Genomic DNA, 56,198 nt, shown 5'->3' with positions numbered 1-56,198 from the left:
CCGCTCTCGCCGCGTCCGACGCCCGTCTGCGGCTGCGTGACGAGGGCCTCCGCACGCCGTCGCGCACGCCATCACCGCGTCGTCTCGCGACGGCGGGTGCCGCTCGTCGTGGCGGTCGGTGGTCCCGTACCTGTCGGGTGCGGCGACGTGCGCGTGCCCGCGCGGGACGAGGCCCCGCTCACGACCGGCCGCCGCGCTCCTCACGACCGGCGGCCGCACCGCCCGGAACCGGCGTCCCGCCGAACGCGACGACGCCCGCCTCGAGCGGTGCTCGGGCGGGCGTCGTGGGTCGGGGAGGGGGATCAGCCCACGTGGGCGGACCGCCGCACCTCGGCGGGCGTGAGGCGGAGCGTGTCGGCCCGCCGCGTCGTGCTGAGCAGCGTCGCCGTCATGGCGGACGCCAGCAGGCAGGCGAGCACCATGTGCAGCCCGACCAGGAACTCGGGGAGACCCGTGCGCGCCTGGATGAGGCCGACGGCGATCTGCGCCAGCTCCACCCCGAGCAGCACCCGGGTCCAGCGCGAGACGACCGTCCAGCGGTGGCGCGCGGCCAGGACGACGAGGACCACGGTGAGCCCGAGGGTCGCGTAGGCCGGCCAGCTGTGGACGTGCTGCAGCAGCTCCGGGTCCAGGCCGTTGCGCGCCGCACCCTGGTCGCCCGCGTGGGGGCCGGATCCCGTCACGACGATGCCGACGAGGATCGTGATCCCGACGACGACCGCCGTGGCCCGCGCGATGCGCAGGAACGACGCCGGGACGGAGCGCTCCGCCTCGTCGAGCGGGTGGTACGTGCGCCACACCAGCACGGTCGACAGCACCACGAGCACCACCGACACGACGAAGTGCAGGCCCACGATGTAGGGGTTGAGGCCGGTGAGCACGGTGATGCCGCCGATCACGCCCTGCGCCGGGATCCCGAGGCCGATGGCCAGCGCGATCGAGAAGAGCCCGCGGCCGCGGTTCCGGAGGCGGAGCACCGCGAGGAAGGTGGCGATCGCGACGATCACGAGCAGGAAGGTGAGGAGGCGGTTGCCGAACTCGATGACCCCGTGGACGCCCATCTCCGGCGTGGAGACGAAGGAGTCCGCGGTGCAGCGCGGCCAGGTGGGGCAGCCGAGGCCCGAGCCCGTGAGGCGCACGAGCCCGCCGGTGCCGACGACGAGCGTCTGCACCACCAGGGTCGCCCAGACGAGGAACCGCGTCGTGCGGGTGATCCCGTCCGGCAGCCGCTCCCGCAGCCGCCTCGCGACCATGGTGGTCTGACCTAGCACGCTCCCACTGGGAGACTGCCCCGCATCGGTGCCGTGAGTCACTGCCTGCCTTCCGCGCCCGCTGGATTGCCCGTAGAATCGGGTGGTTCATGGAACACGTCGGGTCTTGCAGCATCCGGCACGTCAGCGAGGACGGCGGGAACAAGTCCACCCGCGTTCGTGTTCATCCTAAGAGGGGTGCGGGGCGTCATACCGCCGCATCCCGGACACCCACAGTCTTCCTCTCGTCACCGAAGCGGCGTCGCCGTGCGGGGGAATGCCGATACGGCGCTGATACGCCCAGATCGTCAGGAAAGCAGGTAGCCATGTCAGATGTGCTCATCGACCGACCCGAGCTCGAGAGCCTGGGGCAGTACGAGTTCGGCTGGTCCGACTCCGATGTCGCCGGTGCCTCCGCCAAGCGCGGCATCTCGCCCGAGGTCGTCGCGGACATCTCGCGGCGCAAGAGCGAGCCCGAGTGGATGCTCGCCAACCGCATGAAGGGCTACGAGCTCTTCGGCAAGAAGCCCATGCCCACCTGGGGTGCCGACCTGTCCGGCATCGACTTCGACAACATCAAGTACTTCGTGCGCTCCACGGAGAAGCAGGCCCAGACGTGGGACGACCTGCCCGACGACATCAAGAACACGTACGAGCGGCTCGGCATCCCCGAGGCGGAGCGCCAGCGCCTCGTCTCCGGGGTCGCGGCCCAGTACGAGTCCGAGGTCGTCTTCCACTCGATCCAGAAGGACCTCGAGGACCAGGGCGTCATCTTCATGGACACCGACACGGCGCTGCGCGAGCACCCGGAGCTGTTCAAGGAGTACTTCGGCTCCGTCATCCCCGCGGGCGACAACAAGTTCGCGGCGCTGAACACGGCCGTCTGGTCGGGCGGCTCCTTCGTGTACGTGCCCAAGGGCGTCCACGTCGAGATCCCGCTCCAGGCCTACTTCCGCATCAACACGGAGAACATGGGCCAGTTCGAGCGGACGCTGATCATCGCGGACGAGGGCAGCTACGTCCACTACATCGAGGGCTGCACTGCGCCCATCTACAAGTCCGACTCGCTGCACTCCGCGGTCGTCGAGATCATCGTGAAGAAGGACGCCCGCGTCCGCTACACGACCATCCAGAACTGGTCGAACAACGTCTACAACCTCGTCACCAAGCGCGCGACGGCGGCCGAGGGCGCGACCATGGAGTGGATCGACGGCAACATCGGCTCCAAGGTCACGATGAAGTACCCCTCCATCTACCTCATGGGCGAGCGCGCGAAGGGCGAGACCCTGTCGGTCGCGTTCGCGGGCCCCGGCCAGCACCAGGACGCCGGCGCGAAGATGGTGCACATGGCGCCGTACACGCAGTCGTCGATCGTGTCGAAGTCCATCGCGCGCGGCGGCGGCCGCGCCGGCTACCGCGGCGAGATCCGCGTGGACGCGGCGGCGCACCACTCCGCCAACACCGTCCGCTGCGACGCACTGCTGGTCGACACCATCTCGCGGTCCGACACCTACCCGGCCATCGACATCCGGGTGGACGACGTCCAGCTCGGCCACGAGGCCACCGTCTCCCGCGTCAGCGAGGAGCAGCTGTTCTACCTGATGAGCCGGGGCATGCCCGAGGACGAGGCCATGGCCATGATCGTCCGCGGCTTCATCGAGCCCATCGCCCGAGAGCTGCCCATGGAGTACGCGCTCGAACTCAACAAGCTCATCGAGATGGGCATGGAAGGATCCGTCGGCTAGATGACGACCCCACTCGCCACCACAGAAGCCGTCGCCCCCATCGGCAACGGCGCCCGCGCGCACACCGACGGGGGGTGGGGCGTCATCCCCATCCAGACCCGCTCCGAGCGCTTCACCTCCACCGACGTCGAGGCGTTCGACGCGGTCACCGGCCGCGAGGCCGTCTGGAAGCTGACGCCCGTCCGCCGTCTCGACGACCTCATCTCGGGTGAGCTCGACGGCTCGCGCTACCCGGTCACCAGCACCGGCGTCGAGGGCACGTCGGTCTCCTGGATCCCGCGGGACGACGCGCGCGTCGGCACCGCCGGGGCTCCCGAGGACCGCGCCGCCGCCAACGCGTGGTCGTCCTTCGGCGAGGCGCTCGCCATCGAGGTCTCGGGGGAGGAGCCGGTCACCGTCACGGTCGGCCGCTCCGAGCTCGGCTCCGCGCCGCGCGCCGCGCACACCGTGATCACGGCCGCGCCGTTCAGCCGCGGCGTGGTCATCCTCGACAACGCGGGTTCCGCATCGCTCGCCGAGAACGTCGAGATCGTCGTCGGCGACCAGGCCGAGCTCACGGTCGTCACCGTCCAGCAGTGGGACGACGAGGCGCGCCACCTCGCCGCGCACCAGGCCGTCGTCGGCCGCGACGCGAAGCTCAAGCACGTGGTGGTCTCGCTCGGCGGATCCATCGTCCGGGTCAACCCCTCCGCGCACCTCTCGAACGAGGGCGCGGACGGGGAGCTGCTCGGCGTGTACTTCGCCGACGCGGGCCAGCACCTCGAGCAGCAGGTCTACGTCGACCACGACGCCCCCAACACCCGCAGCCGCGTCACCTACAAGGGCGCGCTGCAGGGGAAGGGCGCCCGCACGGTCTGGATCGGCGACGTGCTGATCCGCCGCTCGGCGCCCGGCACCGACAGCTACGAGCAGAACCGCAACCTCGTCCTCACGGACGGCACGCGCGCCGACTCGGTTCCGAACCTCGAGATCGAGACCGGCGACATCGCCGGCGCCGGTCACGCGAGCGCCACGGGCCGCTTCGACGACGAGCAGCTGTTCTACCTGCAGGCCCGCGGGATCACGGAGGAGGAGGCGCGTCGCCTCGTCGTCCGCGGCTTCCTCAGCGAGATCGTGCAGCAGATCGGCGTCCCGGACCTCGAGGAGCGGCTCCAGGCCGCCATCGAGGCCGAGCTGTCCGGCACGACCACGGGCGCGGTGGCCCGATGACCGCGGTGCGCATCTGCGCCGTCGACGAGCTCGGGGAGAACGAGGCGCTCCGGATCGAGATCGAGGGCCTCGCCATCGCGCTCGTCAAGGACTCGGCGGGCACCGTCCATGCCATCGGCGACACCTGCACGCACGGCGACATCTCGCTGGCCGAGGGCTTCGTCGAGGGCGACACCCTGGAGTGCTGGGCGCACGGGTCCAAGTTCTCCCTCGAGACGGGCAAGCCGCGCACGCTGCCGGCCTACGAGCCCGTCCCCGTCTACCCCGTGTCCATCGTGGACGGCGACATCCACATCGACACCACCCCGAAGAGCTAGAGGAACGCACCGATGTCAACACTCACCATCACCGACCTGCACGTCAGCGTCGACACCGAGCAGGGCCGCAAGCAGATCCTCAAGGGCGTCGACCTCACGATCAACGAGGGCGAGATCCACGCGATCATGGGCCCGAACGGCTCGGGCAAGTCCACGCTCGCGTACTCGATCGCGGGACACCCCAAGTACCACATCGACTCCGGCTCCGTCACGCTCGACGGCGTCGAGGTCCTCGACATGACGGTGGACGAGCGCGCCCGCGCGGGCCTGTTCCTCGCCATGCAGTACCCGGTCGAGATCCCCGGTGTGACCACCACCAACTTCCTCCGCACCGCGAAGACGGCGATCGACGGCGAGGCCCCGGCCATCCGCGGCTGGATCAAGGACGTCCGCACCTCCATGGCCGCGCTCAAGATGGACCCCGCGTTCGCGGAGCGCAACGTCAACGAGGGCTTCTCCGGCGGCGAGAAGAAGCGCAACGAGGTCCTGCAGCTCGAGCTGCTGAAGCCGAAGTTCGCGGTGCTCGACGAGACCGACTCCGGCCTCGACGTCGACGCGCTCAAGATCGTCTCGGAGGGCGTCAACCGCGCGAAGGCGAACACGGGCCTCGGGCTCCTGCTCATCACGCACTACACGCGCATCCTCCGCTACATCCAGCCCGACTTCGTCCACGTGTTCGTGGCGGGCCGCGTCGCCGAGCAGGGCGGCCGCGAGCTGGCCGACCGGCTCGAGGAGGAGGGCTACGACCGCTTCCTCACGCCCTCCACCACGGTGACGGCGTGACGATGCAGAGCACGCTGCCCCCGCAGAAGTTCGACGAGGTCGAGGAGGCCCTCAAGGACGTCATGGATCCCGAGCTCGGGATCAACATCGTCGACCTGGGCCTCATCTACGACCTGGCGTGGGACGACGAGAACGACGCCCTCATCATCCACATGACGCTGACGTCCGCGGGCTGCCCGCTGACCGACGTGCTCGAGGAGCAGACCGCGGAGGCGCTCGACGGCGTCGTGGCCGCGTTCCGCATCAACTGGGTGTGGATGCCGCCGTGGGGTCCCGAGAAGATCACCGACGACGGCCGCGACATGATGCGGGCGCTCGGCTTCTCGATCTGAGACCCGCGGCCCGCACCGCGACGACGACGGCCCCACCCGCCCGGGTGGGGCCGTCGTCGTCGCGGGGCCGGGCCGCGCTCCCGCCCCGGCGGGCCCCCGACCCCCGCGTCTCGTACACTGGACCGGTCGGGTCCGATGGACGCCCTCGACCGACCGGGCTCGACCCCCTCTGCTGCGGGTCGCCCTCCTCCCACGGACCGTGGGACATCCGCTGACCAGAAGGACCCCTCACCGTGCTCGCTGTACACGACCTGGAGCTGCGCGTCGGCGCCCGCGTCCTCATGGAGGACGTCTCGTTCCGGGTGAGCCCGGGGGACAAGATCGGCCTCGTCGGCCGCAACGGCGCCGGCAAGACCACGCTCACCAAGATCCTCGCGGGCGAGGGCCAGCCCACGGGCGGCCGCATCGACCGCTCCGGCGAGATCGGCTACCTCCCGCAGGACCCGCGCTCCGGCAACCCGGAGGACCTGGCGCGCACGCGCATCCTCGACGCGCGCGGGCTCGGCACGCTGTCGCTCGACATGCAGCGCGCGATGATCGACATGGCGTCGACCGACGACAAGGTCTCCGCCAAGGCGATGAAGGACTACGGCCGCCTCGAGGAGCGCTTCGTCGCGCTCGGCGGCTACGCGGCCGAGGCGGAGGCCGCGTCCATCGCGAGCAACCTCAGCCTGCCCGACCGGATCCTCGACCAGCCGCTCAGCACGCTCTCCGGCGGCCAGCGCCGCCGCATCGAGCTCGCGCGCATCCTCTTCTCCGGCGCCGACACGATGCTCCTCGACGAGCCCACCAACCACCTCGACGCCGACTCCGTCACCTGGCTCCGCGAGTTCCTCAAGGGGTACCAGGGCGGGCTCATCGTGATCAGCCACGACGTGGAGCTCGTCGGCGACACCGTCAACCGCGTGTTCTACCTCGACGCGAACCGCATGGTCATCGACATCTACAACATGGGCTGGAAGCACTACCAACGCCAGCGCGCCGCCGACGAGGAGCGCCGCAAGAAGGAGCGCGCCAACGTCGAGAAGAAGGCGGGCGTCCTCCAGCTGCAGGCCGCGAAGTTCGGGGCCAAGGCGTCGAAGGCCGCCGCCGCGCACCAGATGGTGCGGCGCGCCGAGAAGATGCTCTCCGGCCTCGAGGAGGTGCGCGCGGTCGACCGCGTGGCCAAGCTCCGCTTCCCCGAGCCCGTCGCCTGCGGGCGCACGCCGCTCATGGCGAGCGACCTCAGCAAGAACTACGGTTCACTCGAGATCTTCACGGCCGTCGACCTCGCCATCGACCGCGGCAGCAAGGTCGTGATCCTCGGCCTCAACGGCGCCGGCAAGACGACGCTGCTGCGGATCCTCGCGGGCGTCGACCAGCCCGACACCGGGCGGCTCGAGCCGGGCCACGGACTGCGCGTGGGCTACTACGCGCAGGAGCACGAGACGATCGACGTCAAGCGCAGCGTGCTGGAGAACATGGTCTCCTCCTCGCCCGACATCTCCGAGATGGAGGCGCGCCGCGTCCTCGGCTCGTTCCTCTTCACGGGCGACGACTCGGCGAAGCCCGCCGGCGTGCTCTCGGGCGGCGAGAAGACCCGCCTGGCGCTGGCGATGATCGTCGTGTCCGGCGCCAACGTGCTGCTGCTCGACGAGCCCACCAACAACCTCGACCCCGCGAGCCGCGAGGAGATCCTCGGCGCGCTCAACACGTACTCGGGTGCCGTGGTGCTCGTCAGCCACGACTCCGGCGCGGTCGAGGCGCTCAACCCGGAGCGGGTCCTCATCATGCCGGACGGCACCGAGGACCACTGGAGCCCCGACTACATGGACCTCATCGAGCTGGCCTGATCGACCTGGCCGCGCGTCAGCGCGCGTCGTCGAGGATGCGGTCCTCGACGTCCGCGTCCGACGGCCGCTTCCGCGCGCGCTTGGCCTGACGGGCGCGCTCGCGCTCCTGCTCCTCGGGGTCGTCCGCGTTGATGATCCGGTACTCGTTGCGCACGGCGATGCCGAGGCCCGCGAACCCGATGATCGCGAAGACGATCCACTGGAACGCGTACGACAGGTGGGGGCCCTCGTCCTCCGGCGGACGCGGCGTCGCGAACGGCGCGGCCTCCGCGGGGGCGGGATCCTCGGAGATCAGCAGCCCGTAGGCGCCGGTGTACGTCGGCGCGTCCACGCGGCCGGCGATGTCGGGCAGGTTGACCGTGGCGATCTGCCCCGCGGGCGCGGAGCGACCCGGCAGCTCGGGCTCGCCCGCCTTGAGGCGCGCGGTCACCGTGACCTGGCCCTCGGGCGGCGCGGGCACCGAGTCGGGGGAGTCCTGCGAGTTGCCGATGGGCACCCAGCCGCGGTCGACCACGAAGACGCGGCCGTCCTCCAGGCGCAGCGGCGTGAGGACCTCGAAGCCGGGCTGGCCGTTGAAGGGGCGGTTGCGCGCCAGCAGCTGCTCGTCGGCGAGGTAGGTGCCGGTCACGGTGACGGGCGTCCACTTCTGCGTGTCGACGTAGGCGGACGTGTCGGCGAGCACCTGGTCGACGGGCAGGGGAGCGCTGTCCCAGTTGTCCTCGACCTTGGCGATCTCCGCGAGCGCCTCATCGCGGCGCGCGAACTGCCAGTGGCTGAGCAGCACGCACGCGATGGCGAAGACCACGGCCACGAGGAGGTACCCGGCCCAGCGGCGGTTGAGCACGAAGCGCCAGCGGGTCATGCGATCGCCCCCTCGACGGGCGCGTCGATCGCGGCGACGCGCACGGGGAAGTCCCGGCCGGACAGGAAGTCGCGGAGGAACCCGACGTGCTCGTCGCACGCCGTCCACGTCTTCACCCGGTCGGCCGTGTGGATGCGCGGGTTGCGCCACTCGACGCGCCACGCGGCGTCCGCGCGGCAGCCGGCGCGCGAGCACTCGACGACGTCGGACGACGGCCCGGCGGATCCGAGGCCCCAGGAGGCGAGACCGCTCACGCCGCGTCGGGGGTCTCGGACGTGGAGTCGTCCCGGGCGGCGGCCGGGCGGGCCTCCGTCGCGGGCGTCGGGCCGCGACCCGTCTCGTACGTCGTGAAGGACGCGGGCATCGTGAACGGCTCGGGCGGCATGGAGGGCTCGGACGACGCGTACGGGGCGGACGCGGCGAACGGCGTCGCCCCCGCGGCGGGAGCCGAGGGCTCGGCCGGCGGCGGGAAGCCGGAGTGGCGCGCGGACACGACCACGACGCCGCCCGGGCGCTCGACCGCGGTGCCCTGGTTGCCGCCCACGTTCGCGAGGATGACCGCGAAGTAGGGGAGGACCACCGCGCCGATGGCGGCGACGGCCAGCCACCAGCCCTCGAGGAAGAGGCAGGACAGGATGCAGACCATGCGGATGGTCATGGCGATGGTGTACTTCACCATGCGGGCGTGACGGTCCTCCTGCGGGGACCGGGGGAGGCTGGTGACCGACTGCTGCGAGGTGGGCATGGGTGGTTGGCGTCCTTCGGGGGCGCGTCGCGCGCCCCATCAGGACAAGGGTACGCCGACCCACCGATAGGCTCGTCCGAGTCCGCAAGCCCCCTCCAAGCCGTAATGGAAGGTCCCCCATGAGCACCGAACGCACCGTCGTCGTCACCGGAGGCAACAGGGGGATCGGGTTCGCGATCGCCGAGGAGATGCTCCGCCGCGGACACCGCGTCGCGGTCACGGCCCGCTCGGGCCAGGGTCCCGAGGGCAGCCTCACCGTCCGCGCGGACGTCACCGACGCCGCGTCCGTGGACGCCGCGTTCGCCGAGGTCGAGGCCGCGTACGGTCCCGTCGAGGTCGTGGTCGCCAACGCCGGCATCACGCGCGACATGCTCATGATGCGCATGAACGACGACGACTTCACCGAGGTCGTCGACACCAACCTCGGCGGCGCCTTCCGCGTCGTCAAGCGGGCGTCGAAGGGCATGCTCAAGGCGCGCTTCGGCCGCATCGTCCTCATCTCCAGCGTCGTCGGCCTCTACGGGTCCGGCGGCCAGGTCAACTACGCCGCGTCCAAGAGCGGCCTGGTCGGCCTCGCCCGCTCGGTCACGCGCGAGCTCGGCGGCCGTGGGATCACCGCGAACGTCGTCGCCCCCGGCTTCATCGAGACCGACATGACGGCCGAGCTGCCCGAGGCCACCGCGGCGGAGTACAAGAAGTCGATTCCCGCCGGCCGGTACGGCACGGCCGCGGAGGTCGCCGGCGTCGTGGCGTGGATCTCCTCCGACGAGGCCGCCTACATCTCCGGCGCGGTCATCCCCGTCGACGGCGGCCTCGGCATGGGCCACTGACGCCGCCCGCCGGGGAGCGCGTCATGTCCGACCTCCTGGCGGCGTGGGACGCGGGTCCCGCCGCGCTCACCGAGCTGGGGGCCACGCACAACCACGCCTACCGCGTCGACGTCGACGGCGGAGCCCGGTACCTGCTGCGCCTGCACGTCGCGCGCCGCCAGCAGCACGAGATCGACCTCGAGCTCGACTGGCTGGCGATGCTCGCCGCCCGGGGCGGTACGTCCGTGCCGATCCCGCAGCGCACGCGCGCCGGCTCCTGGACGGCCACGGTCGAGGTCCCCGTCCCCGACGACGACGAGGTGGGCCTCCGGCGCGCGGTGGTCGGCGCGTCCGGCGGCCGCGTGGAGCGGCGCCTGGCGACCCTCCTCACCTGGCACGACGGCGAGATGCTGAGCAGCCTCCCCGCGTCCGCGGACGCCGGGCCCTTCGCCGAGACGCTGGCTGCCCTGCACGCCGCGGGCGCGGATCCGGCCGCCGTCGCCCTCGCGGGCCAGCGCCGGCGCTACGACGCCGACTACGCGACGACGCGGCTCGAGCGCCTGGTCGAGGGCTACCCGGGCATCATGGCCGACGGCTCCACGGCGGAGGCGCTGGCCGGCGCGATCGCGGAGCTGCGCGCGACGCTCGCGCAGGCCGGTCCACCGATCATGGTGCACGGCGACTACCACCCGGGCAACCTGATCCAGGGGCCGACCGGCGTCTCCGTCATCGACTTCGACCGGTGCGGGCTCGGCCCCGCGGGCCTCGACGTGGCCGCGGCGATCATGTACCTCGCGCCCCGGCAGCGCGCGCAGTTCCACCGCGCCTACACGGCGGCGGGCGGCAGCACGGGCGTCCCGGACGAGCGCTTCGGCGCCTTCATCTTCCTTGCGTACCTCGACAACGTCACCCACCTCGCGAGCCTGCCGTCGGAGCGCGAGCGGATGCCGGCGAACATCGCGCAGCTGGCGGCCATCGCCCGCGCCGTCGTCACGGGCTGACCCGCGGCCTGGGCGCCCGCCGCCTCAGCGGGGGAGGCCGAGGAGCGCGAGGACCTGCGCGAGGTCGCGGCGGTCGACGCACACGTCCGCGCGTCGGCGGACGGCCGGCTTCGCGTCGAACGCCACCGAGAGGCCGGCGACGGCCATCATCTCGAGGTCGTTGGCGCCGTCGCCCACCGCGACGACCCGGGCGAGCGGGATCCCGAGCTCCCGGCTCCACTCCTCGACGGCCGCCCGCTTGGCCGCCGCGTCGATGACGGGACCGGAGACCCGGCCCGTGAGGCGCCCGTCGGCGGACTCGAGCCTGTTCGCCCGCCAGCGGTCGAGCCCGAGGCGCTCGGCGAGCGGATCCAGCAGCTCGTGGAAGCCGCCCGAGACGACGGCGACGACGTGGCCGGCGTCGTGCAGCCCCGCGACCAGCCGCTCCGCCCCGGGCGTGAGGCGGATCCGGCCGCCGACCGTCGCGTGCACCGCGTCCGGCAGCCCCGCCAGCGTCGCCACGCGTGAGCGCAGGCTCTCGGCGAAGTCGAGCTCGCCGCGCATCGCCCGGTCGGTGACCTCCGCGACCTGCTCGAGCGATCCCGCCTCGGCGGCGAGCAGCTCGATGGCCTCGTCCTCGATGAGGGTCGAGTCGACGTCGAGCACGACGAGCATGCGCGGCAGGGCGCGGGCGACAGACGACGCCGCGGACGGCGGCGTCATCGGGAGGACGGCGCTCACGGGGTGACGCGCACGCCCTTGCCCACGACGGTGATGCCGCCGTCGGTCACGGTGAACCCGCGCTCGCGGTCGCGGTCGTGGTCCACGCCGACGGTCGCGCCGGGCGCGACCTCGACGTCCTTGTCGAGGATGGCGCGACGGATGTCCGCGCCCGCCCCGATGTGCACCTTGTCGAAGACGATCGAGTCGACGATCCGCGAGCCCGACTCCGCGATGACCCACGGGCCGAGGACGCTGCGCTCCACGTGCGCGCCGCTGATGACGCCGCCGAGCGACGTGATCGAGTCGATCATCGTGCCCGTGTTGCCCTGCGCGTCGCGGACGAACTTCGCGGGCGGGCTGTTGAGCTGCTGGCTGAAGATCGGCCAGTCCTTGTTGTAGAGGTTGAACACCGGCAGCGCCGAGATGAGGTCCTGGTGCGCGTCGAAGAAGGACTCGATCGTGCCGACGTCGCGCCAGTAGTAGCGGTCGCGGTCGTTGGCCCCGGGGACCTCGTTGCGGTTGAGGTCGTAGACGCCGGCGTTCCCCTGCTCCACGAACCACGGGACGATGTCGCCGCCCATGTCGTGCGCGGACTCGGCGTTCTCGCCGTCGCGGCGCACCGCGTCGATGAGCTGGTCGGTGTCGAAGACGTAGTTGCCCATGGAGGCGAGCACCTCGCCGGGGGAGTCGTCGAGCCCCACCGGGTCCTTCGGCTTCTCCAGGAACGCGCGGATGGCGGCCGGGTTCGCGGGATCCGTGTCGATCACGCCGAACTGGTCGGCCAGCTCGATGGGCTGCCGGATGGCGGCGACCGTCGCGCCGCGACCCGACGCGATGTGCGCGTCGATCATCTGGCTGAAGTCCATGCGGTACACGTGGTCGGCGCCGACCACGACGACGATGTCGGGCTTCTCGTCGTTGATGAGGTTGAGGCTCTGCAGGATGGCGTCGGCCGATCCGCTGAACCACCGCTTGCCGAGCCGCTGCTGCGCGGGCACCGAGGCGATGTAGGAGTTGAGCATCTGGTTGAGGCGCCAGGTCTGCGACACGTGGCGGTCGAGCGAGTGCGACTTGTACTGCGTCAGCACGACGATCTGCGTGAGGCCCGAGTTGATGAGGTTCGACAGCGCGAAGTCGATGAGCCGGTACTGCCCGCCGAACGGGACGGCGGGCTTGGCCCGGTCCGCGGTGAGCGGCATGAGCCGCTTGCCCTCGCCGCCGGCGAGCACGATTCCAAAGATCTTCTTCGATGCCATTGCCCCAGCGTAGATGCACGCCAGGGCATGTACTAGCGTTCGACCAATGCGAGCAGACGTGATCACCAAGGAGTATCCGCCCGAGGTCTACGGGGGTGCCGGCGTGCACGTCACCGAGCTCGTGAAGGCCATGCGCCAGCGGACCGAGGTGGTCGTCCGCGCCTTCGGGGCGCCGCGGGACGAGCCCGGCGTCTTCTCCTACCCGGTCCCCGCGGAGCTCGCGGGCGCCAACGCGACGCTGCAGACCATGGCCGTCGACCTCGCCATCGCGAGCGACGTGGCGGGCGCCGACGTCGTCCACTCCCACACCTGGTACGCGAACCACGCGGGCCACGTCGCGTCGATGCTGCACGGCATCCCGCACGTCGTCACCGCGCACAGCCTCGAGCCCCTGCGCCCGTGGAAGGCGGAGCAGCTGGGCGGCGGCTACCGCGTCTCCAGCTGGATCGAGCGCACGGCCTACGAGGCGGCCGACGCCGTCATCGCCGTCAGCGACGGCATGAAGCGCGACATCCTCCGCTCGTACCCGGCGCTCGACGAGGCCCGGGTGCACACCGTCTACAACGGCATCGACCTCGAGGCCTGGGCGCCCGTGCACGACGACGAGCTCGTCCGCTCCCTCGGCATCGACCCGTCGCGCCCCTCGGTCGTGTTCGTCGGCCGCATCACCCGGCAGAAGGGCCTGCCCTACCTCCTCCGCGCGGCCGCCCTGCTGCCCGCCGACGTGCAGATGGTGCTGTGCGCCGGGGCGCCGGACACCCCGCAGATCATGGAGGAGGTCACGGCCCTCGTCCGCGGCCTGCAGGAGGAGCGCTCCGGCGTCGTCTGGATCGACCGGCTCCTGCCGCGTCGCGAGCTGTCCGCGGTGCTCACGGCCGGCACGGTCTTCGTCTGCCCGTCCGTCTACGAGCCCCTCGGCATCGTGAATCTCGAGGCGATGGCCTGCGGCGCGCCCGTCGTCGGCACCGCCACGGGCGGGATCCCCGAGGTCGTCGCCGACGGCGTCACCGGCCGGCTCGTCCCCATCGACCAGGCCACCGACGGCACGGGGACGCCCACCGACCCCGAGCGCTTCGTCCGCGACCTCGCCGCCGCCCTCACCGAGGTCGTGCAGGATCCGGACGCCGCCCGGCGCATGGGCGAGGCCGGCCGCGTGCGCGCCGAGCGCGAGTTCGGCTGGGACCGGATCGCCCGCCAGACCGAGGCGATCTACGCGTCGATCCTGCGCTGACCGCGGATTGCGCAGGCCCCGCCGAGCGGCCCGTCGACCTCGCACGGGCGGGCCGCGCGCGGGGTCCGGGCCGGTAGACTCGTGGGCATGAGCCACGTCCTCTCCCTGTCCGGAGTGTCCTTCGTCCGGAACGGGACGACCATCCTCGACCGCGTGGACTGGACGGTGGACGGCGACGAGCGCTGGGTCGTCCTCGGCCCGAACGGCGCGGGCAAGACGAGCCTCCTGCAGATCGCCTCCGCCATGGCGCACCCGTCCTCGGGCACGGCCACGGTCCTCGACCACGAGCTCGGCCGCGTCGACGTGTTCGAGCTGCGCTCGCGCATCGGCTTCGCCTCCACCGCCATGGCCCGGCGCATCCCCGCCGACGAGACCGTGCTCGACGTGGTCCTCACCGCGGCGTACTCGGTCACCGGCCGCTGGAACGAGGACTACGAGGACATCGACGTGCGCCGCGCCCAGCGCGTGCTCGCGGAGTGGCGCCTCGACCACCTCGAGCAGCGCCGCTTCGGCACGCTGAGCGACGGCGAGCAGAAGCGCGTCCAGATCGCCCGCTCGATCATGACCGACCCCGAGCTCCTCCTCCTCGACGAGCCGGCCGCGAGCCTCGACCTCGGCGCCCGCGAGGAGCTGCTGCAGCTGCTCGGCGGCTACGCGTCGGCACCCGAGGCGCCCGGCATCGTCATGGTCACGCACCACGTGGAGGAGATCCCGCGCGGGTTCACGCACGGCCTGCTGCTCCGCGAGGGCCAGGTCGTCGCGGCGGGCCCGCTCGCGGACGTCATCACGGCCGAGATGCTCGGCCGCACGTTCGGCCTCGAGCTCGAGGTCACGCAGGACGACGGGCGCTTCACGGCCCGCGCCGTCCGCTCCTGATCCCGTCTCGGCGAGTCCCGGCGCGCCGACCCGTGCCGGGCACCCGTCTGGTAGGCTCGTCCACTGGTCCGGTGATCATCCCGGCCGCCCACGCTTCCCACGCACACACCAGAAACGACGAAGGACACCCCCGATGAAGACCGCCATCCACCCCCAGTACGCCCCGGTCGTCTTCCGCGACCTCGCCTCCGGTGAGACCTTCCTCACGCGCTCCACCGTGGGCAGCTCGAAGACCATCGAGTGGGAGGACGGCAACACGTACCCCGTCATCGACGTCGAGATCTCGAGCGCCTCGCACCCGTTCTACACGGGCAAGCAGCGCATCATGGACTCCGCCGGCCGCGTCGAGAAGTTCAACTCGCGCTACGCCGGCTTCGGCAAGAAGTAGCAGCCACCCGCTGCACCACGAAGGGCGCCCGGCTCCGGCCGGGCGCCCTTCGTCGTCCCCGCGGCGCCGCAGCCCGGATGCGGGGCGGCGCCGGGGAGCGGCGGATCAGGATCCGACGTGCCGCTCCGGCCACGCGCCCGACGTCGTGAAGGCCGGGTCGCGCGTGCGGCGCATGTAGTCCTGGAAGCTCTCGGCCTGGACGCGGGACCAGTCGACCTGCCGGTCGTGCAGGTCGAGCACGGGGATGTCGAGCTGGTCGGCGTAGCGCCCGGCGATGGCTTGGGCGACGCGGCCCGCGGCGATGGCGTCGGCGCCTGCGTCGTGCGCGTCGTCGAGCCGGACGCCGTAGTGCTCCGCCGCGACGGACAGGGTGCGCTTGCCGCGGCGGTACGTGTCGACCGCCTTGTCGATGACGAGCGGGTCGATGACCGGGCCCGTGTCGCGCAGCGGCTCCACGCCGTGGCGTACGGCCTCGCGGTTGAGGAGCGTGAGGTCGTAGGGCGCGTTGTAGACGACGAGCGCGAGGCCGCGCGCGAACATCTCGCGGATGGTGGTCACGATCTCGAGCACCACGGCCGCGGCGTCCCGTCCCTCCGCCTGCGCGCGCTCCGTCGTGACGCCGTGGATGGCCGCGGCGCCCGCGGGGATCTCGACGCCGGGGTCCGCGAGCCAGTCGTGGCGCTCGAGGACCTCGCCCCGCTCATCCAGCACGACGATGCACGCCGTGACGATGCGCGCGGTCTCGACGTCCACCCCCGTCGTCTCGAGGTCGAACGAGGCCAGGGTGTCGTGCCAGCGGGAGGTCATCCTGTAGATGCTACGGGCGACCGCCGATGGCGGGCGCGCCCATGTGGAGCCAGTAGAAGCTCTGCGTGGCGAGCGTGAGGGTCAGGCGGCCGTCGTCGCCGACGGTCGGGAAGACGCCGCCGCCGAAGAGGTCGTACAGCTGGGATCCCGCGAAGTCCGACGCGTCGATCGTGACCGAGACCGGGTTGTGCGCGAACGAGAACACGCAGAGCACGTCCTCGGCGCGGTCGCCGAAGTGCGTGCCGCTGCCCTCGTAGGAGCGCACGAACGCGAGCACACTCTCGTGGTCGGTCGGGAGGACCCGGATGGTGCCCTGGCCGAACACCGGGTGGGCCTTCCGCACGTGGATGACGTTGCGGACCCAGTGCAGCAGCGAGCGGGACTGCGCGAGCTGCGACTCCACGTTGATCTGCGCGTAGTTGTAGACGAGCGACTGCACGACGGGCAGGTAGAGCTTCCCCGGGTCGGCGGTCGAGAAGCCGGCGTTGCGGTCCGGGGTCCACTGCATGGGCGTGCGGGACGCGTCGCGGTCCGGGAGCCAGATGTTGTCGCCCATGCCGATCTCGTCCCCGTAGTAGAGGAACGGGCTGCCGGGGAGCGAGAACAGGAGCGCGTGCACGAGCTCGAGCTCGGCGCGCGAGTTGTCGAGCAGCGGCGCCAGGCGGCGGCGGATGCCGATGTTGACGCGCATGCGCGGGTCATACGCGTACCAGCCGTACATGGCCTGGCGGTACTCCTCGCTCACCATCTCGAGCGTGAGCTCGTCGTGGTTGCGGAGGAACACGCCCCAGGCCGCACCCTCCGGGATCTCGAACGTCTCGCTCATGATCCGCTTCAGCTCGTCCGCGGTCTGCGAGCGGAGGGAGTAGAAGATGCGCGGCATGATCGGGAAGTCGAACGCCATGTGGCACTCGGGCTCCTCCTCGGTGCCGAGGAACGCGGAGACCTCGCGGGGCCACTGGTTGGCCTCGGCGATGAGGATCCGGCCCGGGTACTCCTCGTCGACCATGGCGCGCAGGCGCTTGAGGAACTCGTGCGTGGCCGGCTCGCCCTCGCCGTTGCCCTCCTCGGTCTCGTAGAGGTACGGGATCGCGTCGAGGCGGAGGCCGTCGACGCCCATGTCGAGCCAGTGGCGGATGACGCCGTAGATGGCCTCGTGCACCTTCGGGTTGTCGAAGTTGAGGTCGGGCTGGTGCGAGAAGAAGCGGTGGAAGAAGAACTGGCGGCGCACCGGGTCGAAGGTCCAGTTGGACTCCTCGGTGTCGACGAAGATGACGCGGATGTCCTCGTACTTCTCGTCGGTGTCGCTCCAGACGTAGAAGTCGCCGTAGGGGCCGTCCGGGTCGGAGCGGGACTGCTGGAACCACTCGTGCTGGTCGGAGGTGTGGTTCATCACGAGGTCGATGACGATGCGCATGTTGCGCTCGTGCGACTTGGTGACGAGCTCCTTGAAGTCGTCGAGGGTGCCGAACTCGGGCAGCACCGCCATGTAGTCGCTGATGTCGTAGCCGCCGTCGCGGAGCGGGGACTGGAAGAACGGGGGCAGCCACAGGCCGTCGATGCCGAGCCACTGCAGGTAGTCGAGCTTGGAGATGAGGCCCTGGATGTCGCCCGTGCCGTCGCCGTTGGAGTCGACGAAGGAGCGGATCATCACCTCGTAGAAGACCGAGCGCTTGTACCACTGCTTGTCGAGGGTGAGTCCGGGCAGGGTGATGGGGGCGGTGAAGCTCACGGTTCTCCTCGTGGGGGCGACGGGGCGTCGACGGAAGGGCGGGGAAGGCTCGTGGGCAACTCTAGGCGGGGCGGACGAGCGCCGGAGGCCCGGCGCGCCCGGGGGCGCGGGCGGCCCCCGCTCGTAGACTCGACCCCGATGACCGTCCCCTCGCCCTACGCCGCCCAGCTCGATCGCATCCCCGTGGTCCGCCGCACCGTCGACCTCCTCGGGAGCCGCACCGCCTGGTGGGAGTACGGGCCCGCGGACGCCGAGCAGGTGCTCGTCGTCGTGCACGGGTTCCGCGGGGACCACCACGGGCTCGAGCCGGTCGTGGCGCAGCTGCCGGGCGTGCGGATCCTCTCGCCCGACCTGCCGGGCTTCGGCGACTCGACGCCGCTCGCGGACGCGCGGCACGACATCCCCGGCTACTCCGCGTGGCTCGGCGCGTTCGTCGACGCCACGGGCACGCGCGACGCCACCGTGCTCGGGCACTCGTTCGGGTCCATCGTCGTGTCGGCCGCGCTCGCCGACGGGCTGCCGAGCCCGCGGGCGATCCTCGTCAACCCGATCGCCGCGCCCGCGCTCGAGGGGCCGCGCGGGATCCTCACCCGCCTCGCCGTCCTCTACTACCGCGCCGCCGCGGTGCTCCCCGAGCGCGCGGGCTTCGGCCTGCTGCGCAACCGCGCGATCGTGCGCGTGATGAGCGAGGCCATGGCGAAGACCCGCGACCGCGGCCTCCGCCGGTGGATCAACGACCAGCACGACCGCTTCTTCAGCGCGTTCAGCGACCGCCGCGTGGTGCTCGAGGCGTTCCGCGCGTCGGTGTCGTCCGACGCGAGCACGTACGCGCCGCGCGTGCGGGTGCCCGTGCTGCTGGTCGCCGCCGAGCGCGACGACATCACACCCGTCGCGGCCCAGCACCGCCTGCGCGCGCTGTTCGCCGACGCGCGGCTCGAGGTGATCCCGCGGGTCGGGCACCTCATCCACTACGAGACGCCCGGGGAGGCCGCGGGCTTCGTCCGCCGCTTCCTCGACGAGGGGAGCGCGTCGTGAGGCTCGTGTTCGACTGCCGGTACACGCGCATCGGCCGGCACGACGGGATCAGCCGCTACGGTGCCGAGCTCGTCGCCCGGCTGGGCGCGCGCTTCGACGTGACCATGCTCATCAGCGACCACCGCCAGCTCGCGCTCCTGCCCGACCTGCCGTGGCAGCTGGTCAGCTCGCCGACGGGACCCCGCGAGCCGTGGGTCGCGCGTCGGATCTCGCGGCTGCGACCGGACGTCGTCTACAGCCCGATGCAGACCATGGGCTCGCGCGGGCGCACGTACCCGCTCGTGCTCACGCTGCACGACCTCATCTACTACCGGCACCGGCGCCCGCCGCGCGACCTGCCCGCGCCCGTGCGCGCCCTGTGGCGCGCGTTCCACCTGGCGTGGTGGCCCCAGCGGCTGCTGCTCGACCGGGCGGACGCGATCGTCACGGTGAGCGAGACGACGCGCGGCCTCATCCGCCGCCACCGCCTGACGACACGGCCCGTGGTCGTGGTGCCGAACGCGGCCGAGCTCGCGCCCGCCCCCGACGGGACGCCGGACGGGCCCCGGGACGCCCCGGAGGAGCGCACGCTCGTCTACATGGGCTCGTACATGCCCTACAAGAACGTCGAGACGCTCGTGCGCGCGGCGGACGACCTGCCCGAGCACGAGCTGCAGCTCATGAGCCGCATCGCCCCGGCGGAGCGCGAGCGGCTGGAGGCGCTGGCCGACGGCGCCCGGCTGGTCTTCCGCGACGGCGCGAGCGACGCCGAGTACGCCGCGACACTGCGCCGCGCCACCGCGCTCCTCACCGCGTCGCGCGACGAGGGCTTCGGCATCCCCGTCGTGGAGGCCATGAGCGTCGGGCTGCCGGTCGTGGTCAGCGACATCCCGATCTTCCGCGAGATCGGCGGCGACGCGGCCGTGTACGTCGACCCGGACGACCCCGAGGGGTTCGCCGCGGCCGTGCGCGCGCTGGAGGACCCGGCGGAGTGGCGGCGGCGGTCGGCGGCGTGCTCCGCGCGGGCGGCGGAGTACGGCTGGGACCGCTCGGCCGAGGTGCTCGGCGACCTCCTGGAGCAGGTCGCGCGCACGGGGCGCCGCGGCGCCTGAGCGGGCGGCCGGCCGCTCCCGGGACGCGCGGGGCCGCGGTCAGGTGACGTGGATCCGGCGGCGGCTCAGGCGCGGCGCGCGGTGTCGAGGTCGGCGATCGCCCCGAGGTCCGCGACCCCGCCGAAACGCAGCAGCGACAGCTCGCCGTCGACCACGCCGAACGTGTGCGCCGAGCCGTTCTCGATCATGGGGCCGGGGCGCCCGACGAGCGAGGCGTCGAGGCTCCGCGCGAGCGCCGCGATGACGCCGCCGTGCGACACCGCGATGATCGACCCGCCCGGGTGGATCTCGGCGAGGCGGAGGAGCGCGGCTCCCGCCCGCTCGGTCACGGACTCGACGGTCTCGCGCCCCGGCACGTCGCCGTCGGGGAAGCGCGCCTCGATCTCCTGGTGCGTGAGCCCCTCCGCGAGGCCGTAGCGGCGCTCGGCCAGCGCGGGCTCGGGCATCGGGCCCGGCGTCGGGGCGCCGCCGAGCGCGAGGTGCTCGGCGATGATCGACGCGGTCTCGAAGGCGCGGCTGAGCGGGCTCGCGTGGATCGCGTCCCAGCCGGCGCCGCCCGCGACCGCCTCGGCGAGGAGGGCGCCCGCGGTGGCGGCCTGCGCGCGGCCGGTGTCGTCGAGGGGGATGTCGCTCGACCCCTGCACGCGGCGCTCCACGTTCCACGCGGTGCGGCCGTGGCGGACGAGGACGACGCGCGTCACGACGCGAGCTCCGTCGCGATGGCGCGGAGGGTCTCGCTCGTGCCGCCCTCCAGGCGCACGGTCGCGCGGGTGTCGCCCTTGGTGACGCCGCGGTTGAGGATCACGATCGGCATGCGGCTCCTCCGGGCGAGCTCGAGCAGGCGGATGCCGGAGTTGACCGCGAGGGACGACCCGGCGATGAGGAGCACGTCCGCGTCGGAGACGATGGCGCTCGCCTCGCGGAAGCGCTCGGTGGGCACGAGCTCGCCGAAGAAGACCACGTCGGGCTTCAGCATGCCGCCGCAGACGCTGCACACGGGGATCCGGAACCGGTCGACGTCGTGCACCTGCGCGTCGCCGTCCGGGTTCAGCTCCACCGCGTCGGGCTGGTCGAGCCAGGGGTTCTCCGCGCTGATGCGCTCGGCGATCGCGGAGCGCGCGTAGGCCTGGCCGCACTCGAGGCAGAGGACCCGGTCGAGCGAGCCGTGCAGGTTGACGACGCGGCGGGACCCGGCGCGCTCGTGCAGGCCGTCGACGTTCTGCGTGACGACGCCGCCCACGACGCCCGCGAGCTCGAGGTCGGCGAGCGCGGCGTGGCCGTCGTTGGGGCGCGCGGAGCTGAACGCCTTCCAGCCGAGGTGGCCGCCCGCCCAGTAGCGGCGGCGGAAGTCGTCGCCCTCGCTGCGGAACTGCTGGAACGTCATCGGGTTCCGCTTGGGGGCGCCCTCGCCGCGGTAGTCGGGGATGCCGGAGTCGGTGCTGAGGCCGGCGCCCGTGAGGACGGCGGTGCGGCGGCCGCGCATCAGCTCGACGGCCTCGGCGATCGTCGACCCCGCGGGGGGTCGGGGATCATCACGGAGAGCGGTGCTCATGGGGCCTCCCGGTGCCGAGCGGACGCCTCGCCCTGTCGGCGGGCGGCGACGGGGCAGGGCATCATTGTCCTGCCGAGTCTAGACAGCGCATCCCCGCGAAGGCTCCGCGCGAGCAGGCGCCGCCCCCGTCGCGGGCGGACGGAGAGAGGACCGGCGTGCACATCCACCGCATCGAGGACCTGGACTCCCCGGGCCTCGAGGACTACTCGCGCCTCACCGACGTGGCCCTCCGCCGCGTGAGCGAGCCCGAGGGCGGCCTGTACATCGCCGAGTCCACCAAGGTCATGGGGCGGGCGCTCGCCGCGGGCCACGTGCCGCGCTCGGTCCTCGTGCAGGAGCAGTGGCTCGACGACGTCGCCCCGCTCCTCGAGGGCTTCCCGGACGTGCCGGTCTTCGTGGGCGCGCCCGCCGTGCTGGAGCGGCTCACGGGCTACAACCTGCACCGCGGGGCGCTCGCCGCGATGCACCGCCCGCCCCTGCCCGCCGTCGCCGACGTGCTGCGCGGCGCCCGCCGGGTCGTGGTGCTCGAGGACATCGTCGACCACACGAACGTCGGGGCGATCTTCCGCGCCGTCGCGGGCATCGGGGCCGACGCGGTGCTCATCACGCCGCGCTGCGCCGACCCGCTGTACCGCCGGAGCGTCCGGGTCAGCATGGGCACCGTGCTGCAGGTGCCGTGGACGCGGCTGCCCGAGTGGTCGGAGGCCGCGCCCCTCCTGCACGAGGCCGGGTTCCACCTCGCCGCGCTCGCCCTCGAGGACGACGCCGTCACGCTCGACGCCTTCGCGGCGGATCCGCCCGAGCGGATCGCGCTCGTGCTCGGGACCGAGGGGGACGGGCTCAGCCGCCACGCGCTCCGGCACGCGGACTCGACGGTGGTGATCCCGATGCTCCACGGCGTGGACTCGCTCAACGTGGCCGCGGCGAGCGCCGTCGCGCTCTACGCCCTCCGGGTCCCGGCGTGAGCCGCGCCCGGCGCGCCACCCTCGCCGGCGTCGCCGCCGCGCTCGTCGTCTCGGCGGGCGTCTACGTCCCCGTGACCCTCACGGCGGATCCGCCGGCCGCGGTTGCGCAGGTCGACGCGCCGGATCCCGTCGTCAACGTCGCGACCCCGGAGACCTGGCCGGGGGAGGGCGTCTCGGCCGTCGGCGCGATCGGGTTCGACGGCGTGCTGGCCACGGACGACGAGGCGCCGGTCCCTCGGCCCATGGCGAGCATCACCAAGACCGTGACCGCCCTCGTCGTGCTGCGCGCGAAGCCGCTCGCCGCCGGCGAGGAGGGGCCGCAGGTCACCTTCACCGCCGAGGACGAGGCGCTCCGCGTCGAGATCCTCAAGCAGGACGGCATCGTGGAGCCCGCGGTGCCCGGCACGAGCCTCTCGCAGCGCGACCTCCTCGAGGGCGCGCTGCTCGCGAGCGCCAACAACTACGCGGCGGCCCTCGGCGTCTGGGCCTTCGGGTCGAACGACGCCTTCGTCCAGGCGGCGAACGCGTGGCTGGCCGAGCAGGGCCTCACGGGCACGCACGTCGCCGACGCGATGGGGCTCTCGCCCGACACGGTGAGCACGACCACTGACCTCGTCCGCATCGGGGAGATGGTGCTGGCCGACCCGGTGCTCGCGGACATCGTCGACCAGCGGAGCGCCGACGTCGCGGGCGTGGGCGCCGTGGTGAACCGCAACCTGCTCGCCGACGTGCCGGGGTTCCGCGGCATCAAGACGGGCACGCTCGAGCAGGCCGGCAAGTGCCTGCTCTGGGCCGTGGACACGAAGGTCGGCGACCGGGACGTGACGCTCGTCGGCGTGACCCTCGGGGCGCGGGACCACGCGGAGCTCGCGCGCCAGGTGCTCGCGCTGCTGCCGACCGTCACCGCCAACATGCACGTGGTGCGGGTCGCGACGGCGGGGGAGCCGTTCGCCGACTACACGACCGCGTGGGGCGCGACGGCGCAGGCGGTGAGCACGGCCGACGAGTCGCTGCTCGTCTGGGGCGACACGCCCGTGACGACGACGGTGGAGGCGTCCGGCACGGCCGAGGCCGAGGCGGGTGCGCCGGTGGGCACGGCCACGGTCACGGCCGGCGAGGAGACCGTGCAGGTGCCGCTGGCGCTCGACCGGGCGATCCCCGGCCCCGACGGCTGGTGGCGCCTCGCGAACCCGGGCGAGCTGCTGGGCTGACCGCGGGGCACGCCGGGCACGCCGGGAGGGTCGATCCCGGGATCAGCCCGCGGCGTCCGGGCGCGTCCACGGCGACGCGTCGGGCCGCTTGGCCGTGCGCCCGTCGCCCGAGGACTGGTGGCGGAGGCGCCGCAGCACCCACGGCACGAAGTAGGAGCGGGCCCAGTCGATGTCGCCCGCGCGGGCCTGGCGCCAGGTGCGCGTCGGGAGCGGCTCGGGCCGGAGCGGCTGCAGGTCGTTCTCGACGGCGAGCGCCTGCAACACCATGCGCGCGACCGTGTGGTGGCCGAGGGGTGCGAGGTGCAGCCGGTCGACGTCCCACATGCGCGGGTCCTGGATCTCGGTGAGCGCCCACTGGTCGGCGACGATGCAGTCGCGCCGGGCGGCGATCGCCCGGATGTCCTCGTTGTAGATGGCGACCTTGCCGCGGAGGCGGCCGAACACGGGGGAGAACTTGACGTCGGTGCCCGTGAAGAGGACCACGGTCGCGCCCTCCGACGAGAGCCGCTCCACCATGCGGTCGAGGCGGTCGGCGAGCCGGTCCGGGTCGGCGCCGGGGCGGAGGATGTCGTTGCCGCCCGCGGAGAGGGACACGAGGTCGGGGTGCAGGGCCATGGCCGGCTCGACCTGCTCGTCCGCGATCTGCGCGAGGAGGCGCCCGCGGATCGCGAGGTTCGCGTACGAGAAGCCCTCGACCTGGTCGGCCAGCACCTCGGCCACGCGGTCGGCCCAGCCCCGGTGCCCCGTGGGGCTGCCCGGCTCGGGATCGCCGATGCCCTCCGTGAAGGAGTCGCCGAGGGCGACGTAGCGGCGCCAGGGATGGGGCTCGGTCATGCGCTTCCTTCCGGGTGGGACGCCTCCCATCATAGGAACGCCCTCGCCCCGGCCTGCGGGAATGCCCGGACCCCTCCGATAGTTGAGCATTCAAGCAACCTGATGCGCGCCCGAGGAACGAGGACCCATGCCCGACCTGCTCTCCGCCGACACGTCCATGGGTCCCGTGACCCTGCTGGTCGGCGACCTGGACCGGATGACCGCCTACTACCGCGACGCCGTCGGCCTCGACGTCCTCGCCGAGGGCGTCGAGTCGACGACGCTCGGGCGGGCGGGGGTCCCCGCCGTGGTCCTCGAGCCCGCGCACGGGCTCGACCTGCCGAGCCCCGGGAACGCCGGCCTCTTCCACACGGCCGTGCTGTTCGACGCCCCGGCTGCCCTCGCGCGGTCGGTGGCGTCCGTCGCGCGACGCGCGCCCGGCACCTTCACCGGGAGCGCCGACCACCTCGTGAGCCGCGCCTTCTACTTCACCGACCCCGAGGGCAACGGCGTGGAGCTCTACACCGACCGCCCGCGCGACGAGTGGACGTGGCAGGACGGCCGGGTCGTCATGGACAGCCTGCGGCTCGACCCGAACGCCTTCCTGCGCCAGGAGCTCGCGCCCGTGGCCGACGCCGCCTCCGACGCCGCGGGGATCGGCCACGTGCACCTGCAGGTCGGCGACACGGAGACCGCGTCCGCCTTCTACGTCGAGGCGCTCGGCTTCGAGCTCGTGGCGGGATGGCACGGATCCGCGATCTTCGTCTCCGCCGGCGGGTACCACCACCACATGGCCATGAACACCTGGAACAGCCGCGGGGCGGGCCGACGCCCGGCGACGCTCGGGCTCGGCACGGTGCGCATCGAGGTGCCCACGCGCGACGAGGTCGAGGCGGTGGACGCGCGGCTCCGCCGGGTCGGCGTCGCCACGCGCGACGACGGCCGCGCGCTCGCCTTCGAGGACCCGTGGGGGAACGCCCTGGTGCTGTCGGCCGGCTGAGCCCTCGTCCGCGGCCGGGTGCGCAGTGTCCTGGGCGGGGGAGACTGGGCGCATGACGCCCGCCGCCCCGGCCGACCCGCTCGCGCACCTCGACGGCGCCCTGCTGCGGCGGATCCGCTCCCGGGCCGCCGGGTACGACGCCCGCAACGCCTTCTTCGCCGAGGACCTCGACGAGCTCCGCGCCGCCGGGCACCTCCGGCTGCTCGTGCCGCGGGAGCTCGGCGGATCGGGCGCGTCCCTCGCCGACGCCGTGCGCGCCCAGCACCTCCTCGCGCAGGCGGCGCCCGCCACCGCGCTCGGGGTCGGCATGCACCTCGTCTGGACGGCCGTCGCCCGGATCCTCGCGGACCGCGGCGACGACTCCCTCCGCGGCGTCCTCGAGGACGCCGGCCGCGACGAGCTGCTGGCCTTCGCCATCAGCGAGCCCGGCAACGACCAGGCGCTCGCCGACGCCCTGACGCGGGCCGAGCCCGACGCGGACGGCGGCTACCGCTTCACCGGCACCAAGGTGTCCTCGAGCATGGCGCCCGCGTGGACCCGCCTCGGCCTCTTCGGGCGCGACGACGCGGATCCCGCGCGCCCGCTCCTCGTGCACGCCTTCGTGCCGCGCGACGCGGCCGGCCTCGAGATCGTCCCCGACTGGGACACCCTCGGCATGCGCGCCACGCAGAGCCACACCGTCGTGCTCCGGGACGTGCGGGCGGAGCCGCGCGACGTGGTCCGCCGCCGCGAGCACGGCCGCCGCGACGACCCCTTCGTGCTCGCCGTGCTGCAGGCGTTCGAGCTCCTCGTGGCGGCCGTGTACGCCGGGATCGGGCAGCGCGCGCTCGACCTCGCCGTGGAGTCCGCCCTCCGCCGCACCTCGCTCGCGGCCGGCGGCCGGACGCTCGCGACGGACCCCGGCATCCGCCACCTCGTCGCGGAGGCGGCCCTCGCGCAGGACGCGCTCCTGCCGCAGCTGCAGGCGCTCGCCGCGGACGTCGACCGGGGCGTCGACCACGGCGACAGCTGGGCGTCCCTCCTCGTCGGCGCCAAGGTGCGCGCGACCCGCACGGCCGCCGACGTCGTGCAGCGGGCCGTCGCCGTCGCGGGCGGGGGATCCTTACGCACGGGCGACGAGCTCGGGCGCCTGTACCGCGACGTGCTGGCCGGCGGCTTCCACCCGTCGAGCGACCGGCAGGCCGCCGAGACCATCGCGACCACGCTACTCGGAGCCGTGCCGCGTCCGTCCTGAACGCCGCCCGGGGGAGGGGTGGGAGCGCGTCGGACGCCTCCCGCCGCGACGCGCCCGGCCCGTCGCGCGGGCGCGGATCCGCTCCCGCCGCGCCACGCCGACGACGCCCGGGCCACCGCGCCGATCCGTCCGGTCCGCCCCGCCGCGACCCGCCGGCGATCGTCGGGAGCGTCACCCGGTGCGGGTATCGTGAGGTCGAGTGAGCACCCTGCCGACCCCTCCTCCGCACGTCGGATCCGCCGCGGCCGAGCACCTCTCGCCGGCCTTCCCGGAGCGCGCCGCCTGGGGCACCGTCAGCAAGCTGCGGGCCTGGCAGGAGGAGGCCCTCACCGCGTACTTCGAGAACGAGCCGCGCGACTTCCTCGCCAACGCGACGCCGGGCGCCGGCAAGACGACCTTCGCCCTCCGCCTCGCCTCCGAGCTGCTGCACCGCAAGACCGTCGACCGGATCACCGTCGTCGCCCCCACGGAGCACCTCAAGAAGCAGTGGGCCGACGCGGCGGCGCGCGCGGGCGTCCGCCTCGATCCCATGTACAGCAACTCCTCCGGCGCCCTCGGCCGGCACTACCACGGGGCGGCCGTCACCTACGCGCAGGTCGCCGCGAACCCGTACCTGCACAAGACCATGACCGAGCAGAGCCGCACCCTCGTGATCCTCGACGAGGTCCACCACGGCGGCGACGCGCTCAGCTGGGGCGACGCGATCCGCGAGGCCTTCGAGCGCGCCACGCGCCGGCTCTCGCTCACGGGGACGCCGTTCCGCTCCGACACCGCGCCCATCCCGTTCGTCAGCTACCTCCGCGACCACCGCGGCGTGCGCCTCTCGCAGACCGACTACGACTACGGCTACAGCCGCGCGCTCGCCGACGGGGTCGTGCGGCCCGTCATCTTCCTCGCCTACGCCGGCAGCATGCGCTGGCGGAACAAGATGGGCGACGAGATGGAGGCGCAGCTCGCCGAGGGCAACACGAAGGACATCACGTCGCAGGCGTGGCGCACGGCGCTCGCCCCCGACGGCGAGTGGATCCCGCAGGTGCTGCAGGCCGCCGACCGCCGGCTCAGCGAGGTCCGGCAGTCGATCCCCGACGCGGGCGGCCTCGTCATCGCCACCGACCACACCACGGCCCGCGCCTACGCCGCGATCCTCCAGCGCATCAGCGGGCAGCCGGTCACGCTCGTGCTCTCCGACGACGTCGAGGCGAGCGCCAACATCGACCGGTTCTCGGCGAGCACCTCGCGCTGGATGGTCGCGGTGCGCATGGTCTCCGAGGGCGTCGACGTGCCCCGGCTCGCGGTCGGCGTGTACGCGACCAGCGCGTCCACCCCGCTGTTCTTCGCGCAGGCGATCGGCCGCTTCGTGCGTGCCCGGCGCCGCGGCGAGACCGCCTCGATCTTCCTGCCGAGCGTCCCGAACCTCCTCGTGCTCGCCAACGAGCTGGAGCGCCAGCGCGACCACGCCCTCGACCGCGACTCCTCGAAGGAGGGCGACCTCTACAACCCCGAGGACGCCATGATGGGCGAGGCGAACCGCAGCGAGAAGGGGTCCGACTCCCTGCTCAGCGAGTTCTCCTTCGAGGCCATGGGATCCGAGGCGACCTTCGACAAGGTGCTCTTCGACGGCGCCGAGTTCGGGCAGATGGCCGACGTCGGCAGCCTGGAGGAGGAGGAGTTCATCGGGCTCCCCGGCATCCTGGAGCCCGAGCAGGTGCGCGAGCTCCTCGCCCAGCGGCAGCACCGGCAGTCCCGCCACGCGTCCGAGCGGGAGCGCAAGCAGGCCGAGAGCGGCGCCCCGAAGGATCCCGACGACATCCCGCTGTACCGCACGCTCAAGGAGCAGCGGCAGCTCCTCAACAGCCTCGTCGGCATGCGCGCGAAGCTGCACGGCGAGCCGCACGGCCTCGTGCACGCCGAGCTGCGGCGCGTGTGCGGCGGGCCCGCGGTCGGCCAGTGCAGCGTCACGCAGCTGCAGCAGCGGATCGACCAGCTCCGCAAGTGGATGCGCAGCTAGCGCGTCCGTGTGATGCGGGGGCAGCTCCGCGGGTGGATGCGCAGCTAGCGCGTCCGCACTCGCGTCGCCTCGCTAGGGCTCCGTCACGAACCCGTTGTCGACCATGAACTCGTAGGCGACGTCCGCCGGCTCCTCGCCCTGGTCGTCGACGCGGAGGTTCATCTCGCGCAGCGCATCGTCGGTGACGACGAGGGAGACGCGGTCGAAGACGTCCTGCAGGCCCGGGTACTCCTCGAGCGTCCGGGTGTCGAGGACGGCGGCGACGTTGTAGGCGGGGAAGAAGCCGAGGTCGTCCTCGAGGATCCGGAGGCCGAGCTTGTCGATGCGGCCGTCCGTCGTGAAGACCTCGCCGAAGGCGCACGTGCCGCGGTCGGTCGCCGTGTAGACCGCGCCCGTGTCGAAGATGCTCACGTTGCCGTCGGGCACCCCCTCGTCGGACCCGCGCGGGATGCCGTACGCCTCGAGCAGCGGCGACAGGCCGTCCGGGCGGGAGTTGAACTCCGCCTCGACGCAGAAGGTGCGGTCGCCGACGGGCAGGTCCTTGATCTGCGACATCCTCGTGACGCCGAGCCGGTCGGCCTCCTCCTCGCGGATGGCCATCGCGTACGTGTTGTTGAGCGGCGCCGGGGTCAGCCAGGTGAGGCCGTTCGCGCGGTCCGCGTCGCGCACGGCCTCGTACTGGGCGCGCTGGTCCGGGATGCCCTCGGGCTCGCCGAGGTAGCTCAGCCAGGCGGTTCCCGTGTACTCCCACGTCATGTCGGCGCCGTGGCTCGTCATGAGCTCCCGGGCCGGGACGCTGCCCGGGACGTTCGTCTTGTCCGTGACCTGGAAGCCCGCGGCCTTCGCGGCGAGGACGGCGATCTTGCCGAGGATCAGCTGCTCGGTGAAGTTCTTCGACGTGATGGTGATCCCCGCGCCGTCGGGGAGGTCGAGCGGCTGGATCGAGCCGGGCGCGACCTCCGGCACGTAGGCGGTGGCCGGCTGGAGCCCGCAGCCGGTGAGGGTCGCGAGGGCCGCGGCCACGAGGGCGGGCACGCCGAGCGCGCGGCGGAGGCGGGTGGAGCGGGGGAGGGTCGTCACGGTCAGAGTCCCTTCGGGCGGGCGACGTGCTCGACGACGCGGCCGAGCCAGTCGATGGCTAGCGCGAGGAGCGCGATGAGCAGGGCGCCCGAGACGAGCACGGGGTAGAGGTACAGGTTCACGCCCGTGGTGATGAGGATCCCGAGCCCGCCGCCGTTGACGAACGCGGCCAGGGCCGCGGTGCCCACGAGGAGCACGAGCGCGGTGCGGATCCCGGCGAGCATGACGGGGACGGCCAGCGGCAGCTCGATGCGGAACAGCACCGCGCCGCGGCTCATGCCCATCCCGCGGCCGGCCTCGACGAGCCGCTCGTCGACGCCGCGGATCCCGAGGATCGTGTTGCCGAGCACGGGGAGCGCGGCGTAGAGGACCAGGGCCACGAGGCTCGCCTGGAACCCGTTCGGGATGATCATCGCGAGGAGCACCACCAGGCCGATGGCGGGAGCCGCCGTGCCGAAGTTCGCGACCGCGAGGACCGGGCCGGAGTACCGCCGGAGCCGGCCCCGGGTGAGCAGAACGCCGAGCGGCACCGCGATGACGAGCACGACCACGGCGGCGGAGAAGGTGAGCCCGAGGTGCTCGAGGGTCGACCGGCCGAGGGCGGCCGGGGCGAGGGTGGTCCGCTCCTGCGCGCTCAACGGCGCGACGGCGAGCCAGACGAGGTACGCGCCGAGCACCGCGGCGATCGCGACGGGCTGCGCGACGAGCCCGCGCCAGGAGCGCGCGCCGCCGGCGATCCCGGCGCTGGCGTCGAGGGCGGCGCTCATCCGTCCTGCCCGTCCTGCGCGGCGGGCGCGGCGACGGCGGCGGCGCGCGCGGCGTCGGCGCCGACCGTGCCGATGGTGCCCGTGTTCGTGCCGACCGGCGCGCCGTCGAGCCCGCCGGCCGCGGAGGCCCGGGCGCGGGTGATGGCGTCCATCACGGTCTCGACGTCGATGACGCCGAGGAACGCGCCGCCGCGACCCGTCACGAGCGCGGCGCCCGCGCTCGAGACGAGCATGGTGTCGAGCGCGTCGTTGAGGGTCGCGCGGTTGCCGACGACCGGCAGGCCGGGCTCCGCGCCGTCGCCCACGAAGTCGATGCGGCCGAGCTGGCGGCGCGAGAGCCACTGGATGGGGCGGTCGCGGGCGTCGATGATGACCGCGTGCTGGTGGCCGGCCGCGTCCATGCCCGCGAGCACGTCCGCGGCGGCGTCGCCCGGACGGCCGAGGACGGCGCTCGCGAGCGGCACCTCGTCGACGCGGCGGAGCGTGAGCTGCTTGAGCCCGGCGCCGGAGCCGATGAACTCCTCCACGAACGCGTCGGCGGGCTCGGCGAGGATCCGCTCCGGGGTGTCGTACTGCACGATGCGCGCGCCCTCGGCGAAGACGACGATCCAGTCGCCCAGCTTCACGGCCTCGTCGAAGTCGTGCGTGACGATGACGATGGTCTTCTGCAGCTCGGCCTGGATGCGGATCAGCTCGTCCTGCAGCCGCTGCCGGGTGATGGGGTCCACCGCGCCGAAGGGCTCGTCCATGAGGAGCACGGGCGGGTCGGCCGCGAGCGCGCGGGCCACGCCGACGCGCTGCTGCTGGCCGCCCGACAGCTCCTTGGGGTAGCGGTCGCGGTACTGCGCCGGGTCGAGCGACACGAGCTCGAGCAGCTCGTCCACGCGGGCGCGGATCCGGGCGGCGTCCCAGCCGAGCATCTTCGGCACCACGGCGATGTTCGCCGCGACCGTCATGTGCGGGAAGAGCCCGCCGGCCTGGATCACGTAGCCGATGCGGCGCCGCAGCTCGTCGCCGTCGATGCCGGTGACGTCCTCGTCGCCGAGCACCACGCGGCCCTCGGTGGGCTCGATCAGCCGGTTGATCATCTTCAGCGTCGTGGTCTTGCCGCAGCCCGACGGGCCGACGAGCATGACGATCTTGCCGGCGGGGATCTCCAGCGTGATCCCGTCGACGGCCGGCTTCGCCTGGCCCGGGTACCGCTTGGTGACGCCGTCGAGCAGGATCGAGCGCCCGCTGACCTCGGGGGCGCGGGGAGGGGTGGTGGTCTCAGACACGGATGCCTCTCGGTGTGGTGAGCCGGCCGATGCCGACGAGGACGAGGTCGAGCAGGAGGGCGAGGAGGACGACGCCGAGGACGCCCGTGAGGACGGACTCGATCGAGTTCTCGCCGCCGAGCCGCGAGAGCCCGGAGAAGATGAAGCCGCCGAGGCCCGGGCCGAGCACGTACGCGGCGACGGCGGCGATGCCCATCACCATCTGCGCCGAGACGCGGATGCCGCCGAGGATCACGGGCCACGCGAGCGGAAGCTCGACCCGGAGGAGCGTGCGTACGCGGCTCATGCCGATGCCCCGCGCGGACTCGACGACGGCCGGGTCGATCCCGGCGAGGCCGACGACCGCGTTCCGGAGGATCGGCAGGACGGCGAAGAAGGTCACGACCGCGACGGCGGGGGCGACCCCGAAGCCGAGCGGCGCGATCAGGAGGCCGACGAGCGCGAAGGCGGGGAGGGTCAGGCCGATGGCGGAGACGCTGTTGGCGAGCGAGCGGAGCGGGCCGCTGCGGTAGACGAGCGCCGCGATGCCGACCGCGATGACCGTGGCGAGGAGGAGGCACTGGACCACGAGGCTGAGGTGCTGCCACGCCGAGAACGCGATCTGGTCCGAGCGCTCGGACAGGAAGTCCCACATGACGATCTCCTCTGCATGGGTCGGGCACCGGGAGGGAGTCGGCTCTGGTCACCCTACGCAAGCCTCCCGATCATGAGAAGTTCGCCGAGGGGGCTTGCGCCTGCTATCGCGCGCACTCCCGGGCCCGGACGCCCGCGCCCGGACGCCCGCGCCGGGGGAGAGGGACGCCGCACGGGGCGCGCCCAGGCGCCCTCGCCTACGATCCTGATCGGGGAGCCGCCCGACCGGCACCCGCGAGGAGTGAACGATGCCCGTCCCGTCGCGCGACGCCGACGCCTACGCGATCCTCGGCGTCGAGCCGTCCGCCACGCAGGACGAGATCCGCCGGGCCTACCGCCGCGGGGTCCGCACGGCGCACCCCGACATGGGCGGCACCGCCGAGCGCTTCCAGGCCGTGCGCGACGCGTTCGCCGCCGTGGGCGACCCCGAGAGCCGGGCCCGCTACGAGCGGGGGCTCCGCGAGGCACCGCTCCCGGAGGACGCCGCCGGCCGCGACCCCGCCCGCCCCGCCCGTCCCGCGTCGTCCGCGTCGGCCCCCACCGCCGCCGCGTGGGACCCCGCCGCCCGCCGCGGCCGCCCCGGCGCGCCCCGCGAGCGGCCCGCGTCCCGCACCCGCAGCTTCGGCCACCCGGGCGGGTTCGCCCGGCTCCGCTACCTCGCCCTGGTCCGCGAGTGGCTGGCGGATCCCGTCGAGCCGTCGGTCCCGGCGACGCCCGTCCCGCCGCGCGGCGGACCGGCCCTCTCCGACCGTCCGGATCCCTACGTCCGCCGGGCCCGCGCCATCGCGCCGCCGGTCGTCGCCGTGCTGCTCGCCCTCGTCCTGCTCGTCTCGGGCCTCGGCGCGCTCGCGGCCGTCGTCGGCCTGGTCGTCGGCGCCGCGGCGGGCCTCGCGGCCGCGGGTCCCGCCGGTCGCGCCTGGTTCCGCGCCGAGGAGCCCCGTCGGCGGGCGGCCGCGCGGCTCCAGGAGGACGTCCTCGCGCACGAGCGCGCCCTCCGCGCCTATCCCGACCTCATGGCGGCGTACAGCGCGCGCCTCGCCCGCCTCGAGGACCTCCGCCGGCGCTTCGAGGCCGACGCCTACGCACCCGACCTCGTCGCCGAGGTGCCGGCCGCGGCCGCCGAGGCCCTGCGCGCCGCCGTCGCGCAGGAGGAGACGGCGCGCGAGCTGATGGAGCTCGGCCCGTCGTACGCGTTCTGGAACGGCGTCGCCGTGCCGCGCTCGGGCGACGCGGTCGACCACCTCGTGCTGGGGCCGCAGGGGCTCGTCGCGGTCGAGTCCGTGCCCGACGGATCCGCCGCCGCGACCGACCCGGCCGCCCGCGACGCCGCGCTCCGCGGCCTCGACGCCCGGGCGCGCGCGGTCGCGTCGGAGATGCAGGTGCCGGTCGTCGGCCTCGTGCTGTCGCTGCCGTCCGGGGTCCTCGGCGCCGCGCCCGTGGTGCTGCACGCGGCCGACGACGCGCAGGCGATCCCCGCCTACGCGGTCGCCCGCACGCTGCTCGCCGACCACGTCGCCGCGGGCCTGCCCGGCCTCCGCGCGATGGATCCCGAGCGCCTGCTCGCGGTCCGCACGCGCCTGGTGCTCGACGCGCGCTTCGTCTGAGGCTCCGGCCGGACGGCCGCGTCCCAGGCGGGGTCAGCGGGGGAGCGGCACGTCCAGCTCGCCCGCGCGCACCATCCACTCGACGGCCTCGCGCGCCGCCTCCTCGCTCGTGTACCGGGGCGCGTAGCCGAGGACGTCCCTGGCCTTGTCGATGCTCGCGACGTGGCTGCGGCTGAGGTGCTCCCAGCTGGCGTCCGCGTGATCCCCGCCGGTGCGGGCCCGGAACGCGTCCCAGTCGAGGTGCTCGAGCTCCGGCTCGCGGCCGAACCAGGCGGCCGCCGCGCGGGCGAACCCGCGCACGGACAGCGCGCGCTCCGAGACGGCGTGGAAGCTCTCCCCGACGCTCGTCTCGCGGTTGGCGATGGCGAGCTGCACGACCTGCGCGACGTCGTCGGCGTGCACGTGGTGCATCGTCTCGCTGCCGGATCCCGGCACCGCGAGGGGGCTGCCGGTGGCGAGCGCGGTCCACACGCCGGGGTCGAGGTTGCCGACCGGCGTGATGACGGGCCAGCCGCCGCCGCTGATGTGGCCGGGGTGCACGACCGTGGCGGGCACGCCGCCCGAGCGCGACTCGGCGATCAGGTAGCGCTCGATCTCCGCCTTCCGCACGCCGTACTCGCCGAACGGCTCCTTGGGGTCGTCCTCGCGCAGCGGCAGCGCGGTGCTGAGGCCGTGGGTCCAGATGCTGCCGATGTGCACGAGGTGCCGGACCCGGCCGCGCAGCCCCTCGACGAGGTGGCGCGCCGACTCGGGGGTGAAGCAGACGAGGTCGACGACGACCTCGGGGGCGAGCGCCGCGATCCGGTCGGCGAAGGTGCCGGCCGCGTCCTCGGCGTCGCGGTCGACCTGCACGCGCTCCACGCGGTCCCACAGGGGCGACTCCCGGTAGGGCTCGCGGGTGCCGCGGCTGACGGCGACGACGTCGTGGCCGGAGTCGACGAGGCGGGGGACGAGGAAGGTCCCGATGTGGCCGGTGGCTCCGATGACGACGACGCGCATCCCGTCACCCTATCGGCGCGTCGGACGCCCGCCGCGCCCGCGGATCAGATCCAGCCGCGCTTCCGGAACGCCGCGTAGAGCACGACGCCCATCACGACCATGAGCCCGAGCGCGAGCGGGTACCCGTAGGTCCACCTCAGCTCCGGCATGTTGGTGAAGTTCATGCCGTAGATGGTGCCGACGAGCGTGGGCGCGAAGAGGATGGCCGCCCACGAGGAGATGCGCTTGACCTGGTCGTTCTGCGCGAGGCTCGTCTCGGTGAGCTTCTTCATCTCGTCGTTCTGCCGCTGGCCGACGAGCGTCGTGTGCACCGTGAGCGCGTTCTGCAGGAGCGTCCGGAACGCGTCGGCGCGCTCGGCGACGCGGATCACGTGGTCGTGCACGTCGCGGAAGCCGCGGCGGAGCTCCAGGTCCACCTCGCGCTCCTCGGCCCGGTGCCGCAGGTCGTCGAGCATGGCGCCGAGCGGGGCCGTGGCGCGCTGGAACGCGGTGACCTCGCGCATCAGCGCGTAGATGCGGCGCGAGACGTCGGGGTCGGCGCCGAAGATCTGGTCCTCGACCTGGTCGACGTCGTCCTCGAGCCCCGAGGCGACCGGCCCGTACTCGTCGACGACCTGGTCGAGGATCGCGTAGAGGACGGCGGTCGGGCCGAGGGCGAGGAGGTCGCGGTCGGCCTCGAGGCGGTGGCGGACCGCGGCGAGGTCGGGCGACTCGGCGTGCCGGATCGTGACCACGAAGTCGGGCCCGACGAAGACGTGCAGCTCGCCGAACTCCACGCGCTCCTCGGCGTCGACGTAGCGGGCGGGACGCAGCACCACGAACCAGGTGTCGCCGTAGCGCTCCATCTTCGAGCGCTGGTGGCCGGTGAGCGCGTCCTCCACGGCGAGCGGGTGCAGGCCGAACTCGGCCGCGACGCGCTGGATCTCCTCCGGCTCCGGGCGGTACAGGCCGATCCACGCGAGGCCCTCGCGGGCGCGCATGACCTCGAACGTCTCGTCGAGGCTCTCGGGATCCGCGGTGCGGACCCCTCGGACGTACACGGCGCTGTCGACGACGGTCATGGGATCTCATCTCTCGGGTCGGGACCCGCGCGGGCCGAGTGCGACTGTAGCCTGACGCCGGCCGAGGAGCCCGGGAGCGACCGGCCCGGGACCGACCGGCCCGGAAACGAGGAAGAGCCGGCCGGATCCTTCAGGATCCGACCGGCTCTCGTGTGTGTCCGAAGGGGGACTTGAACCCCCACGCCCTAATACGGGCACTAGCACCTCAAGCTAGCGCGTCTACCAATTCCGCCATCCGGACAGGATGTGCGGCCCGCCGTCTCCGGCTGCCGAGAGACGACATTAGCACGGCTCCGGGGCCCTCTCGACCACCCGCCGGTCCGGACGGCACAGCCGGGCCTCGATAGCGTGGACCCATGACCGACACGCTGCCCGACGACCTCGACGCCACCGCGCGCATCGCCCGCGACCTCATCCGGTTCGACACCACCAACCACGGCGAGGGCCGGTCGGAGGGGGAGACGGAGGCCGCGGAGTACGTGGAGCAGCACCTCAAGGACATGGGGCTCGCGCCCGAGCTCATCGACGCCGCGCCGGGTCGCACGAGCGTCCTCGCGCGCATCCCCGGCCGCAACCGCGACAAGCCGGCGCTCGTCGTGCACGGCCACCTCGACGTGGTCCCGGCGGATCCCGCGAACTGGACGGTCGACCCCTTCGCGGGCGAGATCAAGGACGGCATGCTCTGGGGCCGCGGCGCGGTCGACATGAAGAACATGGACGCCATGATGATCACCGCGATGCAGGAGATCATCACGTCCGGCCGGGCACCCGAGCGCGACATCGTCATGGCCTTCTTCTCCGACGAGGAGGCCGGCGGCGTGCTCGGCTCCGCGTACGTCGTCGAGAACCGCCCCGACTGGTTCGCGGGCGCGACCGAGGCCATCAGCGAGGTCGGCGGCTACTCCATCGACCTCGCCGGGAAGCGCGCCTACCTGCTGCAGACGGGCGAGAAGGCCCTCGTCTGGGTGAGGCTCGTCGCCACCGGCACCGCGGGCCACGGCTCGCAGGTCAACCGCGACAACGCCGTCACGCGGCTCGCGGGCGCGGTCGCGCGGATCGGCATGGAGGAATGGCCCGTGCACCTCACCGACACGACGCGCCAGCTCCTCGACGAGATCGCCCGCATCGTCGGCCAGGACCCGCGGCAGGTGACGCCCGACGACCTCGCCATCGCCACGGGCACCGCATCCAAGTTCATCGCCGCCACGCTCCGCACCACGACGAACCCGACGCTCCTGCACGCCGGCTACAAGCACAACGTGATCCCCGACACCGCCGAGGCGCTCGTCGACATCCGCGTGCTCCCCGGCGAGGAGGACGCGGTGCTCGCCCGGGTCCGCGAGCTCGCCGGCGAGGGCGTCGACGTGCAGGTCGTGATCCAGGACGTCGGGCTCGAGAACCCGTTCGAGGGCCCCCTCGTGGACGCCATGGTGGCGACCCTCAACGCGCACGACCCCGAGGCCGAGGTGCTGCCCTACATGCTCTCCGGCGGCACCGACAACAAGGCGCTCAGCCGGCTCGGGATCACGGGCTACGGGTTCGCGCCGCTGCGCCTGCCGGCCTCCATGGACTTCCCGGCGATGTTCCACGGCGTCGACGAGCGCGTCCCGCTCGACGCACTAGTCTTCGGGAGGCAGGTCCTGCGGGACCTCCTCCTCGACTACTAGTACCGAGCCCCAGGTGGGCCACCCGACACTTGGAGCATCCGTTTGAGCTACCTCGAGGCGATCATCCTGGGCCTGGTCCAGGGATTGACCGAATTCCTGCCCATCTCCTCGAGCGCCCACCTCCGCATCGCCGGCCTGTTCATGGGCGGCGACCCGGGCGCCACGTTCACCGCCATCACGCAGCTCGGCACCGAGCTCGCGGTCGTCGTGTTCTTCCGCAAGCGCATCGGCAAGGTCCTCTCGGCCTGGTTCCGCTCGCTCCGCGGGGGGATGCCGAAGGGCGACCCGGACGTGCGCATGGGCTGGCTCGTCATCATCGGCACCATCCCCATCGGCATCGCGGGCTACCTGTTCCAGGACACGATCCGCTCCACGTTCCGCTCGCTGTGGATCGTCGCGATCGTCCTCATCGTCTTCGGCATCCTGCTCGGCCTCGCGGACCGCTTCAGCCGCAGCGACCGCCTCGAGAAGGACATGACCTACGGGCACGGCGTGAGCATCGGCATCGCGCAGGCCCTCGCGCTCGTCCCCGGCGTCTCGCGCTCGGGCGCCACCACGACCGCCGCGCGGGCCTTCGGGTACGCGCGTCCCGTCGCCGCCGAGTACTCGTTCCTGCTCGCCGTGCCGGCCGTCTTCGGCAGCGGGCTCTACGAGCTCGTGGGGAGCTTCGACGAGACCGGGCAGGCGGGCGCCGGGCAGACGGCCGTCGCCACGCTCATCGCCTTCGTCGTCGGCCTCGCCGTCATCGCGGGCCTCATGCGCTACATCTCCACGCGCACCTTCATGCCGTTCGTGGTCTACCGCGTCGCCCTCGGCGCCGTGCTGCTCGTGCTCCTCGGCACCGGCACGATCGCGGCCTGATCCCGTGCGCGCCTGGTCACGTCCCGTCGTCCCCGCCGTCGCGGGGGAGCCGCCCGTCCCGTCCCTGTTCGACACGAGCACCGGATCCATCCGGCCCGCCGAGTGCGCGGGCGACGGCCGCGTGGGCCTGTACGTCTGCGGCATCACGCCGTACGACGCGACGCACCTCGGCCACGCCTCCACCTACCTCGCGTTCGACACGCTGCAGCGCGTGTGGCTCGACCGCGGGTACGACGTCGCCTACGTCCAGAACGTGACCGACGTCGACGACCCGCTGCTCGAGCGGGCGACGGCGACGGGCGTCGACTGGCGCGACCTCGCCGCCGAGCAGGTGGAGCTGTTCCGCACCGACATGGAGGCGCTCCGGATCCTCCCGCCCGACTCCTACGTCGGCGTCACGGAGGTCGTCGACGAGGTCGCGGCCGCCGTCGCGGAGCTCGTGCGCCGCGGCACCGCGTACCCGGTCGACACCCCCGACGCCGCCGAGCCCGGCGCGCGGGACCTCTACTTCGACGTCGCGCGGGCGGGGGAGACGGGCCCCTGGTCCCTCGGCGACGAGAGCGGCTACGACCGCGCGACCATGGCCGTCCTCTCCGCCGAGCGCGGCGGCGACCCGGAGCGGCCCGGCAAGCGCGACCCGCTGGATCCGCTGCTGTGGCGCGCCGAGCGCGCGGGCGAGCCCGCCTGGGACAGCGTCGTCGGCCGCGGCCGGCCCGGCTGGCACATCGAGTGCGCCGTCATCGCGCTCCGGAAGCTCGACCGGCCCGTCACCGTGCAGGGCGGCGGCAGCGACCTGATCTTCCCGCACCACGAGATGTCCGCCGGCCACGCGTCCGCGCTCACGGGCGAGGAGTTCGCGTGCGTCTACGCGCACACCGGCATGGTCGCCTACCAGGGCGAGAAGATGAGCAAGTCGCTCGGCAACCTCGTGCTCGTGTCGCGCCTGCGCGCGGCGGGCGTGGATCCGCGGGCCATCCGCCTCGCGCTCCTCGCGCAGCACCACCGCGCGGACTGGGAGTGGACGGACGCGCTCCTCGAGGAGTCCGTCACCCGCCTCGCCGCCTGGGACGCGTGGGCGTCGGAGGACGCGGATCCGCACGCCGCGCCCGCCGTCGACGGCGCCGGCGAGCTCGTCCAGCTCGTGCGCGAGCGCCTCGCGGACGACCTCGACACCCCGGGCGCGATCCTGCTGCTCGACCTCCGGGTCGCCACGGGCGTGCCCGCGACGCCGGTCGAGGTCGACGCGGTCGACGCGCTCCTCGGCGTGCGGCTCGGGAGCCCGGCCGCCTGATCCGCGGCGCGTCCCGCGGCCGGCGCCGGGTCCGTGGGGACCTACTGGTCCTTGGGGTCCTTCGGCCGCCACGGCTCGTCCGGGCGGTCGTCGCCGCGGCCGCGCGGCCCGTCGCCGCGGCGGAGGTACCGCTCGAACTCCTGCGCGATGGCCTCGCCGCTCGCCTCGGGGGAGTCGACCGTGTCGCGGGCCTGCTCGAGCTGCTGGATGTAGGAGGCCATGTCCTCGTCCTCGCCCGCGAGCTGGTCGATGCCGGCCTCCCAGGTGGCGGCCTCCTCGACGAGCTCGCCGCGCGGGATCACCACGTCGACCATCTCCTCGAGCTTGTCGATGAGCGCGAGCGTGGCCTTCGGCGACGGCGCGCTGTGCACGTAGTGCGGCACGGACGCCCAGAGGGAGACCGTAGGCAGGCCCATCTCCTCCGCGCGCTGGGCGATGATGCTGAGGATCCCGACCGGCCCCTCGTACGTGCTCCGCTCGATGCCGAGCTCGGCGCGGACGCCGGCGTTCTCGCTCGAGGAGAAGACGGAGATGGGGCGCGTGTGCGGCACGTCGGCCAGCAGCGCGCCGAGCAGCACGACGCCCTCGACGCCGCGGGCGCGCGCCGCGTCGAGCACCTCGGCGGTGAACGCCGTCCAGTGCCGGGACGGCTCGACGCCGAGGAGGAGGTGGATGCTGCCGCCGTTGTCGCCGCTCACGGCGAGCTGGGCGTCGGCGGCGAGGTCCTGGGCGGGGCGACGCGGCTGCTTCGGACCGTAGAGCGTCGCGCCCGGCCACTCGAGCTCGCGGGTGCCGTCCTCCGCGAAGCCGATGGTGGGGCGGTTGAACTGGAAGTCGAAGTAGTCCTCGGGATCCACCGACGACACCGCCTCGAGGTCGAGCAGCTCCTTCAACGCCCGGACCGCTCCGCTGGCGGCCTCGCCCGCGTCGTTCCAGCCCTCGAAGGCGACGACCAGCAGCCGTCCGCTCACGAACCTCTCGGCATCCGCCACGTGTCTCCCGTCCCGTGCTCGACATCGCCCGGCCGGCGGTCGTCGGACAAGCTTAGGACGCGCCGCCCACCGATAGACTCGCTCCCCGTGATCAGCAACAGACCCGCGGCCGTCCTCTGGGACATGGACGGCACCATCGTGGACACGGAGCCCTACTGGATGGTGGCGGAGCAGGAGCTGGTCGGCTCGTTCGGCGGCACGTGGACCCACGAGGACGGCCTCCGCCTCGTCGGCAACGGCCTGCCGGACTCGGCGCGCATCCTCCAGGCGGCGGGCGTCGACCTGCCCGTGGACGACATCATCGGGCGGCTCAGCGACCGCGTCATGGAGCAGATCCTCGTTGAGGTGCCGTGGCGCCCGGGCGCGCGCGAGCTCCTCCGCGGGATCCGCGATGCCGGCATCCCCACCGCGCTCGTCACCATGTCCATCGGCCGCATGGCCCGGCAGGTCGCCGAGGCCGTGCCGTTCGACGCCTTCGACCGCGTCGTCGCCGGCGACGACGTGACGCACAGCAAGCCCCACCCCGAGGCCTACCTCACCGCAGCCCGCCTGCTCGACGTCGACGTCCGCGACTGCGTCGCCATCGAGGACTCGGCCCCCGGCGTCGCCTCCGCGGCTGCCTCCGGCGCCACGGTCATCGCCGTTCCGCACCACGTTCCGCTCCCCGCCGACGACGCGTACGTCCTCTGGGACACCCTCGCCGGCCGCTCGCTCGCCGACGTCGAGGCCGCGCACGCCGACCGCCGCGCGTCCGCCGCCGCCGCTCCGACCCGGGACGGGGTGCGCGCATGACCGTCGAGACCTCGGCCGCGCGCTTCAGCGGCCCCTTCCGTGCGGGCGACCGCGTCCAGCTCACCGGCCCCAAGGGCCGCCTCAACACGATCCTGCTCGAGCCCGGCAAGGTGTTCCACACCCACCGCGGCATGATCGACCACGACGACCTCATCGGCCTGCCCGACGGCAGCGTCGTCACCAACAGCGCCGGCATCGCGTGCCTCGCGCTCCGGCCGCTCCTCTCGGACGTCGTCATGTCGATGCCGCGCGGCGCGGCGATCATCTACCCGAAGGACGCCGCGCAGATCCTGGGCCTCGCCGACGTGTTCCCCGGGGCGACCGTCGTCGAGGCGGGCGTCGGATCCGGCGCCCTGTCGATGTGGCTGCTCCGAGCCCTCGGCCCGACCGGCACCCTGCTCTCCTTCGAGCGCCGCGAGGAGTTCGCGGACGTCGCCCGCGGCAACGTCGCGAGCTACTTCGGCCACAGCCCGGAGAACTGGTCCATCACGCTCGGCGACCTCGCCGAAGCGCTGCCGACCGTCACCGAGCCGCACTCGGTCGACCGGGTCGTGCTGGACATGCTGGCGCCGTGGGAGTGCGTCGACGCGGTCGCCGAGGCGCTCACGCCCGGCGGCGTGCTGCTCTGCTACGTCGCCACCGTCACGCAGCTCTCGCGCGTCGCCGAGGCGCTCCGCGACACGGGGCTCTTCACGAACCCGGACGCGAGCGAGACCATGATCCGCGGCTGGCACGTCGAGGGCCTGGCGGTCCGCCCCGAGCACCGCATGATCGGGCACACCGGCTTCCTCATCACCGCCCGTCGCCTGGCGCCCGGATCCGTCCTCCCGCAGCTCAAGCGCCGCGCGTCGAAGTCGGACTTCAGCGACGAGGACATGGAGGCGTGGACCCCCGGATCGCTCGGGGAGCGCCGCGTGAGCGACAAGGTGCTGCGCAAGCGCGTGCGCATCGCGGAGCACGGCGCGGAGCTCGCGGGCGCACGCGACGCCGCCGACGAGGGCGGCGCGGCCGTCCCCGACGACGCGGACGACGCGGCCGGGCCCGCCGACCCCAGCGCCTAGGATGACAGGGCCGATCACGCGGGTGCGTGCCGGCCGCCCCCACCATCGAAAGAGGAGTCACGTGCGCCGTTCCGCCGCGCTCACCGTCTGCGCAGGGCTCGTCCTGTCGCTCGCCGCCTGCGCCCCGTCCGGGTCCGGATCCGATGCGGCGTCCGACTGCACGCCCCTCGCCCGGTCCGGCAGCTCGTCGAGCACGGTCGCGGCCACGGGCGAGGTCGGCAGCGCGCCGGAGTCCGTGACGTTCCCCACGCCGCTGAAGCCCGCGGACGTCGAGGTCTCGACCCTGGTCGAGGGCGACGGTCCCCGGGTGCAGCCGCGCCAGGGCATCACGGCCGCCGCCTCCATCGTCGACGGCAAGACGGGCGAGACCCTCGCCCAGTACGCGCGCATCTCCCCGAACTCCCGCACCACGGGCTCGAACGTGTTCACCACCGCGTCGCTCCGGGAGGGCCTGCCCTACCTCGAGCAGGCGATGGAGTGCATGCCGGTCGGCTCGCGCCTCGCCGTCGCCGTCCCGGTCGCCACGGTCTTCCCGGGCCAGGACCTCTCCGCCCAGGGCCTCGAGGCCTCGGACGGCCTCGTCCTCGTCGTCGACATCACGTCGTCCTACCCCGAGCGCGCGACGGGCGATCCGCAGCCCGCGCAGGCCGGCTTCCCCGCCGTCGTCACCACCGACGACGGCGTCCCCGGCGTCACCATCCCGCCGAGCACGCCGCCCGCCGAGTACCGCGACGCCCTGCTCCGCGCGGGCGACGGCGACGAGGTGGCCGAGGGCGACGTCGTCACGATGCAGTACACGGGCGTCGTCTGGGGCACGAGCACGTCGGCCGAGAGGCAGGCCGTGTTCGGATCCAGCTGGACCGGCGGCGGACCCCTGCAGGTGCCGGCCGCGGCCAGCGCGGGCGGCGCGTCCGCCGGAGCGCAGAGCCCGCTCGTCGTCACCCCGGGGCTCGCGAAGGCCCTCGTCGGGAAGCACGTCGGCGACCAGGTCATCGCGGTCGTCCCCCCGGGCGACGGCTTCGGCGACCAGGCGGCCGCGAAGGTGCCCGCCGGTTCCACGCTCGTCTACGTGGTGGATATCCTCGGGACGAGCAAGCAGAGCAAGTAACGTCGCATCGCCACCGGCCGGGGGCTGCACCACCGTGAGGACCACCGCGTGCCAGGAACATCCCGCCGTCCGACCGTGCCGGTCGAGGAGCGCCTCTTCAGCCTCGTGCTGGCGCTGCTCGCCACCGAGCAGGGGCTGACGAAGAACGAGGTCCTCTCGAGCGTCCAGGGCTACCGCCAGCGGTACGCCGCGGGCGGGGACAACGCCAACCTGGAGCGCCAGTTCGAGCGCGACAAGGACGACATCCGCGACCTCGGCGTCCCGCTCGAGACCGTCGAGGCGCCCGGCCAGGAGGGCAACAACCAGCTCCTGCGCTACCGGATCCCGCGGGGCGCCTACGAGCTCCCGGCCGACCTCTCCTTCACCCCCGAGGAGACGACGCTCCTCAACCTCGCGGCCATGGTGTGGCGCGAGGGGTCGCTGTCGGGGGAGTCGCGGCGCGCGCTCATCAAGCTGCGCTCGCTCGGCGTGGAGTCGGACGACCCGGTCATCGGCTACGCGCCCCGCCTGCGCACGCGCGAGGCCGCGTTCGCGCCGCTGAGCGTGGCCCTCGAGCGGCACGTACTCGTGACCTTCGGCTACCTCAAGCCCGGCGAGCGCCTCCCGCGGATCCGCACGGTGGCGCCGCTCGCGCTCGTGCAGCACCAGGGTCGCTGGCACCTGCACGGCATCGACCAGGACGCGCAGGGGCCCCGCACGTTCCTCCTGTCCCGCATCGTCGACCGCGTCCGCGTCACGAGCCGCGGCTTCACGCCGGAGGGCGAGGACCACGCCGAGCGCGCCCTCGCCGACCTCGACCGCGTGTGGGCCAACGGCGTGGGGGAGGTGGCGGTGGCACCCGGATCGGATGCCGAGATCCGCCTCCGCCGGCGCCGCGGCACCGAGGACCTGGGCGACGGCCGCCTGCGCGTCCACTACTCGGACACGAACCTGTTCGCGGACGAGGTGGCCGGCTTCGGCCCCGAGGCCCGCGTGATCGCCCCGCCCCGGCTCCGGGACGCCGTGCGCTCCCGGCTCGCCGAGACCATCGCCGCCCACCGTGAGGACGCCTCGTGACCGATCGCGCCGCGCCGCTCCAGGCGCAGGACAAGCTGGCCTTCCTGCTGGCGCTCGTGCCGTACCTGACCGACCACGGCCGGGTGAGCGTGAGCCAGGCCGCCGCGCACTTCCGGGTGCCGCCCGAGCAGATCCGCCAGGCCGTGCGCCTCATCGCGGTCTCCGGCGTGCCCGGATCCACCGCGTCGTACCAGCACGGCGACCTGTTCGACATCGCGTGGGACGACTTCGAGGACAACGACCAGATCGTCATCACCCACATGGTCGCGATCGACGACTCGCCGCGCTTCTCCGCGCGGGAGGCGGCCGCGCTCATCGCCGGACTCCAGTACGTGTCGTCCCAGGCGGACGCCAGCGACCTCGACCTCGTGGGCCAGCTCATGGCGAAGCTCGCGCGCGGCTCGTCCGCGAGCCCCAGCCAGGTCGCCGTGGCGGCGACCGGCGGCGACGGCACGCGGGAGGACCTCCGCCGGGCCATCGCCGACGAGCGCCGCGTGGAGTTCGACTACCGGAGCCCGCGGGGCGGCACGGAGCGCCGGGTCGTGGATCCGCTCCGCCTCGAGTCGATGGACGAGGACTGGTACCTGCGCGGCTGGGACCTGGCCCGCGGCGCCGTCCGCACCTTCCGCCTCGACCGCCTCGACGAGCTCGTCGTCACCGACCTGCCGCCCGAGCACCGGCCGCAGGACGTGGTGCTCGGCGACACGCTGTTCGAGCCGAGCCCCGACGACCTGCGCGTGACCCTCGAGGTCGCGGAGGGCGCGGTGCCGCTGCTCGGCGACTTCGTGGGCGACGAGCGCCCGGTGCCCGTCGAGGACCGGCCCGGCCGCGTCTCCGTCACCGTCCGCGTCGCGCACTACCAGGGCCTCGTGCGCCTGGTCGCGGGCATGGCGGGCGTCGTGGTCGTCACCTCCCCGCCCGAGGCGCGCCGGGCGGTGGCCGAGTGGGCCGAGCGCGCCGCGGCGGCGTACGACGACGCGGACTGACCCGCACCGAGCGCTCCGGGCTGCGGCTCCGAACACCCGGCACCGGGAGGATCCTCCGTGCGTCAGCGGACAGGCGAGGGGAACTCCGGGTGAACCGCAATGCCGCACCGGGTGTCGCGGGGCCCCACGACGTTAGACTCGTCGCGGATCCCGACAACGACTGTCCGGCCCCCCGACCTGAAGGAACGTGAACCACATGCTCGGAAACCTGACCGGATGGCACCTCGTCATCATCCTCGTCGTCATCGTGCTGCTCTTCGGTTCGACCAAGCTGCCGGCCCTGGCGAAGAGCGTGGGCCAGTCCATGCGCATCTTTAAGGGCGAGGTGAAGACCATGAAGGAGGAGAGCGGCTCCGATCGCCGCGACGACCTCCGCGACGAGGACCGCCGCCGTGACGACGACCGCTACCGCGCCGACGACCGTGCCCGCGACGCCGCGCCGCGCGACTACGTCCGCCCCGGCGAGACGCGCGTCGACGAGCCCCGCTACGACGCCCCGCGCTACGACTCCCCGCGCGACGGCGGGGACTCCCGCCCCCGCGCCTGATCCGTGAGCACCACGGAGCGTCCCCGCGAGAGGAAGCGGGACGCCGAGGGACGCATGTCCCTCGTCCAGCACCTGCTCGAGCTCAAGAAGCGCCTCTTCATCGCGGGCATCGCCATCCTCCTCGCGATGGTGGGGGGCTGGTTCCTCTCCACGTTCGTCCTCGAGGCGCTCCGGCAGCCCATCGAGACGATCAACGCGGAGCAGGGGCGGAACGCGAGCCTCAACTTCCCCACCATCACGTCGGCGTTCGACCTGCGCCTGCAGATCGCGCTCTACGTGGGCCTCATCATCTCGAGCCCCGTCTGGCTGTACCAGATCTTCGCGTTCCTGGTGCCCGGCCTCACTAGGCGGGAGCGCCGCTACACATTCGGGTTCTTCTTCTCCGCGGTGCCCCTGTTCCTCGGCGGATGCGCGGCCGGCTGGTTCGTCCTGCCGCACATCGTGGCGCTGCTCACGCAGTTCGCCGGTGACGGGGACTCGTCCTTCATCACGGCGCGCGAGTACTTCGACTTCGTCCTGAAGCTCGTCTTCGCCGTGGGCATCGCGTTCGTCCTGCCCGTGTTCCTCGTGCTCTTCAACTTCATGGGGATCCTGTCGGGGAAGACGATCATCAAGTCGTGGCGCATCGCGATCCTGCTGATCATCCTGTTCTGCGCCATCGCGACCCCAGCCGCGGACGTCATGTCGATGTTCCTGCTCGCCATCCCGATGACGCTGCTCTACCTGGTCGCCGCCGGCATCGCGCTGCTGAACGACCGCCACCGCGCGCGTCGGGACGCGAAGCTCGCCGCCGACCTCATGTCCTGAGCGACGCCTGCGCCGACGCCCGTCCCGCGAGGGGCGGGCGTCGGCGCGTCCGCACCCGGACGACGTGCGGATCCGGAGCCTAGGATGGCGGCATCGTGACAGACCCGCTCTCGCCCGCCGAACGCTACGCCGCCTCCCGGACCCGACGGAGCCTCCCGCTCCTGGAGTCGTTCGCGAGCGGGCTCCGCTTCGACCTCGACCCCTTCCAGCGCGCCGCCGCGGAGTCCCTCGAGAACGGCCGCAGCGTACTCGTGGCCGCGCCCACCGGCGCGGGCAAGACCGTGGTCGCGGAGTTCGCCGTCTACCTCGCCATGCAGCGGCCGAGCGCCAAGATCTTCTACACGGCGCCCATGAAGGCGCTCAGCAACCAGAAGTACGCCGAGCTCGTGGCCGCGTACGGGCCGGACGAGGTGGGGCTTCTCACGGGCGACACCAACGTCAACAGCCGCGCCCGCATCGTCGTCATGACGACCGAGGTGCTGCGCAACATGCTCTACGCCGACTCCGACCTGCTGCGCGACCTCGCGTTCGTGATCATGGACGAGGTGCACTACCTGGCCGACCGCTTCCGCGGCGCGGTGTGGGAGGAGGTCATCATCCACCTCCCGCAGAGCGTGCGCATGATCTCGCTGAGCGCCACGGTCTCGAACGCCGAGGAGTTCGGCGACTGGCTGCAGGCCGTCCGCGGCGAGACCGACGTCATCGTCTCGGAGGAGCGGCCCGTGCCGCTCGAGCAGCACGTCATCGTCCGGCAGCGCATGGTCGACCTCTTCGACTCCTCCGGGCTCGCCGCGACCCACCGCGTGAACCCCGAGCTCGTCCGCATGACGCACGGCGGCGGCCGGGAGGCCGTGCGCGTGCGCGGCGGGCAGGGCCAGGGCCAGGGTCGGGGCCGCGGGGGAGCCGGCGGCGGATCGGGCCGGCGCGCCCCCGGGCCGTGGGATCGCGGGCGCATGGACCGGCCCGAGGTCGTCGCCCTCCTGGAGGAGCGGAACCTCCTGCCCGCCATCTTCTTCATCTTCAGCCGCGCCGGCTGCGACGCCGCCGTCAAGCAGGTGCTCCGCGCCGGCGTGCGCCTCACCCACGCGCACGAGCGGGACGAGATCCGCGCCGTCGTGGAGGAGCGCTGTCGCACCCTCCGCGACGAGGACCTCGCCGTCCTCGGCTACTGGGAGTGGCTCGAGGGCCTCGAGCGCGGCGTCGCCGCGCACCACGCCGGCATGCTGCCCGCCTTCAAGGAGGTCGTGGAGGAGCTGTTCCAGCGGAAGCTGGTGAAGGCCGTGTTCGCGACGGAGACGCTCGCGCTCGGGATCAACATGCCCGCGCGCACCGTCGTCCTGGAGCAGCTGGAGAAGTTCAACGGCGAGGCGCGCGTGCCGCTCACCCCCGGCGAGTACACGCAGCTCACGGGACGCGCCGGCCGCCGCGGCATCGACGTCGAGGGCCACGCGGTCATCCAGTGGAAGGACGGGCTGGATCCCCAGGCCGTCGCCTCGCTCGCCTCCCGCCGCACCTACCCCCTCAACTCGAGCTTCCGGCCGACCTACAACATGGCCGTGAACCTCATCGACCAGTTCGGCCGCGAGCGCACGCGCGAGGTGCTCGAGTCGTCGTTCGCGCAGTTCCAGGCCGACCGCGCCGTCGTCGACCTCGCACGCAAGGTCCGCACGCAGGAGGAGTCGCTCGCCGGCTACGAGAAGGCGATGGTCTGCCACCTCGGCGACTTCCGGGAGTACTCGGGGCTCCGCCGCGAGCTCAGCGACCTCGAGCGCGCCACCGCCGCCCGCGCCGACATGCAGCAGCCCGGTCAGCACGGCGAGCGCGACAAGCGCCAGCGCCAGCTCGCCGACCTGCGCCGCCGCATGAAGGCGCACCCCTGCCACGCGTGCAAGGACCGCGAGTCGCACGCGCGCTGGGCCGAGCGCTGGTGGCGCCTGAAGAAGCAGACGGATGCGCTCGGCCAGCAGATCCGCACCCGCACCAACGCCGTCGCCAAGGTCTTCGACCGCGTCACCGAGCTGCTGCTGTCGCTCGGCTACCTGAAGCGCGACGCCGACGGCCAGGTCGCGCCGACGCCCAACGGGCGGATGCTCAAGCGCATCTACGGCGACCGCGACCTGCTCGTCGCCGAGTGCCTGCGCACGCAGGTCTGGGTGGACCTCGATCCGGCCGGCCTCGCCGCGATGGCCGCGTCGCTCGTGTACCAGCCGCGCCGCGACGAGGGCGACCGCAACGAGCGGAACCTCCCGCGCGGTGCCTTCCGCGCCGCGCTCGAGCGCACCGAGGAGATCTGGTCACGGCTCGACGACATCGAGCGCGAGCGTCGCCTGCCCACCACCGAGCCCCTGTCCACCGGGCTCTGCGCGCCCATGCACCGCTGGGCGCGCGGCGGCAGCCTCGACATCGTGCTCGACGAGGCCGACCTCGCCGCGGGTGACTTCGTCCGCTGGACGAAGCAGACCATCGACCTCCTCGACCAGCTGTCCATCGTGGCCGACGGACCCGTGTCCCGGAACGCCCGCACGGCCCTCGACAGCATCCGGCGCGGCATCGTCGCGTACTCGTCGGTGTGACCGCGCTCGCCCGCGCTCCCCGCCGGGAGCGCACCTCCGTCCCGCCCGCGCCGGCCCTCGCCGACACGTCGCCGATCCGCCCGCCGATGCCGCTCTGGGGCGCCCTCCTCCTCGCCGCGCTCTCTGGGCCCGTGCTCGACGCGGCCTTCCCGGACCGCGGCCTGTGGCCGCTCGTATTCCCGGGGATCGCCCTCGTGCTCGTGGCGCTCCGCGGACGCCGCGCGGGGCCGGCGTTCCTCGTCGGGCTCGTGGCCGGGCTCGCCTTCTACCTGACCCACATCGAGTGGGCGTCGCTGTACCTCGGCCCGGTGCCGTGGATCGCCCTCTCGGCGCTCGAATCGCTCTTCGTCGCGACCGGCGCGGTGGCCATCGCGACCGCGACGCGCTGGATCCCGCGGGCCTTCCCGACGGTCGCCGGCCGCGTGGTGCTGCTGCCCGTCGCCGTCGCCGGGCTCTGGACCGCCCGCGAGGCGATCTCCGCGGTCTGGCCCTACGGGGGATTCGCGTGGGGGAGGGTGTCGCTCTCGCAGTCCGAGAGCCCGTTCGCGCACCTCGTCACGTGGCTCGGCCTGTCCGGGCTCTCGTTCGTGCTCGTGCTCCTCGTGGCGCTCTCCCTCGAGCTCGCCGCCGAGGAGCGGGTGCGGGCGTCCGCCCGGGCGCTCGTCGCGGGGATCGCCGTCGCGCTGGTGCTCGTCGTCCCCGCGTTCCCCGTCGCCACGACGGGGACCACGCGCGTCGCGGCCGTGCAGGGGAACGCCAAGGCCGGGTACTTCGACGGCGCGCGCTACGGGGACATCCTGCGCGCGCACCTCGCCGCGACGGCCGAGATCCCGGCCGATGAGGGCATCGACATGGTGGTGTGGCCGGAGAACGCGGCGGACGCGGATCCGCTCCGGGACCCGGGGTCCGCCGCGGCCCTCGACCGCGTGGTCGCGCGCCTCGGGGCACCGCTGGTCGTCGGCACGGTCACCGAGCGCGACGGCCGCTTCTACAACGAGTCGCTCGCCTGGACCGGGGGAGGGGCGACCGACTTCTACGACAAGAAGCACCCCATCCCGTTCGGCGAGTACGTGCCCGACCGCGCGTTCTGGGAGCCGTTCGCGCCCGACCTCATCGGCCTGATCCAGCGCGAGTACTCGCCGGGCACGACCGACCAGGTCATGGACGTCGCGGGCGTCACCGCGGGCATCGCCATCTGCTTCGACATCGTCGACGACCAGCTGACGACCGACATGGTCGACGAGGGCGCGGAGCTCATCCTCGCGCAGTCCAACAACGCGGACTTCGGCCGCACGGACGAGAGCGTGCAGCAGCTCGCCATCGCCCGGATGCGGGCGCTCGAGACCGGCCGCAGCGTCGTGAACATCTCGACGGTCGGCACGAGCGCGGTCGTCGGCCCCGACGGGCGCGACCTGGATCGACTGCCCTGGTACATGGCCGGGTCGATGGTGGTGGACGTGCCGACCGCGGACGTCGTCACCCCGGCGATCCGCGTCGGGCGCGACATCGAGTGGCTCGTGTCGGGTCTGGGGCTGGGCGCGCTGGCCGTGGCCGGGATCGCGCTGGGCCGACGCGGGCGACGCGCGGCCCGCTGATCCGGCCGGGTGCCCGCGAGGCCCTCCGCACACAGAGGAGCACCCCCCGGCGATGCCGAGGGGTGCTCTGGACGCTCGCGAGCGGAGGGGTCGGGTCAGGCGCCGATGCGGTGCTGACCGCGCCGCGCGCGGAGGGTGGCGAGGCGCTCCTCGAGGAGCTCCTCCAGCTCGGCGCGCGTCCGGCGCTCGAGCAGCATGTCCCAGTGGCTCCGGGGGACCTTCGCCTCGACCTCGTCGTGGGCGACGGGTGCGCCCTCGGAGTCGAGCAGGCGACCCTCCTGTCCGCTCTTCGGCGACTCCCACACCTCGGGGACGTCGGCCTCCGCCGAGAACACGACCTCGAATGTGGTTCCGTCCGCCGTGCGGTACGTCTTCCTCTGCCGGGGGGAGAAGCTGACGCCCTCCTCGCTCTGCAGGCTCGTGGACCCGAGCCGCATCCCGCGCAAGCTGCGATCTGCCATGGTGGTCTCCTCTCGCGATGCACTCCCCGTTGTAAACCGCGCGGCTGTGAGGATCCTTTCTCAGGACACCCGGTTCCCAGGCGAATCCCAGCCCCCGCGTGCAAGCGCGGTGAGGGCGAGATCGGGGCGGTCCGTCACGACGCCGTGGACCCCCGCCCGGACCAGGCGGATCACCTCGTCGGGGTCGTCGACCGTCCAGACGTGCACCTCGCGGACGGCGGCGGCGAGCCGGGCGACCATCGCGGGGGAGACGGTGCGGATCCCGAGCACCCGAGGAGGCATCTGCACGGCGTCGACGCCGCGGAGGGCGAGCCGGACCACGGGCGCGAGGCCGAGGCGCGCGCCGAGGACCGCGAGCACGAGCCGGCCGGCGTCGGCGGACGTCGCGACGCCGGGCAGGAGGGCGACCGCCCGCCGCCGACGGGAGCCGGAGAACGAGGTGACGAGCACCCGGTCGACGGCGCCGGCGTCGCGGACGGCGCGGGCCACGGCGGCGGGGGCGTCCCGTCCCTTCACGTCGACGTTCACCCGCGCCTCGGGCAGGGCCTCCAGCAGCTCCGTGAGGGTGGTGACGCGGGCGCCGGACCCGAGGTCGAGCGCCCGGAGGTCCGCGAGCGCGGCGTCCCGCACGCTCCCCGGGCCGCCGGTGATGCGGCGCAGGTCGGCGTCGTGCCAGAGGACGCACGCGCCGTCCGCGGTGACGTGCACGTCGGTCTCGAGGTGCGTGACCCCGAGCTCCCACGCGGCCAGGAAGGCGCCGAGCGTGTTCTCGACCGCGCCGGATCCGGTCCAGCCGCGGTGCGCGAGCACGCGCGGCACGGCGCCGTCGAAGTAGGCGGCGCGGCTCACGCGCGGCGGTCGCGGTCGTCGGGCGGGGCGGGCGCGTCCTCCTCGGCGGGGGCCTCGGCCACGGGCCCGTCCTCGACCGGGAGCGCCCGCAGCAGCGCCGGTCGCGCGACGCCGAGCAGGGCGGCCGCCGCGGCGACGGCCACGACGACCTGCAGCCACCAGGGCGCTCCGACGACCCCCGACAGCAGGGCGGCGAGCGCGGCCGCGCCGCCGCACAGGGCGGCGAGGTCGAGGCGGCGCATCTCGACGACGACGAGGACCACGATGATCGCGAGCCAGACGATCCAGGCGCTCTCGTCGAGGAGGACCGTCACCCGCTGCTCCCTCGCTCCGCCGACCAGACGCCCCCGAACCTAGTCCACCCCGCGGATCGCGGGCGGTAGGCTCTCAGGGCCGTCCGTCCGGGGCCCCGCCCGCGTGACCCGGCCCGTCTCGTCCCTCGCCGGACGACCCGTCGCGCGCATTCGGCCGCGCCTACCTGAGGAGTACCGCTGTGAGCACCGTCGACGAGATCCGCCCCTTCGCCCCCGACGAGCTCCGCGGCCGCCGCGCCCTCGTCACCGGCTCCTCGCGCGGCATCGGCGCCGACACGGTCGCGTACCTCGCGGACGCCGGCGCGGACGTCGTCGTCAACTACCGCAACAAGGCGGCGCGGGCGGAGAAGCTCGTGGCGAAGCTCGTCGAGGGCGGCACGAAGGCGGTCGCGGTCGGCGCGGACCTCACCGACCCGGAGTCCGTCGACCGCCTCATGGCGACCGTGCGCGCCGAGCTCGGCGGCCTCGACGTGCTCGTGCTCAACGCGTCCGGCGGCATGGAGAGCGGCATGGCCGAGGACTACGCCATGACCCTCAACCGCGACGCGCAGCTCAACGTGCTGCGGAGCGCGCTGCCGCTCATGTCCGAGGGCGGCCGCGTCGTCTTCGTCACGAGCCACCAGGCGCACTTCATCCGCACCACGCCGACGATGCCGGAGTACGAGGGCGTCGCCCGCAGCAAGCGCGCGGGCGAGGACGCCCTGCGCGAGCTCCTGCCCGAGCTCGACGCGCGGGGCATCGGCTTCGTCGTCGTGTCCGGGGACATGATCGAGGGCACCATCACCGCGACGCTCCTCGGCCGCATGAACCCCGAGGCGATCCAGCAGCGCAAGGAGGCGTCGGGCGGCCTCTACAACGTCTCGCAGTTCGCGGCCGAGGTCGCGCGCGCGGTGGTCGACCCGATCCCGGCGGACCACACCCGCCTCGTCGGCGACACGGGCAGCTTCCAGCCCGAGTGACCCGGGGCCGGGCGACGCCCCGGGGCTAGGCTCGATCCGATGAAGACCACGGATCTCGACCTCCTCACCTCCGTCTCCCGCCCCGCCGTCTCGCCCGACGGCCGCCTGGCCGTCGTCTCCGTGACGCGCCCGCGGGTGCATGCCGACGCGTACACCGGCCAGCTGTGGGAGGTGAGGACGGACGGCTCCGCGCCGCCGCGCCGCATCACGCGCGGCTTCCGCGACACCGCCCCGCGGCTCTCGCCGGACGGCCGGGTCATCGCGTTCCTGCGGGCCGAGCCGAAGGGCCCGCCGCAGCTGCACGTCGTGCGCGCGACGGGCGGCGAGCCGATCGCGCTCACCGACGAGCTCCTCGGCGTCGGCGCCTTCGACTGGTCGCCGGACGGCACCCGCATCGTCTACGCGGCCCGGGTCGCCGAGCCCGGGCGGTACGGCAGCGTCGAGGGCGTGTCCGCCGCGGCCGAGCCGGCCCGGCGGATCACCACCACCAAGTACCTCGCCAACGGACTGGGCTGGTCGACCGACCGCCACGTGCAGCTGGCCCTGGTCGCGGTGCCGGAGCTCGACGCGGAGCCGTTCGTGGCCGCGGTCGCGTCCGGGTACCCCGACGCCGCGGATCCCGCCGTGCGCGGCGTCGGCGCGGACGCGACGCCGTCCGCCGCCGAGCGCGCGGGCGTCGGCCCCGTCGTCCGCCTCACCGACGAGCCCGTCGACCACGACGCGCCGCGGTTCTCCGCCGACGGGAGCGAGGTCCTCTTCGTCGCCGCGCGTCACGACGGCCGCGACGACGACCTCGTCACCGGCGTCTACGCCGTCGCGGTCCCCGCACCGGGCGACGCGTCCACGGGGGTCCCCGAGGTCCGGACCGTCGTGTCGCACGAGGCGGGGCTCGGGATCGGCGAGGCCGCCTCCGTCGACGGCGGACGCCTGTACCTGCTGGCGCAGGAGCTGGGGGAGTCGGGCGTCGACTTCGTCGCCCGCAACACCGCGCTCTACGTGCTCGACGCCGGCGACGCCGCCCCGCGCGTGCTCACGGACGCGGAGACGATCGACCTCGGCGGCAGCGGCATCACCGTCGAGGACCGCGACGCCGTCCTCGTGCTCAACGCCTCCCGCGGCACCGTGCAGCTGCTGCGGGTCACCGCGGACGGCGCCGTCGAGGCGCTCGTGGACGACCAGGTGGAGGTGACCGGGGTCGGCGTCGGGGGAGGAGCGGTCGTCGTCGGGCTCACCGACCCGCGCACGCACGGCGACCTCGCCCTCGTCCGCACCGACCGGGCGCCCGACGCGGCATCCGCGCTCGAGCCGCTCACCGACTTCTCCGCCGCGCTGCGCGAGACGGGGATCCGCCCGCTGCACGAGCTCGTGGTCGACGGCCGCGACGGCTACCCGGTGCACGGCTGGGTCGTGCTGCCCGAGGGGGAGGGGCCGCACCCCGTCCTCCTCGTCATCCACGGCGGGCCGTACGCGGCGTACGGCGTGCACCTCTTCGACGAGGCGCAGGTCTACGCTGACGCCGGGTACGCCGTGCTGCTCTGCAACCCCCGCGGCGCCGCCGGGTACGGCCAGGAGCACGGCCGCGTCATCAAGGAGCGGATGGGGACCGTGGACATGCACGACGTCCTCGACTTCCTCGACGGCGCGATCGCGGTCCACGACTCGATCGACGGCTCCCGCGCGGGGATCATGGGCGGCTCCTACGGCGGGTACCTGACCGCCTGGACCATCGCGCACGAGCACCGCTTCCAGGGCGCGATCGTCGAGCGCGGCTTCCTCGACCCGGAGCTGTTCACGGGCACCTCCGACATCGGCACCTTCTTCGGCGAGGAGTACACGGGGCACGACGCCGCGGTCCGCCTCACGCAGAGCCCGCAGGCGGTCGCGCACCAGGTGCGGACGCCCACGTTCGTCGTCCACTCCGAGGACGACCTCCGCTGCCCCCTGTCGCAGGCGGAGCGGTACCACCTGGCGCTCGTGCGCGCCGGCGTCGAGACCGAGATGCTCGTCTTCCCGGGCGAGGACCACGAGCTCAGCCGCTCCGGCCGGCCGCGCCACCGGGTGCAGCGGTTCGA

Annotated in this window: 54 protein-coding genes and 1 tRNA gene (1 of these 55 only partly in view); 33 read left to right on the top strand and 22 right to left on the bottom strand. The window is 73.4% G+C overall.

The window, feature by feature from the left end; translation table 11 throughout:
• Window positions 1-302: 302 nt before the first annotated feature.
• Window positions 303-1,313: a COX15/CtaA family protein gene (locus ACT7CP_RS09080; RefSeq protein ID WP_445441978.1), complete on the bottom strand. Its 1,011-nt coding sequence runs from the start codon at window positions 1,311-1,313 to the stop codon at window positions 303-305.
• A gap of 263 nt (window positions 1,314-1,576) precedes the next feature.
• Here ACT7CP_RS09080 and sufB point away from each other — a divergent pair, with 263 nt between their 5' ends.
• From sufB to ACT7CP_RS09050, 6 genes are all read left to right on the top strand, one after another.
• Complete coding sequence (sufB, locus tag ACT7CP_RS09075; RefSeq protein WP_307500957.1) at window positions 1,577-2,995, top strand: Fe-S cluster assembly protein SufB; 1,419 nt, start codon at window positions 1,577-1,579, stop codon at window positions 2,993-2,995.
• On the top strand, window positions 2,996-4,204 hold the full coding sequence (gene sufD / locus ACT7CP_RS09070; protein WP_445441977.1) for a Fe-S cluster assembly protein SufD: 1,209 nt from the start codon (window positions 2,996-2,998) through the stop codon (window positions 4,202-4,204).
• Window positions 4,201-4,521 (top strand): non-heme iron oxygenase ferredoxin subunit, encoded by a 321-nt coding sequence (locus ACT7CP_RS09065; protein ID WP_413962830.1) that lies wholly within the window; start codon window positions 4,201-4,203, stop codon window positions 4,519-4,521. The genes sufD and ACT7CP_RS09065 overlap by 4 nt, the downstream gene beginning before the upstream one ends.
• A 12-nt stretch (window positions 4,522-4,533) precedes the next feature.
• Window positions 4,534-5,304, top strand: a complete 771-nt coding sequence (sufC, locus tag ACT7CP_RS09060) for a Fe-S cluster assembly ATPase SufC (RefSeq protein ID WP_445441976.1) — start codon at window positions 4,534-4,536, stop codon at window positions 5,302-5,304.
• 2 nt (window positions 5,305-5,306) lie between these two features.
• Complete coding sequence (locus ACT7CP_RS09055; protein ID WP_191149136.1) at window positions 5,307-5,636, top strand: metal-sulfur cluster assembly factor; 330 nt, start codon at window positions 5,307-5,309, stop codon at window positions 5,634-5,636.
• A gap of 233 nt (window positions 5,637-5,869) precedes the next feature.
• A complete protein-coding gene (locus ACT7CP_RS09050) occupies window positions 5,870-7,468 on the top strand; it encodes an ABC-F family ATP-binding cassette domain-containing protein (protein WP_307500959.1) in 1,599 nt (532 codons plus the stop codon).
• Between the two features lie 16 nt (window positions 7,469-7,484).
• Here ACT7CP_RS09050 and ACT7CP_RS09045 read toward each other — a convergent pair whose 3' ends face one another.
• Genes ACT7CP_RS09045 through ACT7CP_RS09035 form a run of 3 tightly spaced genes read right to left on the bottom strand, consistent with a single transcriptional unit; the run spans window position 7,485 to window position 9,075 of the window.
• Window positions 7,485-8,330 (bottom strand): SURF1 family cytochrome oxidase biogenesis protein, encoded by an 846-nt coding sequence (locus tag ACT7CP_RS09045; protein ID WP_445441975.1) that lies wholly within the window; start codon window positions 8,328-8,330, stop codon window positions 7,485-7,487.
• Complete coding sequence (locus tag ACT7CP_RS09040; RefSeq protein WP_445441974.1) at window positions 8,327-8,584, bottom strand: hypothetical protein; 258 nt, start codon at window positions 8,582-8,584, stop codon at window positions 8,327-8,329. Before ACT7CP_RS09040 ends, ACT7CP_RS09045 begins: the two co-directional genes overlap by 4 nt.
• The gene (locus ACT7CP_RS09035) at window positions 8,581-9,075 is read right to left on the bottom strand and encodes a DUF3099 domain-containing protein (RefSeq protein WP_445441973.1); all 495 of its coding nucleotides are present in this window, start codon (window positions 9,073-9,075) and stop codon (window positions 8,581-8,583) included. Before ACT7CP_RS09035 ends, ACT7CP_RS09040 begins: the two co-directional genes overlap by 4 nt.
• Window positions 9,076-9,194: 119 nt before the next feature.
• Between ACT7CP_RS09035 and fabG the strand changes: the two genes are divergently transcribed.
• Window positions 9,195-9,905, top strand: a complete 711-nt coding sequence (fabG, locus tag ACT7CP_RS09030) for a 3-oxoacyl-ACP reductase FabG (RefSeq protein WP_445441972.1) — start codon at window positions 9,195-9,197, stop codon at window positions 9,903-9,905.
• Between the two features lie 23 nt (window positions 9,906-9,928).
• Window positions 9,929-10,885 carry a phosphotransferase enzyme family protein gene (locus ACT7CP_RS09025; protein ID WP_445441971.1) on the top strand — a complete coding sequence of 319 codons (957 nt, stop codon included), beginning with the start codon at window positions 9,929-9,931 and terminating at the stop codon, window positions 10,883-10,885.
• A 24-nt stretch (window positions 10,886-10,909) separates the two neighbouring features.
• Here the strand turns inward: ACT7CP_RS09025 and serB are convergent, their stop codons facing one another.
• Window positions 10,910-11,605 (bottom strand): phosphoserine phosphatase SerB, encoded by a 696-nt coding sequence (gene serB, locus ACT7CP_RS09020; RefSeq protein WP_445441970.1) that lies wholly within the window; start codon window positions 11,603-11,605, stop codon window positions 10,910-10,912.
• Window positions 11,602-12,843, bottom strand: coding sequence for a glucose-1-phosphate adenylyltransferase (locus ACT7CP_RS09015; protein WP_413962837.1), 1,242 nt, complete (start codon window positions 12,841-12,843; stop codon window positions 11,602-11,604). The genes serB and ACT7CP_RS09015 overlap by 4 nt, the downstream gene beginning before the upstream one ends.
• Window positions 12,844-12,889: 46 nt before the next feature.
• On the opposite strand from ACT7CP_RS09015, the gene glgA reads away from it, so the two are divergent.
• From glgA to ACT7CP_RS09000, 3 genes are all read left to right on the top strand, one after another.
• On the top strand, window positions 12,890-14,074 hold the full coding sequence (glgA, locus tag ACT7CP_RS09010) for a glycogen synthase (protein ID WP_445441969.1): 1,185 nt from the start codon (window positions 12,890-12,892) through the stop codon (window positions 14,072-14,074).
• Between the two features lie 87 nt (window positions 14,075-14,161).
• The gene (locus ACT7CP_RS09005) at window positions 14,162-14,950 is read left to right on the top strand and encodes an ABC transporter ATP-binding protein (RefSeq protein ID WP_445441968.1); all 789 of its coding nucleotides are present in this window, start codon (window positions 14,162-14,164) and stop codon (window positions 14,948-14,950) included.
• A 133-nt stretch (window positions 14,951-15,083) separates the two neighbouring features.
• A complete protein-coding gene (locus ACT7CP_RS09000) occupies window positions 15,084-15,338 on the top strand; it encodes a type B 50S ribosomal protein L31 (protein WP_191146726.1) in 255 nt (84 codons plus the stop codon).
• Between the two features lie 105 nt (window positions 15,339-15,443).
• Here ACT7CP_RS09000 and ACT7CP_RS08995 read toward each other — a convergent pair whose 3' ends face one another.
• Both ACT7CP_RS08995 and treS read right to left on the bottom strand, forming a co-directional pair.
• Window positions 15,444-16,145, bottom strand: coding sequence for a 3'-5' exonuclease (locus ACT7CP_RS08995; RefSeq protein ID WP_307500967.1), 702 nt, complete (start codon window positions 16,143-16,145; stop codon window positions 15,444-15,446).
• Window positions 16,146-16,155: 10 nt separating this feature from the next.
• Window positions 16,156-17,877, bottom strand: coding sequence for a maltose alpha-D-glucosyltransferase (gene treS, locus ACT7CP_RS08990; protein WP_191146724.1), 1,722 nt, complete (start codon window positions 17,875-17,877; stop codon window positions 16,156-16,158).
• 138 nt (window positions 17,878-18,015) lie between these two features.
• On the opposite strand from treS, the gene ACT7CP_RS08985 reads away from it, so the two are divergent.
• Complete coding sequence (locus tag ACT7CP_RS08985; protein ID WP_445441967.1) at window positions 18,016-18,912, top strand: alpha/beta fold hydrolase; 897 nt, start codon at window positions 18,016-18,018, stop codon at window positions 18,910-18,912.
• A complete protein-coding gene (locus ACT7CP_RS08980; RefSeq protein WP_445441966.1) occupies window positions 18,909-20,003 on the top strand; it encodes a glycosyltransferase family 4 protein in 1,095 nt (364 codons plus the stop codon). The genes ACT7CP_RS08985 and ACT7CP_RS08980 overlap by 4 nt, the downstream gene beginning before the upstream one ends.
• A gap of 65 nt (window positions 20,004-20,068) precedes the next feature.
• Here ACT7CP_RS08980 and ACT7CP_RS08975 read toward each other — a convergent pair whose 3' ends face one another.
• Both ACT7CP_RS08975 and ACT7CP_RS08970 read right to left on the bottom strand, forming a co-directional pair.
• Window positions 20,069-20,704: a histidine phosphatase family protein gene (locus ACT7CP_RS08975; RefSeq protein WP_445441965.1), complete on the bottom strand. Its 636-nt coding sequence runs from the start codon at window positions 20,702-20,704 to the stop codon at window positions 20,069-20,071.
• A complete protein-coding gene (locus tag ACT7CP_RS08970) occupies window positions 20,701-21,555 on the bottom strand; it encodes a Sir2 family NAD-dependent protein deacetylase (RefSeq protein WP_445441964.1) in 855 nt (284 codons plus the stop codon). Before ACT7CP_RS08970 ends, ACT7CP_RS08975 begins: the two co-directional genes overlap by 4 nt.
• Before the next feature lie 155 nt (window positions 21,556-21,710).
• Here ACT7CP_RS08970 and ACT7CP_RS08965 point away from each other — a divergent pair, with 155 nt between their 5' ends.
• Together ACT7CP_RS08965 and ACT7CP_RS08960 are read left to right on the top strand one after the other, a co-directional pair.
• Complete coding sequence (locus ACT7CP_RS08965; RefSeq protein WP_445441963.1) at window positions 21,711-22,520, top strand: TrmH family RNA methyltransferase; 810 nt, start codon at window positions 21,711-21,713, stop codon at window positions 22,518-22,520.
• Entirely contained in the window at window positions 22,517-23,731 is a 1,215-nt protein-coding gene (locus tag ACT7CP_RS08960; protein ID WP_445441962.1) for a D-alanyl-D-alanine carboxypeptidase family protein, read from the top strand. The genes ACT7CP_RS08965 and ACT7CP_RS08960 overlap by 4 nt, the downstream gene beginning before the upstream one ends.
• 42 nt (window positions 23,732-23,773) lie before the next feature.
• Here the strand turns inward: ACT7CP_RS08960 and ACT7CP_RS08955 are convergent, their stop codons facing one another.
• A complete protein-coding gene (locus ACT7CP_RS08955; RefSeq protein WP_413962847.1) occupies window positions 23,774-24,565 on the bottom strand; it encodes an SGNH/GDSL hydrolase family protein in 792 nt (263 codons plus the stop codon).
• A 127-nt stretch (window positions 24,566-24,692) separates the two neighbouring features.
• On the opposite strand from ACT7CP_RS08955, the gene ACT7CP_RS08950 reads away from it, so the two are divergent.
• The 3 genes from ACT7CP_RS08950 to ACT7CP_RS08940 all read left to right on the top strand — a co-directional run bounded on the left by ACT7CP_RS08950 (window position 24,693) and on the right by ACT7CP_RS08940 (window position 28,786).
• The gene (locus ACT7CP_RS08950; RefSeq protein ID WP_445441961.1) at window positions 24,693-25,544 is read left to right on the top strand and encodes a VOC family protein; all 852 of its coding nucleotides are present in this window, start codon (window positions 24,693-24,695) and stop codon (window positions 25,542-25,544) included.
• A gap of 52 nt (window positions 25,545-25,596) precedes the next feature.
• Entirely contained in the window at window positions 25,597-26,778 is a 1,182-nt protein-coding gene (locus ACT7CP_RS08945) for an acyl-CoA dehydrogenase family protein (protein WP_445441960.1), read from the top strand.
• 199 nt (window positions 26,779-26,977) lie between these two features.
• The gene (locus ACT7CP_RS08940) at window positions 26,978-28,786 is read left to right on the top strand and encodes a DEAD/DEAH box helicase (protein WP_445441959.1); all 1,809 of its coding nucleotides are present in this window, start codon (window positions 26,978-26,980) and stop codon (window positions 28,784-28,786) included.
• Between the two features lie 72 nt (window positions 28,787-28,858).
• Here the strand turns inward: ACT7CP_RS08940 and ACT7CP_RS08935 are convergent, their stop codons facing one another.
• The 4 genes from ACT7CP_RS08935 to ACT7CP_RS08920 are packed head-to-tail and all read right to left on the bottom strand — an operon-like array spanning window position 28,859 to window position 32,544.
• A complete protein-coding gene (locus tag ACT7CP_RS08935) occupies window positions 28,859-29,866 on the bottom strand; it encodes a glycine betaine ABC transporter substrate-binding protein (protein ID WP_445441958.1) in 1,008 nt (335 codons plus the stop codon).
• A gap of 2 nt (window positions 29,867-29,868) precedes the next feature.
• A complete protein-coding gene (locus ACT7CP_RS08930; protein ID WP_445441957.1) occupies window positions 29,869-30,633 on the bottom strand; it encodes an ABC transporter permease in 765 nt (254 codons plus the stop codon).
• Complete coding sequence (locus ACT7CP_RS08925; RefSeq protein WP_445441956.1) at window positions 30,630-31,910, bottom strand: ABC transporter ATP-binding protein; 1,281 nt, start codon at window positions 31,908-31,910, stop codon at window positions 30,630-30,632. The genes ACT7CP_RS08930 and ACT7CP_RS08925 overlap by 4 nt, the downstream gene beginning before the upstream one ends.
• Window positions 31,903-32,544 (bottom strand): ABC transporter permease, encoded by a 642-nt coding sequence (locus ACT7CP_RS08920; protein WP_413962854.1) that lies wholly within the window; start codon window positions 32,542-32,544, stop codon window positions 31,903-31,905. The genes ACT7CP_RS08925 and ACT7CP_RS08920 overlap by 8 nt, the downstream gene beginning before the upstream one ends.
• 247 nt (window positions 32,545-32,791) lie before the next feature.
• Here ACT7CP_RS08920 and ACT7CP_RS08915 point away from each other — a divergent pair, with 247 nt between their 5' ends.
• Window positions 32,792-34,147 carry a J domain-containing protein gene (locus ACT7CP_RS08915; protein ID WP_445441955.1) on the top strand — a complete coding sequence of 452 codons (1,356 nt, stop codon included), beginning with the start codon at window positions 32,792-32,794 and terminating at the stop codon, window positions 34,145-34,147.
• 33 nt (window positions 34,148-34,180) lie between these two features.
• Here ACT7CP_RS08915 and ACT7CP_RS08910 read toward each other — a convergent pair whose 3' ends face one another.
• The 3 genes from ACT7CP_RS08910 to ACT7CP_RS08900 all read right to left on the bottom strand — a co-directional run bounded on the left by ACT7CP_RS08910 (window position 34,181) and on the right by ACT7CP_RS08900 (window position 36,448).
• A complete protein-coding gene (locus ACT7CP_RS08910; RefSeq protein ID WP_445441954.1) occupies window positions 34,181-35,146 on the bottom strand; it encodes an NAD-dependent epimerase/dehydratase family protein in 966 nt (321 codons plus the stop codon).
• A gap of 44 nt (window positions 35,147-35,190) precedes the next feature.
• A complete protein-coding gene (locus tag ACT7CP_RS08905) occupies window positions 35,191-36,207 on the bottom strand; it encodes a magnesium and cobalt transport protein CorA (RefSeq protein ID WP_445441953.1) in 1,017 nt (338 codons plus the stop codon).
• A 155-nt stretch (window positions 36,208-36,362) separates the two neighbouring features.
• Window positions 36,363-36,448: transfer RNA gene (locus ACT7CP_RS08900), tRNA-Leu, on the bottom strand.
• 115 nt (window positions 36,449-36,563) lie between these two features.
• On the opposite strand from ACT7CP_RS08900, the gene ACT7CP_RS08895 reads away from it, so the two are divergent.
• The 3 genes from ACT7CP_RS08895 to mshC are packed head-to-tail and all read left to right on the top strand — an operon-like array spanning window position 36,564 to window position 40,026.
• Window positions 36,564-37,874: a M20/M25/M40 family metallo-hydrolase gene (locus tag ACT7CP_RS08895; RefSeq protein WP_445441952.1), complete on the top strand. Its 1,311-nt coding sequence runs from the start codon at window positions 36,564-36,566 to the stop codon at window positions 37,872-37,874.
• Between the two features lie 42 nt (window positions 37,875-37,916).
• On the top strand, window positions 37,917-38,735 hold the full coding sequence (locus ACT7CP_RS08890) for an undecaprenyl-diphosphate phosphatase (protein WP_445441951.1): 819 nt from the start codon (window positions 37,917-37,919) through the stop codon (window positions 38,733-38,735).
• Window positions 38,736-38,739: 4 nt separating this feature from the next.
• Complete coding sequence (gene mshC, locus ACT7CP_RS08885; protein ID WP_445441950.1) at window positions 38,740-40,026, top strand: cysteine--1-D-myo-inosityl 2-amino-2-deoxy-alpha-D-glucopyranoside ligase; 1,287 nt, start codon at window positions 38,740-38,742, stop codon at window positions 40,024-40,026.
• A 41-nt stretch (window positions 40,027-40,067) separates the two neighbouring features.
• Here mshC and ACT7CP_RS08880 read toward each other — a convergent pair whose 3' ends face one another.
• Window positions 40,068-41,018 carry a PAC2 family protein gene (locus ACT7CP_RS08880; protein WP_413962861.1) on the bottom strand — a complete coding sequence of 317 codons (951 nt, stop codon included), beginning with the start codon at window positions 41,016-41,018 and terminating at the stop codon, window positions 40,068-40,070.
• Window positions 41,019-41,105: 87 nt separating this feature from the next.
• Between ACT7CP_RS08880 and ACT7CP_RS08875 the strand changes: the two genes are divergently transcribed.
• From ACT7CP_RS08875 to lnt, 9 genes are all read left to right on the top strand, one after another.
• Window positions 41,106-41,810: an HAD family hydrolase gene (locus ACT7CP_RS08875; RefSeq protein ID WP_445441949.1), complete on the top strand. Its 705-nt coding sequence runs from the start codon at window positions 41,106-41,108 to the stop codon at window positions 41,808-41,810.
• Window positions 41,807-42,871, top strand: a complete 1,065-nt coding sequence (locus ACT7CP_RS08870) for a tRNA (adenine-N1)-methyltransferase (protein WP_445441948.1) — start codon at window positions 41,807-41,809, stop codon at window positions 42,869-42,871. Before ACT7CP_RS08875 ends, ACT7CP_RS08870 begins: the two co-directional genes overlap by 4 nt.
• A 61-nt stretch (window positions 42,872-42,932) precedes the next feature.
• Window positions 42,933-43,979 (top strand): FKBP-type peptidyl-prolyl cis-trans isomerase, encoded by a 1,047-nt coding sequence (locus ACT7CP_RS08865; protein ID WP_445441947.1) that lies wholly within the window; start codon window positions 42,933-42,935, stop codon window positions 43,977-43,979.
• Window positions 43,980-44,027: 48 nt separating this feature from the next.
• Window positions 44,028-45,035: a helix-turn-helix transcriptional regulator gene (locus tag ACT7CP_RS08860; RefSeq protein ID WP_307500994.1), complete on the top strand. Its 1,008-nt coding sequence runs from the start codon at window positions 44,028-44,030 to the stop codon at window positions 45,033-45,035.
• Window positions 45,032-46,021 (top strand): helix-turn-helix transcriptional regulator, encoded by a 990-nt coding sequence (locus tag ACT7CP_RS08855; protein WP_445441946.1) that lies wholly within the window; start codon window positions 45,032-45,034, stop codon window positions 46,019-46,021. Before ACT7CP_RS08860 ends, ACT7CP_RS08855 begins: the two co-directional genes overlap by 4 nt.
• A 196-nt stretch (window positions 46,022-46,217) precedes the next feature.
• Window positions 46,218-46,568 (top strand): Sec-independent protein translocase subunit TatA, encoded by a 351-nt coding sequence (gene tatA, locus ACT7CP_RS08850; protein WP_445441945.1) that lies wholly within the window; start codon window positions 46,218-46,220, stop codon window positions 46,566-46,568.
• A gap of 54 nt (window positions 46,569-46,622) precedes the next feature.
• Entirely contained in the window at window positions 46,623-47,375 is a 753-nt protein-coding gene (gene tatC, locus ACT7CP_RS08845) for a twin-arginine translocase subunit TatC (RefSeq protein ID WP_445441944.1), read from the top strand.
• 95 nt (window positions 47,376-47,470) lie between these two features.
• On the top strand, window positions 47,471-49,948 hold the full coding sequence (locus ACT7CP_RS08840; protein ID WP_413962869.1) for a DEAD/DEAH box helicase: 2,478 nt from the start codon (window positions 47,471-47,473) through the stop codon (window positions 49,946-49,948).
• A complete protein-coding gene (gene lnt, locus ACT7CP_RS08835; protein WP_445441943.1) occupies window positions 49,945-51,543 on the top strand; it encodes an apolipoprotein N-acyltransferase in 1,599 nt (532 codons plus the stop codon). Before ACT7CP_RS08840 ends, lnt begins: the two co-directional genes overlap by 4 nt.
• A gap of 95 nt (window positions 51,544-51,638) precedes the next feature.
• On the opposite strand, the gene ACT7CP_RS08830 is transcribed toward lnt, so the two are convergent.
• The 3 genes from ACT7CP_RS08830 to ACT7CP_RS08820 are packed head-to-tail and all read right to left on the bottom strand — an operon-like array spanning window position 51,639 to window position 53,167.
• Complete coding sequence (locus ACT7CP_RS08830) at window positions 51,639-52,004, bottom strand: RNA polymerase-binding protein RbpA (protein WP_307501000.1); 366 nt, start codon at window positions 52,002-52,004, stop codon at window positions 51,639-51,641.
• A 60-nt stretch (window positions 52,005-52,064) separates the two neighbouring features.
• Window positions 52,065-52,853 carry a glycerophosphodiester phosphodiesterase family protein gene (locus ACT7CP_RS08825; protein WP_445441942.1) on the bottom strand — a complete coding sequence of 263 codons (789 nt, stop codon included), beginning with the start codon at window positions 52,851-52,853 and terminating at the stop codon, window positions 52,065-52,067.
• Window positions 52,850-53,167, bottom strand: a complete 318-nt coding sequence (locus ACT7CP_RS08820; RefSeq protein WP_445441941.1) for a hypothetical protein — start codon at window positions 53,165-53,167, stop codon at window positions 52,850-52,852. The genes ACT7CP_RS08825 and ACT7CP_RS08820 overlap by 4 nt, the downstream gene beginning before the upstream one ends.
• A gap of 179 nt (window positions 53,168-53,346) precedes the next feature.
• Between ACT7CP_RS08820 and ACT7CP_RS08815 the strand changes: the two genes are divergently transcribed.
• Both ACT7CP_RS08815 and ACT7CP_RS08810 read left to right on the top strand, forming a co-directional pair.
• The gene (locus tag ACT7CP_RS08815; protein ID WP_445441940.1) at window positions 53,347-54,126 is read left to right on the top strand and encodes an SDR family oxidoreductase; all 780 of its coding nucleotides are present in this window, start codon (window positions 53,347-53,349) and stop codon (window positions 54,124-54,126) included.
• 39 nt (window positions 54,127-54,165) lie between these two features.
• Window positions 54,166-56,198, top strand: the 5' portion of a protein-coding gene (locus ACT7CP_RS08810; protein ID WP_445441939.1) for a S9 family peptidase. It continues 55 nt past the right edge of the window; only the first 2,033 of its 2,088 coding nucleotides appear in the window; it begins with the start codon at window positions 54,166-54,168; its stop codon lies beyond the right edge, outside the window.

This window comes from Clavibacter rahimiani, from assembly GCF_052654495.1.
The sequence above is the reverse complement of the archived record's forward strand: the minus strand, read 5'-3'. Positions and strand labels throughout refer to the sequence as shown.

What these genes read in the sequence shown, in the direction of transcription:
- ACT7CP_RS08910 (WP_445441954.1), bottom strand. Translation starts at nt 35,146, where the DNA reads ATGCGCGTCGTCGTCATCGGAGCCACCGGCCACATCGGGACCTTCCTC.
- sufD (WP_445441977.1), top strand. Translation starts at nt 2,996, where the DNA reads ATGACGACCCCACTCGCCACCACAGAAGCCGTCGCCCCCATCGGCAAC.
- ACT7CP_RS09055 (WP_191149136.1), top strand. Translation starts at nt 5,307, where the DNA reads ATGCAGAGCACGCTGCCCCCGCAGAAGTTCGACGAGGTCGAGGAGGCC.
- ACT7CP_RS08970 (WP_445441964.1), bottom strand. Translation starts at nt 21,555, where the DNA reads ATGAGCACCGCTCTCCGTGATGATCCCCGACCCCCCGCGGGGTCGACG.
- ACT7CP_RS08950 (WP_445441961.1), top strand. Translation starts at nt 24,693, where the DNA reads ATGCCCGACCTGCTCTCCGCCGACACGTCCATGGGTCCCGTGACCCTG.
- ACT7CP_RS08955 (WP_413962847.1), bottom strand. Translation starts at nt 24,565, where the DNA reads ATGACCGAGCCCCATCCCTGGCGCCGCTACGTCGCCCTCGGCGACTCC.
- fabG (WP_445441972.1), top strand. Translation starts at nt 9,195, where the DNA reads ATGAGCACCGAACGCACCGTCGTCGTCACCGGAGGCAACAGGGGGATC.
- ACT7CP_RS09025 (WP_445441971.1), top strand. Translation starts at nt 9,929, where the DNA reads ATGTCCGACCTCCTGGCGGCGTGGGACGCGGGTCCCGCCGCGCTCACC.
- ACT7CP_RS08920 (WP_413962854.1), bottom strand. Translation starts at nt 32,544, where the DNA reads ATGTGGGACTTCCTGTCCGAGCGCTCGGACCAGATCGCGTTCTCGGCG.
- ACT7CP_RS09035 (WP_445441973.1), bottom strand. Translation starts at nt 9,075, where the DNA reads ATGCCCACCTCGCAGCAGTCGGTCACCAGCCTCCCCCGGTCCCCGCAG.
- ACT7CP_RS08915 (WP_445441955.1), top strand. Translation starts at nt 32,792, where the DNA reads ATGCCCGTCCCGTCGCGCGACGCCGACGCCTACGCGATCCTCGGCGTC.
- ACT7CP_RS09000 (WP_191146726.1), top strand. Translation starts at nt 15,084, where the DNA reads ATGAAGACCGCCATCCACCCCCAGTACGCCCCGGTCGTCTTCCGCGAC.
- glgA (WP_445441969.1), top strand. Translation starts at nt 12,890, where the DNA reads ATGCGAGCAGACGTGATCACCAAGGAGTATCCGCCCGAGGTCTACGGG.
- ACT7CP_RS09015 (WP_413962837.1), bottom strand. Translation starts at nt 12,843, where the DNA reads ATGGCATCGAAGAAGATCTTTGGAATCGTGCTCGCCGGCGGCGAGGGC.
- ACT7CP_RS08870 (WP_445441948.1), top strand. Translation starts at nt 41,807, where the DNA reads ATGACCGTCGAGACCTCGGCCGCGCGCTTCAGCGGCCCCTTCCGTGCG.
- ACT7CP_RS08930 (WP_445441957.1), bottom strand. Translation starts at nt 30,633, where the DNA reads ATGAGCGCCGCCCTCGACGCCAGCGCCGGGATCGCCGGCGGCGCGCGC.
- ACT7CP_RS08995 (WP_307500967.1), bottom strand. Translation starts at nt 16,145, where the DNA reads ATGACCTCCCGCTGGCACGACACCCTGGCCTCGTTCGACCTCGAGACG.
- ACT7CP_RS08905 (WP_445441953.1), bottom strand. Translation starts at nt 36,207, where the DNA reads ATGACCGTCGTCGACAGCGCCGTGTACGTCCGAGGGGTCCGCACCGCG.
- ACT7CP_RS09065 (WP_413962830.1), top strand. Translation starts at nt 4,201, where the DNA reads ATGACCGCGGTGCGCATCTGCGCCGTCGACGAGCTCGGGGAGAACGAG.
- tatA (WP_445441945.1), top strand. Translation starts at nt 46,218, where the DNA reads ATGCTCGGAAACCTGACCGGATGGCACCTCGTCATCATCCTCGTCGTC.
- ACT7CP_RS09005 (WP_445441968.1), top strand. Translation starts at nt 14,162, where the DNA reads ATGAGCCACGTCCTCTCCCTGTCCGGAGTGTCCTTCGTCCGGAACGGG.
- tatC (WP_445441944.1), top strand. Translation starts at nt 46,623, where the DNA reads ATGTCCCTCGTCCAGCACCTGCTCGAGCTCAAGAAGCGCCTCTTCATC.
- sufB (WP_307500957.1), top strand. Translation starts at nt 1,577, where the DNA reads ATGTCAGATGTGCTCATCGACCGACCCGAGCTCGAGAGCCTGGGGCAG.
- ACT7CP_RS09045 (WP_445441975.1), bottom strand. Translation starts at nt 8,330, where the DNA reads ATGACCCGCTGGCGCTTCGTGCTCAACCGCCGCTGGGCCGGGTACCTC.
- ACT7CP_RS08945 (WP_445441960.1), top strand. Translation starts at nt 25,597, where the DNA reads ATGACGCCCGCCGCCCCGGCCGACCCGCTCGCGCACCTCGACGGCGCC.
- ACT7CP_RS08985 (WP_445441967.1), top strand. Translation starts at nt 18,016, where the DNA reads ATGACCGTCCCCTCGCCCTACGCCGCCCAGCTCGATCGCATCCCCGTG.
- sufC (WP_445441976.1), top strand. Translation starts at nt 4,534, where the DNA reads ATGTCAACACTCACCATCACCGACCTGCACGTCAGCGTCGACACCGAG.
- ACT7CP_RS08895 (WP_445441952.1), top strand. Translation starts at nt 36,564, where the DNA reads ATGACCGACACGCTGCCCGACGACCTCGACGCCACCGCGCGCATCGCC.
- ACT7CP_RS08830 (WP_307501000.1), bottom strand. Translation starts at nt 52,004, where the DNA reads ATGGCAGATCGCAGCTTGCGCGGGATGCGGCTCGGGTCCACGAGCCTG.